This window comes from Sinorhizobium sp. (assembly GCF_059070375.1).
In genome coordinates, this window is sequence record NZ_JCACWC010000001.1 from 1 (window position 1) to 56,873 (window position 56,873).

General features: G+C 59.9%; 46 protein-coding genes and 12 pseudogenes (1 of these 58 running past the window's edge). 27 read left to right on the forward strand and 31 right to left on the reverse strand.

The features are described 5' to 3' along the window. From AC5J09_RS00005 to AC5J09_RS00020, 4 genes are all read left to right on the forward strand, one after another. Positions 1-318 (forward strand): hypothetical protein (locus AC5J09_RS00005; RefSeq protein WP_494296493.1); only part of this gene is annotated, 318 nt, incomplete at its 5' end. Positions 319-396: 78 nt separating this feature from the next. After that, positions 397-945: an RNA polymerase sigma factor gene (locus AC5J09_RS00010; RefSeq protein WP_494296495.1), complete on the forward strand. Its 549-nt coding sequence runs from the start codon at positions 397-399 to the stop codon at positions 943-945. Beyond that, the gene (locus tag AC5J09_RS00015; RefSeq protein WP_494296497.1) at positions 942-1,391 is read left to right on the forward strand and encodes a hypothetical protein; all 450 of its coding nucleotides are present in this window, start codon (positions 942-944) and stop codon (positions 1,389-1,391) included. The genes AC5J09_RS00010 and AC5J09_RS00015 overlap by 4 nt, the downstream gene beginning before the upstream one ends. Continuing rightward, the gene (locus tag AC5J09_RS00020) at positions 1,388-1,789 is read left to right on the forward strand and encodes a periplasmic heavy metal sensor (protein ID WP_494296498.1); all 402 of its coding nucleotides are present in this window, start codon (positions 1,388-1,390) and stop codon (positions 1,787-1,789) included. The genes AC5J09_RS00015 and AC5J09_RS00020 overlap by 4 nt, the downstream gene beginning before the upstream one ends. Positions 1,790-1,968: 179 nt before the next feature. Here the strand turns inward: AC5J09_RS00020 and AC5J09_RS00025 are convergent. Together AC5J09_RS00025 and AC5J09_RS00030 are read right to left on the reverse strand one after the other, a co-directional pair. Further along, positions 1,969-3,427 (reverse strand): annotated as a pseudogene (locus tag AC5J09_RS00025) (ISKra4 family transposase). A gap of 248 nt (positions 3,428-3,675) precedes the next feature. Continuing rightward, positions 3,676-4,164: a pyridoxamine 5'-phosphate oxidase family protein gene (locus AC5J09_RS00030; RefSeq protein WP_494296499.1), complete on the reverse strand. Its 489-nt coding sequence runs from the start codon at positions 4,162-4,164 to the stop codon at positions 3,676-3,678. Positions 4,165-4,722: 558 nt separating this feature from the next. On the opposite strand from AC5J09_RS00030, the gene AC5J09_RS00035 reads away from it, so the two are divergent. Then, positions 4,723-5,328, forward strand: coding sequence for a biliverdin-producing heme oxygenase (locus AC5J09_RS00035; protein WP_494296500.1), 606 nt, complete (start codon positions 4,723-4,725; stop codon positions 5,326-5,328). After that, positions 5,325-7,460, forward strand: coding sequence for a histidine kinase dimerization/phosphoacceptor domain -containing protein (locus AC5J09_RS00040; protein ID WP_494296501.1), 2,136 nt, complete (start codon positions 5,325-5,327; stop codon positions 7,458-7,460). Before AC5J09_RS00035 ends, AC5J09_RS00040 begins: the two co-directional genes overlap by 4 nt. A gap of 31 nt (positions 7,461-7,491) precedes the next feature. Here AC5J09_RS00040 and AC5J09_RS00045 read toward each other — a convergent pair whose 3' ends face one another. From AC5J09_RS00045 to AC5J09_RS00090, 10 genes and pseudogenes are all read right to left on the reverse strand, one after another. Continuing rightward, a complete protein-coding gene (locus AC5J09_RS00045) occupies positions 7,492-7,941 on the reverse strand; it encodes a DUF982 domain-containing protein (RefSeq protein WP_494296502.1) in 450 nt (149 codons plus the stop codon). A gap of 23 nt (positions 7,942-7,964) precedes the next feature. Then, a pseudogene (locus tag AC5J09_RS00050) lies at positions 7,965-8,647 on the reverse strand (transposase); the annotation flags it as partial. Between the two features lie 329 nt (positions 8,648-8,976). Further along, positions 8,977-9,273, reverse strand: a pseudogene (locus tag AC5J09_RS00055) (type II toxin-antitoxin system RelE/ParE family toxin); the annotation flags it as partial. A 31-nt stretch (positions 9,274-9,304) separates the two neighbouring features. Continuing rightward, complete coding sequence (locus AC5J09_RS00060) at positions 9,305-9,574, reverse strand: type II toxin-antitoxin system ParD family antitoxin (RefSeq protein WP_201271331.1); 270 nt, start codon at positions 9,572-9,574, stop codon at positions 9,305-9,307. A gap of 165 nt (positions 9,575-9,739) precedes the next feature. Continuing rightward, positions 9,740-9,946 (reverse strand): annotated as a pseudogene (locus tag AC5J09_RS00065) (hypothetical protein); the annotation flags it as partial. A gap of 171 nt (positions 9,947-10,117) precedes the next feature. Next, the gene (locus tag AC5J09_RS00070; RefSeq protein WP_494296503.1) at positions 10,118-11,521 is read right to left on the reverse strand and encodes a CehA/McbA family metallohydrolase; all 1,404 of its coding nucleotides are present in this window, start codon (positions 11,519-11,521) and stop codon (positions 10,118-10,120) included. Positions 11,522-11,528: 7 nt separating this feature from the next. Then, positions 11,529-12,632, reverse strand: a complete 1,104-nt coding sequence (locus AC5J09_RS00075) for an ABC transporter ATP-binding protein (RefSeq protein ID WP_494296504.1) — start codon at positions 12,630-12,632, stop codon at positions 11,529-11,531. Between the two features lie 13 nt (positions 12,633-12,645). Continuing rightward, the gene (locus AC5J09_RS00080; RefSeq protein ID WP_338280925.1) at positions 12,646-13,476 is read right to left on the reverse strand and encodes a carbohydrate ABC transporter permease; all 831 of its coding nucleotides are present in this window, start codon (positions 13,474-13,476) and stop codon (positions 12,646-12,648) included. Beyond that, a complete protein-coding gene (locus AC5J09_RS00085; protein ID WP_324764995.1) occupies positions 13,476-14,384 on the reverse strand; it encodes a carbohydrate ABC transporter permease in 909 nt (302 codons plus the stop codon). The genes AC5J09_RS00080 and AC5J09_RS00085 overlap by 1 nt, the downstream gene beginning before the upstream one ends. 116 nt (positions 14,385-14,500) lie before the next feature. Beyond that, positions 14,501-15,862, reverse strand: a complete 1,362-nt coding sequence (locus tag AC5J09_RS00090) for an extracellular solute-binding protein (protein WP_494296505.1) — start codon at positions 15,860-15,862, stop codon at positions 14,501-14,503. A gap of 232 nt (positions 15,863-16,094) precedes the next feature. Here AC5J09_RS00090 and AC5J09_RS00095 point away from each other — a divergent pair, with 232 nt between their 5' ends. Next, complete coding sequence (locus AC5J09_RS00095) at positions 16,095-17,135, forward strand: LacI family DNA-binding transcriptional regulator (RefSeq protein WP_494296506.1); 1,041 nt, start codon at positions 16,095-16,097, stop codon at positions 17,133-17,135. Positions 17,136-17,146: 11 nt separating this feature from the next. Further along, positions 17,147-19,081: a DUF5054 domain-containing protein gene (locus AC5J09_RS00100; protein WP_494296507.1), complete on the forward strand. Its 1,935-nt coding sequence runs from the start codon at positions 17,147-17,149 to the stop codon at positions 19,079-19,081. A gap of 45 nt (positions 19,082-19,126) precedes the next feature. Here AC5J09_RS00100 and AC5J09_RS00105 read toward each other — a convergent pair. Further along, positions 19,127-20,513, reverse strand: a pseudogene (locus tag AC5J09_RS00105) (ISL3 family transposase); the annotation flags it as partial. 58 nt (positions 20,514-20,571) lie between these two features. Here AC5J09_RS00105 and AC5J09_RS00110 point away from each other — a divergent pair. The 5 genes and pseudogenes from AC5J09_RS00110 to AC5J09_RS00130 all read left to right on the forward strand — a co-directional run. Further along, positions 20,572-20,867 (forward strand): annotated as a pseudogene (locus tag AC5J09_RS00110) (transposase); the annotation flags it as partial. Between the two features lie 301 nt (positions 20,868-21,168). Further along, positions 21,169-21,786, forward strand: coding sequence for a type IV toxin-antitoxin system AbiEi family antitoxin domain-containing protein (locus AC5J09_RS00115; RefSeq protein ID WP_494296508.1), 618 nt, complete (start codon positions 21,169-21,171; stop codon positions 21,784-21,786). Continuing rightward, positions 21,779-22,646: pseudogene (locus tag AC5J09_RS00120) on the forward strand (nucleotidyl transferase AbiEii/AbiGii toxin family protein). Before AC5J09_RS00115 ends, AC5J09_RS00120 begins: the two are co-directional and overlap by 8 nt. A 484-nt stretch (positions 22,647-23,130) precedes the next feature. Next, entirely contained in the window at positions 23,131-23,370 is a 240-nt protein-coding gene (locus AC5J09_RS00125; protein WP_324765001.1) for a type II toxin-antitoxin system ParD family antitoxin, read from the forward strand. Next, positions 23,367-23,680: pseudogene (locus AC5J09_RS00130) on the forward strand (type II toxin-antitoxin system RelE/ParE family toxin). Before AC5J09_RS00125 ends, AC5J09_RS00130 begins: the two are co-directional and overlap by 4 nt. Before the next feature lie 147 nt (positions 23,681-23,827). On the opposite strand, the gene AC5J09_RS00135 reads toward AC5J09_RS00130, so the two are convergent. The 4 genes from AC5J09_RS00135 to AC5J09_RS00150 are packed head-to-tail and all read right to left on the reverse strand — an operon-like array spanning position 23,828 to position 27,674. Next, positions 23,828-24,073: a MoaD/ThiS family protein gene (locus AC5J09_RS00135; protein ID WP_324765002.1), complete on the reverse strand. Its 246-nt coding sequence runs from the start codon at positions 24,071-24,073 to the stop codon at positions 23,828-23,830. 9 nt (positions 24,074-24,082) lie between these two features. Then, complete coding sequence (locus AC5J09_RS00140; protein WP_494296509.1) at positions 24,083-26,335, reverse strand: xanthine dehydrogenase family protein molybdopterin-binding subunit; 2,253 nt, start codon at positions 26,333-26,335, stop codon at positions 24,083-24,085. 2 nt (positions 26,336-26,337) lie between these two features. Then, a complete protein-coding gene (locus AC5J09_RS00145; RefSeq protein WP_338280336.1) occupies positions 26,338-26,814 on the reverse strand; it encodes a (2Fe-2S)-binding protein in 477 nt (158 codons plus the stop codon). Continuing rightward, on the reverse strand, positions 26,814-27,674 hold the full coding sequence (locus AC5J09_RS00150) for an FAD binding domain-containing protein (RefSeq protein WP_494296510.1): 861 nt from the start codon (positions 27,672-27,674) through the stop codon (positions 26,814-26,816). The genes AC5J09_RS00145 and AC5J09_RS00150 overlap by 1 nt, the downstream gene beginning before the upstream one ends. Positions 27,675-28,240: 566 nt before the next feature. Between AC5J09_RS00150 and AC5J09_RS00155 the strand changes: the two are divergent. Beyond that, a pseudogene (locus AC5J09_RS00155) lies at positions 28,241-28,620 on the forward strand (ISL3 family transposase); the annotation flags it as partial. 282 nt (positions 28,621-28,902) lie between these two features. Here AC5J09_RS00155 and AC5J09_RS00160 read toward each other — a convergent pair. The 3 genes from AC5J09_RS00160 to betI form a co-directional block, all read right to left on the reverse strand. Next, on the reverse strand, positions 28,903-29,499 hold the full coding sequence (locus tag AC5J09_RS00160; protein ID WP_324765006.1) for a mobile mystery protein B: 597 nt from the start codon (positions 29,497-29,499) through the stop codon (positions 28,903-28,905). Then, entirely contained in the window at positions 29,496-29,957 is a 462-nt protein-coding gene (locus AC5J09_RS00165) for a mobile mystery protein A (RefSeq protein ID WP_324765007.1), read from the reverse strand. The genes AC5J09_RS00160 and AC5J09_RS00165 overlap by 4 nt, the downstream gene beginning before the upstream one ends. Before the next feature lie 377 nt (positions 29,958-30,334). Further along, positions 30,335-30,943: a choline-binding transcriptional repressor BetI gene (betI, locus tag AC5J09_RS00170; RefSeq protein WP_324765447.1), complete on the reverse strand. Its 609-nt coding sequence runs from the start codon at positions 30,941-30,943 to the stop codon at positions 30,335-30,337. A 101-nt stretch (positions 30,944-31,044) separates the two neighbouring features. On the opposite strand from betI, the gene choX reads away from it, so the two are divergent. Together choX and AC5J09_RS00180 are read left to right on the forward strand one after the other, a co-directional pair. Then, positions 31,045-31,983 (forward strand): choline ABC transporter substrate-binding protein, encoded by a 939-nt coding sequence (choX, locus tag AC5J09_RS00175; RefSeq protein WP_494296511.1) that lies wholly within the window; start codon positions 31,045-31,047, stop codon positions 31,981-31,983. Further along, positions 31,983-32,801 carry an alpha/beta fold hydrolase gene (locus AC5J09_RS00180; protein ID WP_494296512.1) on the forward strand — a complete coding sequence of 273 codons (819 nt, stop codon included), beginning with the start codon at positions 31,983-31,985 and terminating at the stop codon, positions 32,799-32,801. Before choX ends, AC5J09_RS00180 begins: the two co-directional genes overlap by 1 nt. Positions 32,802-33,080: 279 nt before the next feature. On the opposite strand, the gene AC5J09_RS00185 is transcribed toward AC5J09_RS00180, so the two are convergent. Next, positions 33,081-33,662 (reverse strand): dienelactone hydrolase family protein, encoded by a 582-nt coding sequence (locus AC5J09_RS00185; protein ID WP_324765010.1) that lies wholly within the window; start codon positions 33,660-33,662, stop codon positions 33,081-33,083. 1,021 nt (positions 33,663-34,683) lie between these two features. Between AC5J09_RS00185 and AC5J09_RS00190 the strand changes: the two genes are divergently transcribed. Further along, complete coding sequence (locus tag AC5J09_RS00190; protein ID WP_248447829.1) at positions 34,684-34,875, forward strand: CsbD family protein; 192 nt, start codon at positions 34,684-34,686, stop codon at positions 34,873-34,875. Between the two features lie 540 nt (positions 34,876-35,415). On the opposite strand, the gene AC5J09_RS00195 is transcribed toward AC5J09_RS00190, so the two are convergent. Further along, positions 35,416-36,711 (reverse strand): cation:proton antiporter, encoded by a 1,296-nt coding sequence (locus tag AC5J09_RS00195; RefSeq protein WP_494296513.1) that lies wholly within the window; start codon positions 36,709-36,711, stop codon positions 35,416-35,418. Positions 36,712-38,065: 1,354 nt separating this feature from the next. Here AC5J09_RS00195 and AC5J09_RS00200 point away from each other — a divergent pair. Next, positions 38,066-38,497: an SAM-dependent methyltransferase gene (locus tag AC5J09_RS00200; RefSeq protein ID WP_494296514.1), complete on the forward strand. Its 432-nt coding sequence runs from the start codon at positions 38,066-38,068 to the stop codon at positions 38,495-38,497. A 567-nt stretch (positions 38,498-39,064) separates the two neighbouring features. Here the strand turns inward: AC5J09_RS00200 and AC5J09_RS00205 are convergent. From AC5J09_RS00205 to AC5J09_RS00215, 3 genes are all read right to left on the reverse strand, one after another. Further along, positions 39,065-39,310 (reverse strand): hypothetical protein, encoded by a 246-nt coding sequence (locus AC5J09_RS00205; protein WP_338280341.1) that lies wholly within the window; start codon positions 39,308-39,310, stop codon positions 39,065-39,067. Between the two features lie 1,088 nt (positions 39,311-40,398). Continuing rightward, a complete protein-coding gene (locus tag AC5J09_RS00210) occupies positions 40,399-40,644 on the reverse strand; it encodes a DUF5615 family PIN-like protein (RefSeq protein WP_494296515.1) in 246 nt (81 codons plus the stop codon). Beyond that, a complete protein-coding gene (locus AC5J09_RS00215) occupies positions 40,641-41,306 on the reverse strand; it encodes a DUF433 domain-containing protein (RefSeq protein ID WP_494296516.1) in 666 nt (221 codons plus the stop codon). Before AC5J09_RS00215 ends, AC5J09_RS00210 begins: the two co-directional genes overlap by 4 nt. A 526-nt stretch (positions 41,307-41,832) precedes the next feature. Here AC5J09_RS00215 and AC5J09_RS00220 point away from each other — a divergent pair. From AC5J09_RS00220 to AC5J09_RS00230, 3 genes are all read left to right on the forward strand, one after another. Further along, positions 41,833-42,951: a Fic family protein gene (locus AC5J09_RS00220; RefSeq protein WP_494297035.1), complete on the forward strand. Its 1,119-nt coding sequence runs from the start codon at positions 41,833-41,835 to the stop codon at positions 42,949-42,951. Positions 42,952-43,125: 174 nt separating this feature from the next. After that, complete coding sequence (locus tag AC5J09_RS00225; RefSeq protein WP_494296517.1) at positions 43,126-44,217, forward strand: branched-chain amino acid ABC transporter substrate-binding protein; 1,092 nt, start codon at positions 43,126-43,128, stop codon at positions 44,215-44,217. 190 nt (positions 44,218-44,407) lie between these two features. Then, positions 44,408-46,867, forward strand: a complete 2,460-nt coding sequence (locus tag AC5J09_RS00230; RefSeq protein ID WP_494296518.1) for a PAS-domain containing protein — start codon at positions 44,408-44,410, stop codon at positions 46,865-46,867. A 185-nt stretch (positions 46,868-47,052) separates the two neighbouring features. Here AC5J09_RS00230 and AC5J09_RS00235 read toward each other — a convergent pair whose 3' ends face one another. Both AC5J09_RS00235 and AC5J09_RS00240 read right to left on the reverse strand, forming a co-directional pair. Beyond that, positions 47,053-48,909 carry an adenylate/guanylate cyclase domain-containing protein gene (locus AC5J09_RS00235; protein WP_494296519.1) on the reverse strand — a complete coding sequence of 619 codons (1,857 nt, stop codon included), beginning with the start codon at positions 48,907-48,909 and terminating at the stop codon, positions 47,053-47,055. 342 nt (positions 48,910-49,251) lie between these two features. Continuing rightward, positions 49,252-49,521: pseudogene (locus AC5J09_RS00240) on the reverse strand (SRPBCC domain-containing protein); the annotation flags it as partial. 855 nt (positions 49,522-50,376) lie between these two features. Between AC5J09_RS00240 and AC5J09_RS00245 the strand changes: the two are divergent. Further along, positions 50,377-50,568 carry a CsbD family protein gene (locus AC5J09_RS00245; RefSeq protein WP_248447829.1) on the forward strand — a complete coding sequence of 64 codons (192 nt, stop codon included), beginning with the start codon at positions 50,377-50,379 and terminating at the stop codon, positions 50,566-50,568. Between the two features lie 299 nt (positions 50,569-50,867). Then, complete coding sequence (locus tag AC5J09_RS00250) at positions 50,868-51,077, forward strand: hypothetical protein (RefSeq protein WP_013851096.1); 210 nt, start codon at positions 50,868-50,870, stop codon at positions 51,075-51,077. A 312-nt stretch (positions 51,078-51,389) separates the two neighbouring features. Here the strand turns inward: AC5J09_RS00250 and AC5J09_RS00255 are convergent, their stop codons facing one another. The 3 genes and pseudogenes from AC5J09_RS00255 to AC5J09_RS00265 all read right to left on the reverse strand — a co-directional run. Then, positions 51,390-51,635 (reverse strand): hypothetical protein, encoded by a 246-nt coding sequence (locus tag AC5J09_RS00255; RefSeq protein ID WP_338280341.1) that lies wholly within the window; start codon positions 51,633-51,635, stop codon positions 51,390-51,392. Positions 51,636-52,414: 779 nt separating this feature from the next. Beyond that, positions 52,415-52,600: a Na+/H+ antiporter NhaA gene (locus tag AC5J09_RS00260; protein WP_494296520.1), complete on the reverse strand. Its 186-nt coding sequence runs from the start codon at positions 52,598-52,600 to the stop codon at positions 52,415-52,417. 90 nt (positions 52,601-52,690) lie between these two features. Continuing rightward, positions 52,691-52,927, reverse strand: a pseudogene (locus tag AC5J09_RS00265) (DUF1488 family protein); the annotation flags it as partial. 489 nt (positions 52,928-53,416) lie between these two features. Between AC5J09_RS00265 and AC5J09_RS00270 the strand changes: the two are divergent. Then, positions 53,417-53,797, forward strand: coding sequence for a hypothetical protein (locus tag AC5J09_RS00270; protein WP_494296521.1), 381 nt, complete (start codon positions 53,417-53,419; stop codon positions 53,795-53,797). A gap of 241 nt (positions 53,798-54,038) precedes the next feature. On the opposite strand, the gene AC5J09_RS00275 is transcribed toward AC5J09_RS00270, so the two are convergent. Continuing rightward, a complete protein-coding gene (locus tag AC5J09_RS00275; RefSeq protein WP_494296522.1) occupies positions 54,039-54,704 on the reverse strand; it encodes a DUF924 family protein in 666 nt (221 codons plus the stop codon). A gap of 102 nt (positions 54,705-54,806) precedes the next feature. Between AC5J09_RS00275 and AC5J09_RS00280 the strand changes: the two genes are divergently transcribed. The 3 genes and pseudogenes from AC5J09_RS00280 to AC5J09_RS00290 all read left to right on the forward strand — a co-directional run. Continuing rightward, on the forward strand, positions 54,807-55,730 hold the full coding sequence (locus tag AC5J09_RS00280) for a LysR family transcriptional regulator (RefSeq protein ID WP_494296523.1): 924 nt from the start codon (positions 54,807-54,809) through the stop codon (positions 55,728-55,730). Positions 55,731-55,977: 247 nt separating this feature from the next. Continuing rightward, positions 55,978-56,297 (forward strand): annotated as a pseudogene (locus tag AC5J09_RS00285) (DUF1810 family protein). A 99-nt stretch (positions 56,298-56,396) separates the two neighbouring features. Next, positions 56,397-56,873 carry the 5' portion of an HWE histidine kinase domain-containing protein gene (locus AC5J09_RS00290; RefSeq protein WP_494296524.1) on the forward strand. The gene runs 99 nt beyond the window's last position, so 477 of the gene's 576 nt are visible here — the first part of the coding sequence; it begins with the start codon at positions 56,397-56,399; its stop codon lies off the right edge, out of view.

Here is a 56,873-nt window from a genome sequence, read left to right on the forward strand (position 1 = left end):
CCGGCCATGTCGGCCGAGTGGACACGCGATACGCGGAACGGTGGGCAGATCACGCGCAGTGTAACAAGGGACGGCAACGTCTATTCAGGCCAGACGACGCGCGTCGGGCCGAATGGTGCAACCTACACGTCGAATTCGACCTGCCGTGACGGCCTTGCGAACCGGTGCCGGCGCAGCTATTCCGCAACTTGCCCGAACGGCCGAACCTACTCCGGCAATACCTTGACGGCGCGAGGCCCCCATGGTGTGCGGTCCATCGGCGTTCACACCGGGCCACGCGGAAATGTCGGCATCGGCTTTCGCCGCCACTCAAGGTAAGTCGGCGTGAGCCAAGCGCGTGCCCCGGAAATCGCAAACCTGCCGGAGCGCGTCGACGACGAGGCGCTGCTGGCCCGCGTGGCTGCGGGAGAGCAGCTTGCTCTCCGGCAGATGATAGACCGGCACGGACGCGGTCTACGTCTGTTCGTCGGGCGCTATCTTGGTGGTTCCGATGAAGCCGAGGATGTCGTGCAGGACGTCTTCATTTCGGTCTGGAAAAACGCGGAGCGTTTCGATCCGTCGAAAGGACGCGCGACCACTTGGATCTATCGGATAGCAGCAAATCGCTGCATCGACGTGCGGCGTTGGCGCAAGTTCCGCATATTCATCGGATTCGAGGAGGCTCATGAAGCATTTCCTTCAGACGACCCAGATGCGGATACATGGATGGGTGCGCGGCAGGAGTTAGCCATTGTTCGCGCCGGCGTTGAGAAATTGCCGGAACGGCAGCGCATGGCGCTGCTCCTCCGTGCAGTCGCCGATCTTGACGTTCCCGCGATTGCGGAAGTGATGGAGACGAGTGCCGGATCAGTAGAGCAACTGCTTGTCCGAGCGAGGAGAACGCTGCGCGCCCAGCTTTCGGGGGCTGGGGCGTCTGAAGAACAAAATGAAAGGACATCAAAATGAACAGGGGCGAATTCGAAGGCTTGAAACTCCGGTTTGGCATTGACGTCGAGTCTTGGCCGGCGCCTTTTCGGCGCGAGGCGTTGTCGTTCCTTGCGCTGGCTCGACATGATGCGTCCAGCGAGGACGAAAGGCTCGACCGTCTCATACTTAAGGCAACGGTCGAGCCGACCGACGAGCGTGCGCTCGCTCGCAATGTCATGGCCAAGATCGCGCAGCCGAAGCGCCGAACCTTTGGCATAGCGATTGATTTTGGATCGTGGTCGATGCCGGCGACAGCCGCGAGCATGGCCCTTGCTCTTACCGTGTCGGCGGTCGGCGGCTACGTCGCCGCAGGAGTCGAAACGGAAATTTCCGACAACGCTCTCTTGGCCTTTGCTGTGGGCGTACCGCCTTCCGAACTTGCAGAGTCGATTACCGTCACACGAAGCAACGGAGGCCGCCTGTGAAACGGTTTTCATGGCTGCGAGCGGTCCTGTTCGCCGTCTTCGCAGCTTCGCTAGTCGGGAACTTCTTTTCGCTCGGCTACATCCTGAAGAGCCAGCTTGACGCACCCGCAATGTCCATCCTCGCCGAAGGTGCGTTCTCTGCATATCCCGAAGAAGTTCGCGTCGAATTCCGTCGGTTGCTTCGTGAGAACAGGGCGCGGACCGTTGCAGCACTCGGGAAGCTGAGAGGCGCGCGTCGCCAATTGGCGTCGGTGGCGGGTACGTCGCCGCTCAACGAACCGGATGTCACGAAGGCGATGACCGACGTGCGCGAGGCGACCGAAGCACTCCAGCGGCTGATCCAGGACCTGCTCTTGCAGGCGCTTCGCTCGACGGAGCGTACAAAATTGCAATTCTGATTGGTCAAGATGTGAACGATCGTCCGGGGGCGATATCTTGGCGCGGAAGCAGCGCGCCGCCAATACCCCGCTGGTACGGATTGCGCCGTCGGCAAGCTTTTAAGCTCTCGGGAAGGATTAAGCTCACAAGGGATTGACGCAAAGCCCGTTACAGAAGGAGACCGGTAACTTGTCTGGGGCTAGGCGGCGCGCAGGAGCGGCGGTTTGGGATTGAACAGGGAAGGCACGTTCGGCCCTGGCTGTCGGAACGGCGCCCGCAATCGCTCGCGAAGCTCACCGTTGATCTCGGCCGTCCGAACCTGCAAGAGCATGTGAGCGCCATAGAGCGTCCAGCGCATTTGCTGCTTCTTAATCATCCGCTTGCCGATCAACGAGTTCACCGCTGACTCGGCGAGGGTGGTGGCGACGCGAAGCCCGGCTCGATAGCGCTGTCCATAGTTGACGATCGCACCACGGTTCGAACGAATATAGGTCAAGAGCTGCGAACCAAGGCTGTGAAGCCTTGCGAGCGAGAAAACACCTTCTTGCTGTGAGGACTTCAGCCGTGCCAAGAGTTCCCTCGAGATCAAGGATGGCGCGATCGACACGTCCGTGCCACAGGCGCCATTTCACGGCTGTGATCTCCCTGTCGATTGACGAAAGGGTCTCAGCGAGCTCTGGTTGGGATCGTACCATGAAGTCCGCGATCTGCTGCATGGGCTGGACCCGCATGGCAATGTGGAACCAATCGATAATATTGGTTGTCGGTTTCGGCATGGCGCGAGGCAGGCGCTTGAGGATTTCAGCGCCATCCGAGAGCACGGTAACGTCGCCAAAACCGCAATACCCCTCCCGTCGAAGCGCATGCCAAGTTCGATCCCGGATTGCCTTCTGCTCGGTGTTGGCAGTGACGAAATAGCGGCCGCCGGCATCGCCCCTACCGCCGCGACCGCATCGGGCCACAACGAGCTCGAAGCTTCGCGCTGAATTGGGTTCGGCGCTACGAATATGGGCCCTGTCGATGCTGATGACGAACTCTTTGCGTCGATCACCAGGAAGCGGCATTTCGAGTTGATGCCGCTCCTCCATCGTCCTTGTCGCGAGCCATTCTTCATTTGCAATCTGGTTGTCGATCCGCTCGCCGACCTTAATCGTACGCTTGCGCACGGTCGCATGCGTCTCGGTTGGCTCAACAGGATGAAACTTGGAGAGTACATTCGCTGCCTGCCTGTAGGACATAACGCTTCCCAGCTGTGCCGTCAGCTCCATCAGCTCAGACGTGGCCCGATCGGGGCAGATTTCCTTCAGTGGCGCGAACGCACCCACTATGCCTGGATAGCAATCGCTGCACATCATCCAGCGGGGATTGCGAACCCTCACTGTGCCAAAGACGGTTCTGATGCGGCGCGTGGTGTAATCTTTGACTGCCCGGAAAGTCTGGCAGTCCGGGCAGACCCGGCGATAAAGGGAATAGGTCTCGCTTTCGTGGTTCACGACGGCGTTCTGCAGCGCTTCCATAATCTTCTTGCCGTCCTCGATCGATAGGCCGAGATCACCATCAAACAATTGCTCCCAGCTCTTGTCGATGCGGACCTCCTTTCGGCAAGTATCACCGAACTCATTCCTGCCCTCGATCGTGATCGTCCATTCCACTGCCATCGGCACCTCCTTCATCGAGGCAACCAAGATGGCCCAACCGGCACTAACAGTTCGTGCGCACCCCAGAAAAGTTACCGGTCTCAAATCTCAAATTAACTGCCAAGTCTCAAATTAAGTGTCAGGCTATCTTATTGAAACTATTGTCGTCAGAGTCTTGCAGTTAAATGCAAACGACACCTCAAGAGTTTGTGAAAACGTTGGGAGTCAGTCTTATCGCTGCGTTCCGCTGCTCGTCCCGATTGCAAATACTAAGATAGGTCGACCTTCGCCATCTTGTCCTTGTAGTCGTCCTTGGGATCAAATCCGAGCAGCATTTTTACGCCCGCCACCATGCTAGACGCATCGGCCCAAACCTGGCCGCGATCGGGATCGAGCCGCAAAAGAGCTAGCTTGGGATCGTCCTTGCCGCCCTCGTACCAGGCGGCCACGAACCAATTCCACAGCCTGTCGACAACAGCCTTGTCGGTGTCGACGCGAAGGCTGCCATGTACGGCGGCGAAAATATCATGGTCCTTTGAGGCGAAGGTCGCGACCGCGCGGTCATCGCCGCGCAGTTGCTGCACCAGATCATTGTCCTTCGCGGTAAAGAACCAAATTGGACCGCCTTCGTCCCCTTCCAACTGCGCAGTCATCGGGCGGGTGTGGCCTTCGTCCAAGCCGACGATGCCGAGCATCATCGTCATATCAGATTTCAGTGCTTTCCAGAACTTGGTTTCCAACTCGGCCGGCTTGGTCATCTGTTTCTCCCGTGGCTTTGCGCAAGGGACCAAACGATACGACAATCTCAACGGTTCCAAATTCTGCTCCACGTAACCAAAGCCGATGGCGGCCTGCCATGTCAGTTCATCACGTCGATGGAGCTGTTGAGCAGAATGGCAAAAGCGCCCTCGCGACACAGGAAACGAACAGCCAAACGGCCAGCATGTCACGTCCCCATGCCGCCGCCAAAGGATCCCTCTGGCATACCTGCAAACTTCGGAACATTCTGCAAGTACGGCTGTTGGCAACGTTCATAAGTAACTCTGAACAGGAAGGAAACGTCATGCAATTCTATTAGCTGCAACATTTTCCGTTGACATGGCCATCGCTGGACCGGCTTATACCCAGACACAGTCGGATGCGGGCGCCCAACATCCATCAGTTTTATACTGACGAATCCATGGGCACGATGCGTTCCGAAGCAGAGATCAAGGCTACCTACGAAGCTTTGGCCGAGTCCGATTAGAGGGAGAAGCGGTCAAGTTGTCCCACTCCGCGCGATCTCTCCGCCTTCGCCTCGTTCCGTGAATATTGCAGTGTTCGCGGCGACAAAGGAAATCACATTGGGGCTAGAAAATCAAAAAAGTGCGGAATCGACGGCAATAAACCACCTTCGCCAGGTTACCGGCGAATTGCACCGTCGTCTTGAAAGCCGCTTCGACGCAGTTACGGAACTGGCAGATGCGGCACGCCGGCCGTTGATCATTCGACGTTACGCCGCGCTCCATAGTCCGGCCCATACAGCACTTGCTCCGAAACTCGACGGAGTGGACGGGCTTGACTTTGCCGCTCGCATTCGCGCGTGGCGCGCTGTTAGATGGCCTGCATCCGATGCCTGGGCGATGCCTCCTTTTCCCGAACCGGCGGACCGGTGGGAGGCCCTGGGATTCCTTTATGTCGTAGAAGGTTCAACTCTCGGCGGCCGGTTTATTCTGCGTGAACTCGAGGCGAAGGGGATAGCAGGCCCGGAACTCTACTTCCTTGATCCGTACGGCCGCGCAGGCGGGCGCATTTGGCGGTCGTTGCTCGGAGTCCTGGAACGGGAGGGTTCGCGTGGTCCAACCTACCTTGAGGGCATCTGCCGCGGTGCAATGCGCGGTTTTCTTCATGCCGAGAGAGTTCTGTGCGGAGATTCTGTGTGAACCAGCAGAGCATAGACACATGCAGTTGCGACCGGGAACCGATTCACATCCCGGGATCAATTCAGCCGCATGGCCTACTCCTCGTCGTCGACCGGGAATCCGGAAGGGTGACCCATGCTGCGGGAGATATTGAGAGCCGACTGGGAACGCGCGAATGGCAAGGCGCGGGGCTCGAGTATTTGCTCGGCGCGGACGCCGCGTCCGCGGTCATGACGCCGGAGGCGCAGCTGCCTCGGCAGATTACGCCGCCGCTTGCCCGCGAGGCGTTCGATCTAAGCGTCTTGCGAGGAGACCGCGAGCTTCTCGTTGAGCTGGAAGCAGCTGCGCCGACACATCTCATGGCCGCGCTGCTGCCGAAGCTGGAGGCCGCGGGCTATGCTTTCGAGAAGGCAGCAGACATGTCGACGCTCTTGGCCTCAGCTGCCCAGGCATTCCGCGGGCTCACCGGCTACGACCGTGTGATGGTCTATCGCTTCCTGGATGACGATGCCGGAAAGGTGGTCGCCGAGGATGCCTCGCCGGACCAGCACTCGTTCCTGAACCACCATTTTCCTGCCAGCGACATCCCCGCACAGGCGCGGGCGCTATACGTCCGCAATCTGGTTAGGGTCATTCCCGACGTCCACTACCGGCCTGCGCCTCTCCGGCCCGAACGTCCCGCAGATGATCCGCTCGACATGAGCGACTGCAGCCTCCGCAGCGTCTCGCCCATTCATGTCCAATATCTGAAGAACATGGGCGTGGCGGCATCGGCATCCTTTTCCATCGTCAAGGACGGCGCACTGTGGGGCCTCGTCGCCTGCCATAACGCCACGCCGCGCATGCTCCCGCTCGATATGCGCGGAGCATGCCGCGCGCTCGCCGCCGGGCTGGCGCGTCAGATCAAGTCGCGCGAGGACACAGACGCCTACAGGGAGCGGGTTCGTCTGCGGACGTTCGAGGATCGCATCGTCGAACTCCTTCTGCGCGAAGGCTCACTCGACAATGCACTTTCAAAGCATCTTCCAGAAATTCAGAAGATGCTCGGCGCGGACGGCGTCGCCGTGTTGCGCGGCAACGAGGCGGTAACAGCCGGCAAATGCCCCTCCGGAGCCGAGATCCAATCGCTTACGGGCTGGATTACCAAAAATGCGTCCCATCCGGTCTTTTCCACCAATGAGCTGGCAGCGAAAGCTGCGCTGCCCGAAGCGGCTGGACCGCTCGCGGCCGGCCTGCTCGCAATGACCCTGTCAGTAGCCGAGCCGTGGATGGTGCTCTGGTTCCGTGCCGAGGCTGTCGAGACTGTCAATTGGGCGGGCAATCCGCACAAGGCGGCAACGCCCGGTCCGAACGGTGTCCTGACACCCCGAGCAAGTTTCGAGGCCTGGAGCGAGACCGTGCGCGGCAAGGCACGACGCTGGAGCGTTCCGGAGGTGGAGGCCGCCGAGCGCCTGGCGGTCGCGATCCAGAACGTCTGGCAGACCCGGCGCATTCGCGACCTCAACAAGGAACTAATGCACCTGGTTGAACAGAAAGAGGGCTTGCTGAAGCAGAGGGAGTTCCTGCTCGGCGAGGTAAACCACCGTGTCCAGAACAGCCTCATGCTTGTCTCCAGCTTCCTGTCCCTTCAGGCGCGGGAATCCTCGGATCAGGCAACCCGCGACGCCATCGAGGAGGCCCGGCGGCGGATCTCGGCGGTTTCCCTGGTGCATCGGCGGCTATACGGGTCCGACCAAATCCGCACTGTCGACGGGGCTCGGTACGTTGAAGAGCTGCTAAATGATCTCCTCACATCCTTCGGCGAGGAATGGCGCGCGATGGTGACGCACGATCTGGAGCCCGTCCTTCTTCCGAACGATCGGGCGATCAGCATGGGTCTGGTCCTGACCGAACTCGTAATCAATGCGAACAAGTACGCCTATGGCGGCGCGCCAGGTCCGCTGCAGGTAGCCTTGACGGAGAACGGAAATGCCTTCCGGCTGACCGTCGCTGACAAAGGTGTGGGGCGCAGCGTGACGAAAACGGGATTTGGCTCGCGGATGCTCGACGCACTCGTGCATCAGCTGGGTGGAACACTCGAGTTCGGCGACAATCAGCCGGGGACACGCGCGGTCCTGGCCGCCCCGACTGGCGCTGCTCTACCGGAGGGCTGAAAGCGCATGATGCCTGGAGCAACCTGAATGATCACGGCCGCCGCGACTGGCGCGATGATCGCCCCGCCTTGCGACTTCTGCAATCCCTGAAACGCACTGGTTCGACGTACCACGAGGCGATCGGTCGAACTTGAGCTACCGCCTGCCCTCCACAATCCAGCCCAGCTTCGGAACCCAGTCCACGTCGCCAACCAGGAACCCGGCCTCGGCCGGCCGCCGCCCTGAACGCTTGCCGGGCATCGGCCACGTCGCAAACACCCTCAAGCACCAGTTGGTAGGCCTGTCGGGCCGCTTGCGCGGTGAGCCTGTTAAGCGCGTCGTCGGGCCATTCCTGAAGAAGCCATTCCGCCGCTTCTCTTGCGTGCCCACGTCGCGGACATCCCCAGTGCGGTGGCCATGCACACACACCGCGCGATCGAAAGGCTGCTCCTCGAGCATCGTCATACTCACATCCCGATCTACTGCTCTGCGGGGTTGTCACTTAGCAATTAAACGGGTTCATCCTCAAATTCTGTGATTCAGCGGCAGCATTCTCGCCCTCATCAGTTCTGGGCCGGCGCGACCGTACATTGCTCGTTTCAGCATCTTGAGGCAGTTGATCTGCCCTTCCGCTTGACCGTTGCTCCAGGGGAGTTCGATTGCATTTTTGACGGCATCGATATCCCGGCGCAAAACGCTGGCGAAGCGCAATGATCGACGTGAGTTCGGTATCATCGATCCATTCATCCAGTGCCTCCGAGCTCCTGCTGCGCAAGATGCCGTTGAGGCGCATGGCCCAGGTCACGCATTTTGGCGAAGACCGTCGAGCCCTGCTTTAAGGCATTGACCTTTCCGGCCTGACGATCTGTCAGCAGGCCGCGCGGTTTTATGCATAAAGCTGCGGCCACCACAGACGAGATCATATGGCCGGTGTCAGGATCGCGCGCGGGGTCTGAAACATCCATATCCGGAGGCGGCTCGTCGGATTGAAGGTTTGCGACTTCACTCCACACCTGCAACAGGCGCTCCAGATTGGAGCGGCTGCCCGTGTAACCGCAGTTCTTGATATCGTAAAACAAATGGCGCCCAACGCGGTTTCCATTTTTCCAGCATTCAGCCAGGAAAGCTTCAAAATACAGTGGCGATGTCGGATTCAATGCCGCCCGAATTCTGTCTCAAGGTGCATTGGAAGTAAGCCAATTCGCGATGACACCCTCACTCAACGTGATCACATTTTCGAAGAGCGAAAAAATTCAAGGGTGTTCACCCCAAAGAGCGAAACATACGAATATCGCTCCAGACCTAGTTTTTTGGCTGCGCTGTTTCCAGTTGCTTGGTCCGTGTATATGTTTGCCAACTCCCCATCTGCCTCGGATACATAACACTTCTGGCTCTTCGCGATGTAGAAAGCGCGAGATTTCGTCATTCACAAGCTTCACTGTCATCGCCACCAAGTTATTCACAGTTCAAAAACCGTTCTTCAATTTTGAATTACCAGATAACTCGTGGGGTCGCCTATTCTCTGCTAAGCGCCAGACTAGTGATTTTTATCTGTTCGACTCATGATGGCTTCGTAGTCGCGACCGCCATAGAAAATGTTCACGACCACCACAGTTTCTTCCTCAACCCGATAGAGAATGACGGCGGATTTCTCGAAAGGGACCATCCGTATGCCTAGCCCGAGGTCTTCCCGCGCCACACCGCCGCGCGGTGCATCGCCTATGCGTTCACAGCGCTCGAAGACCCGATCGGTGAATGCGGCTGCCACAGAGGCGTTGCGGCTTGCCTCCAGGATGTACAGAAACACGTTGTCAATGTCGGCGATCGCCTCAGGGCGGTAAACAACCTCGAAACGCTTCCAGCGCTTAGCTTTGGTGCTTGGCGTAGAGGCTGTTGAGGTGCTTCCGGACCTCTCGACCCGTCAGACTCGGACGGGGATCATCAAGGGACTGGCGCACGCGGGCCCTGATCGCGGCCAGGCGCTCCTCGTGCTCTTCCTCGTCCCGAAGAAGGGCGCGCACCGCCGCGCGCATGGCCTCGCTTGTGGAGCCGTAAAGACCCGCCTCCACGCGCGCCTTGATGGCGTCGGCCATTTCCGTGGGAAGGGTAATGCTCAGTTTTTCGGCCATGCTCATGCGTCCAGCTTTCCTTGCTCTTATGAGAGTAGGATAAAATCCTACCTGACGCCACCTGAAATTGGCGCCGTCGATCGCGGCGGGCCACGCCAAATCGCGGAGACCGGTAACTTCTCTGGGGTCGAATACGGGTTGTTAGGCCCGAGCAGTCCATCATCGTCGCTTTGTTCGGAGCGAAAGCGATGGCCGTGCAATGGACGATTCCAGCGCCAGAAAGGAGATCGCGCCAATGGCGGTCTGGGAAATGCGTTCGGAAGAGAAGCGCCGGGCGCTCTTGGCGGTGAAGCGCAGCGCATATTCTTCAAGCGTCTGGTTGGCGACCCAACGATTGTATCCCCCCCGGACGGGAATGATGCGCTGGCGTGCCGCCATGGGGTCCTAACGTGCTGTCGCGGGAGTCTCTGCCTTTTTTCTTAGAACGGAATTTTTCTGCTTAAAATTGGTGCAATCGTAAAATGTGCCGGTAAGGTGGAAAATATGAGCGTGCCGAAATCGGATGCCCCATACTTTGAGAATGAGATCAGTTGCGGAGTGCAGCGGCCGTTAGTTGGGCCGGCAATAGATCGGATTGCTGATGGCCCGGCGGATCGTCTGTTTCGAGAGATCGTGCTCCGAGAGCACCCAGGGCAAATTTTTGCCGTGCAGGGCCTCCCGGAATGTCTCAACGATCGCGCTCCGGTTGGCGGCCGCGGCGATTTCGGTCCGCAGGAACCGATCGGGCGAACCGGCAAAGTGGGCGGTCCAGTCGTCAGCTTCGATGGTCTCTTCACCGACGATGCCGGAGGCGTCGAGCCACAGCAGCCGGTCGCCCTTAGCGCCGCGAACCAACGCCTCGGCCACAACGTGGCCGCTGACGCTCGATCCCATCGGTTCGCCGTTGGCGGTGAGTTCCAGATGCGGTCCCGTTGGGCTTTCCGTCACATACCCGCGACCGGATTTCATGGCGTCGAGCACGGCTTCTTCGGAAAGCTCTTCCATGTAGAGCACGGTCGTTGGCCGCGCGAGCACCAGCGGTCCCTCGGGCATCAGCCGCGCCGGCTGGTGGAAATCGCTGCCGCCGATGGCGGAGATCTTCAGGCCTGAGGCGAGGCGCTGCTGGTAGCGCTCGAGCGACACCCAGTTCCAAGCGAGCCAATGGGATTGCCAGACCTCCATGCAGTCGATCTTAGGCAGTTCGTAGTCCCAGGGGATGGTCGGCTTGTCGTGGTTGACCGAGAGCAGGCCGCCGCGCTCATGCACCATGCTTGCGAGTGTGTGGGCATGTTCCGGCTTCGTCATGCGAAAATCGACCCAATCGTCGACGCCGAAGACATTGGCGTGGCCGACGGCGGTGGTGATTTCCATGGCGCGGATGAAGATGAGGTCGGCGGAGGAATGCGGATGGAAGTAGCGCCGCTGGGTGATGGTGTTGTGGTCGGCGACCGCAAGGAAATCGAGACCCGCCTGCTTGGCGGCGGCGTGCAGCAGTTCGGGCGAGCCAGCCGCATCCGAGTGGAAGGTGTGGCAGTGCAGATCGCCGCGATACCATCCGGACTGTTTGCGTACGGGGAACGTTCTTTCCGGCTGCGGCACGATGGGGCGCGGGATTCTGTCGAAATCGACCGTCACGCGAACCTCGGCGCCTTCTTCGGGGATCTTGTAGAGGCCGAGCATCACCTTCCACTGGCCGGGCGGCATCTCGCCGTGAATGTAGCCGGGCGTGGCGTCGTCGGTGGCGATGAAGAAACGGTCACGCGCGCCACCGCTCCAGCCGCGAAAACCTTGGCCGGTCGGATACTCGGTCGCCCGCGGATCAAGCGCGCCGAGATCGATGATGCATGCCTCTGACTTCGGATAGCTGAGCGTCGCGTCGATGCGCGTTACACCTTCGGGCACCTCGAAGGGCAGATAGAAATACGGATCGGCCGCCTGATGCTTACGGGTGATGCGCACGGCAAATTCCTGCATGGCGGCCTCAGCGTTCGTCTGCCGCGGGAATGCGGGCGCCGCTGTCGTCGAAGAGGGTGATGTGCCTGGCTTCGAAGACGAGATGGACCGAGGTTCCGACCTTGATCTCGTCGTCGGTGAAGATGCGCGCGGTGACGCGACCGTTGTCGCCGCGCTCCAACGTGACGAGGCTCTCCGGCCCCATGTTCTCGTTGGCGAAGAGTTCGCCGGAAACCACGTTCAGGTCGCCTGCGGCCGCGATACGCAAATGTTCGGGGCGGACACCGAGTGTCATCCTGCCTGAATTCGCCGCCTTGGCGATGGCGTCGGTGAGCGCGATCGGTGCGAGCTTCAGGCCATCGGCGCGCAGGTGCAGGGCGCCTTCGCCGATCGATGTCTCGACGGGAACGAGGTTCATCGGCGGGTTGCCGACGAAATTGGCGACGAAGGTCGTTGCCGGCCGGCGGTAGATTTCGATCGGCGGCGCGAACTGCACGATCCGGCCCTTGTCCATGACGGCGATGCGGGTTGCGAGCGCCATGGCTTCGGCCTGATCGTGCGTGACATAGACGGCGGTCATGCCCATGTCGCGCTGCAGATGATTGAGGAAGCCGCGCGCTTCGAGCCGCAGCTTGGCATCGAGGTTCGAAAGCGGCTCGTCGAAAAGATAGACCTCGCTCGGATAGACGAGCGCACGTGCCAGCGACGTGCGCTGCTGCTGGCCGCCGGAGATCTGGCTCGGCAGCCGCTTCATCAGGTCGCCGATCTTGAGGACGTCGGCCACTTCCTTGGCGCGGGCGTGGCGCTTGGTCTCCTGCTCGCCGCGCACCTTCAAGGGATAGGCGATGTTGTCGGCGATGTTCATGTGCGGGTAGAGCGCATAGTCCTGAAAGACCATGGAGATGCCGCGGTCCTTCGGATGCAGGTAGGTGACGTCGCGGCCGCCAATCATCACCCGGCCAGAGGTTGGCGTTTCGAGACCTGCGATCATGCGCAAGCTCGTCGTCTTGCCGCAGCCCGACGGGCCGAGCAGGCAGATGAACTCGCCGTCGGCGATCTGGAAGGTGATGTCGGGCACGGCGACGAAGGCGCCGAAGGTCTTGGAGATGTTCTGGAATTCGACAGAGGCCATGACGGGTTTCCGATTACGACTTTATGCCACCGAAGAACCGGAAACCGAATTTCCAATTCACGAAGAGGTAGAGGGCGATGACGGGGAGCGAATAGATCAGCGAATAGGCGGCCAGCAGCGTGACGATCGGCGTGCCGGCTTCCGAGTAGAAGGAGTAGATGGCGACGGATGCCGGCATCAGCTTGTCGCTGCGCAACAGGATGAAGGGGATGAGGAAGCTGCCCCAGATGTTGACGAAGGCCCAGACGACAACCACGACGATGCCCGGCCGGATGACCGGCAGCGCCACATCGAAGAACGCCTGGAGCGGCGAGGCGCCGGCGACCATCGCGCTCTCTTCATAGGAGCGCGGGATGGCGTCGATGAAATCGCGAAGAATGAACATCGCTGTCGGCAACAGCCCGCCGGCAAAGACGAGAATGACGGCAAGATGGGTGTCGATAAGGCCCGCTGCCGAGATGATCAGGAAAATCGGCACCATCGCCGCCGAGCCTGAAACGACCGACGAGAAGAGCAGCAGGATATAGGTGACTGCGCCCTTGCCCGGGATCGGCGAGCGCGAGAGGGCATAGGCCGCAAGCGTCGCCGCCGCGCCGACCAGCACCACGCCGCCCGCCGCCTGGATGAGGCTGTTCAGCAGCGCCTGCATCGCGAAGGTGTTCTGGAAGACGGTGGCAAAATTCGAAAGCGTGAAGGGTGAGGGGATGGCAAGGCCGAGTTCGGCACGGGCATTGAAGGGCGCAAAGATGAACCAGACGAGCGGCAGTGCGAAGATCGTACCGAGGAAGGTGGCGGCGGCGGCAAAGATCGCGCGCCGCACGAAGATGTTCTGAAACTTCTGCATCATTCCGCCTCCACCGGCTTCTTGTGGGCAAGGCGAAGGTAGACGAGCGCGAAGGCGAGATTGATCAGCATGATGACCACGCCGACGGCAGCGCCCTTGCCGAACTCGAAATCCTTGAACGCGATGCGGTAGGTGTAGATCGACAGGATCTCGGTGCGATAGGACGGCCCGCCATGGGTGAGCAGGAACGGCGTGAAGACGTTGAAGGTCCACATGGTGATGAGGATCAGGTCGGTGACGACATGACCGCGGATCAAAGGCAGCGAGATATCGCGCAGCTTCTGCCAAGACGTGGCGCCGGCGACGTCGGCGGCTTGAAAATAGCTCGGGGGGATCGACTGGAAGGCCGAGTTGAAGAGCATCATAGAGAAGGCGGCGCCCCGCCAGGTGTTGAAGAACACGATCACCCAGAACGGTTGCTGCAGCAGCCAGTCGCCCGGAGGCAGGCCGAGGCCGCGCAGGATCATGTTGAGGGTGCCGTTGTCATAGTCGAGGAAGGCGAACCAGGCAAAGCCGATCACCACCTCCGGCAGGATCCAGGCGGCGATCACCGCGGTCTGCAGGAAGGATTTGAGCGTCGGCGTGACCGTCTGGCTGAGCCAGGCGAGCAGCAGCCCGAGCAACGCCTGGCCGATCAGCGCCGAGAGCAGCACGAACTGGATCGTCAGGATCAGCGAAAACCCGAACTGGCCGCGGGTAAAGAAGGTCGCCGGATTGAAGAGCGCGAAATAGTTCTGCAGGCCGACGAAATCGGGGTCGACGGCCGTTCGGCCGAGCAGTGTGCGGTTGGTGAAGGAAACGAAAATCACCCAGAAGAAGGGAACGATGACGAAGACCCCGACGAGGGCCGTGGCCGGTGCCAGAAAAAGCGCCCCGGCGCGCGTCGAAAGCAGGGAGAATTTCTTCATGCGCGTTTCATGCCCATATCCTGGATCGGGAGCCCGGCCACGGATGGCAGCCGGGCGCTCTGTCGTTGGATCGAAGCGGGATGAGGGCACCGTTGCGGCCACATCCCGCATTGGCTTTAGAGCGTGCTGACGGTGTTTTCTTCACCGACGATGGCGATGACGGCCGACTTGTACTGGGCCATCGCGTCCTCAGGCGAGAGCTCGCCGGAAACGACGCTTTCGGTCATGCGCTGGATCTCTGTCGAGATCTTGTTGTAATTGGCGTCGTTCGGACGGGCCGTGGTGATTGGTAGCAGCGTCGTTGCCGTTTCCGTCAGGAACGGCGAGTTCGGGATCGCCACGTCGTCGCGGATGCGGATGGCGGGCTGGATTTCCTGGAACGCGTCGAGCTGCTCCTTGCTGTTCATGAACGAGAGCAGCGCCCAGGATTCGGCAGGCGCGTCCGTATGCGGATTGATGACGAAGCCGGTGCCGCCGGACATCGTGACGAAATCCTGGCCGCGTAAGCCCTTTCCGGGTGCTGCGGCGGGCATCTTCTTCCAGGTCATGGTGTTGTCGCGATCGGCGACGGCGAATTCGGCGCCGGGCGCTGTGACCGAGCGATAGAACCAGTCGCCCTCGACGAGCATCGCCGTCTTGCCATCGCGGAAATTGGCGAAGGTGCGGTTGCGGCCGTCGGCAAGCAGCTGCGCGCGCTGGTCGCCGAGCTTGTCGTCGACATAGATGGTCTTGTAGAGCTTCAGCGTGTCGAGGATGCCCTGGCTCGACACGATGTATTTGCCGCTGTCGTCGGTGACCTGTTCGCCGGTGCCGAGCAGCGCCATCCAGTAGCCCTGCATCGTGGTCGCCTCGCCCATGGAGACGCCGGCGTTGAGCTGCAACGGGAAGCTGTCGGGGGCGACCGCCTTGATCTTGCGGGCGGCGTCGAGCAACTCATCCCAGGACTTCGGCTGCCAGCTGTCGGCATCGAGCCCAGCCGATTTGAAGAGGTCCTTGCGCACGAAGATCATGCGGGCGTCGGTGCCGAGCGCGATGCCATAGGGCTTGCCCTGGTAGCTCATCAGCGCCTTGGTGCCGTCGGAGATATGCTGCCAGCCCTCCCACTTCGGAACGTCCGGGCCGGCCACTTCCTCGAGCGACTTCAGGAGATTGCCCTGGACGAAGCTCGGGATCAGGAAGCCGTCGAAGCCGGAGACGTCAGGGCCGGCGCCGGTGGAGAAATCGAGCGCGAGCTGCTGCGTCAGCTGCTCGTCCTCGCCGCCGAACTGGGTGAGCTTGACGGTGACGTCCTTGCCTTCGGCCTTCATCTTCTCGGTAAAGGCCGGAATGACCTTCTTTTCGATCCACTCGGCCATGCCGCTGTTTACGCCGCCAATGATGCAGCGGCAGGTGATGTTGAGTTCGGTGGCGCTCACTGGTGCTGCAAAGGCGATGGCCGCGGCTGCGCTGAGCAATAGGGAATGAAACCTGGTACGCATGCTTTCTCCTCCCGGTCGATCCACTCAAGGACCAATGTGTCTGGCTGCGACAGTCCGTCCCTCCTCCAGGTCCGGCGTCCCGACGACGGTCAAGAATGAACACGCTTTCATCTTTGTCAACATGGATCATGTGTTCCGTTGGTAAAAAACGGCGGAATACCTATTCCGCTTGACGAAATCGTCGCGTTGCTCTCTTTTGTGAATGAACACGTTTTCATTTTGTGACGGATAGATGAACGAGCGCGCCGACAAGAAAGCTGCCCGAGCCACCGCAGACCAGGTGGCGCGCGAGGCCAATGTTTCCCGTGTGGCGGTCTCGCGGGCCTTCAACCCGAATGCGTCGCTGAAGCCGGAAAAGCGCGACCGCATCCTGCAGGTGGCGCGGGAGCTGAACTACACGCCCGACATGGCGGCACGCTCGCTGGTGACCGGTCGCTCGCATCTCGTCGGAATGATCGTGCCCGACGTCTGCAGCCCCTGGGAGAGCCAGGAGATCGACGCGTTGACGACGGCGCTGCAGGCGGAGGGCTTCGCGACGCTGCTCTTCAAGGCCAAGGCTGATTTCAGCATGGATCCGCGCCTGCTCACCTATATGCGCGGCTTCAATCCGGATTCCGTGATCGCCTTTACCGAGAACATCCTGCCCGATGTGCTCTGCGGCTTTCTCGACCGCGCCGTGCCGATCTACGTGATCTACGACGACGTGAAGCAGTTTGCAGGCGCCGCATCCGGTACGCTCTATGACCGGCTGCTCGTCCGGCAGAAAAACGGTATCGAACAGGCGGTGGCCCTGCTTCAGGGCTATGGCGCGCGCCGCATCGCCTATCTCGGCGGCAAGGCGCAGTCGCTCGCCAATGCCGAGCGCGAGCGCACACTGAAGGAGACGCTCGCGGAGCGCGGCATGGATGCGCCGATCCTGCTTGCCGGCGATTACACCTACGACACCGCCTACCAGGCAACGCTCGATCTGTTCCGCATCGGCGAAGGTGCCGATGCGATCTTTGCGGCCAATGACGTCGGCGCCTTCGGCGCGATCGACGCGCTGCGCCACGAGCTCGGGCTTTCGGTGCCTGAGGACGTCAAGGTCGTCGGTTTCGACGACATCCCGCAGGCGCACTGGAAGAGCTACAACCTCACCACCGTGCGCATCGACCTCGAAGAGCGCGTGCGTGCGCTCGTCCGCCTCATCCTGATGCGGCTTCGTGCGCCCGATTCCGAGCCGTTTACCGAGACACTCAACACCCGCCTGATCGTGCGGGGCACCGTCGGCTGAAGGTAGCGAACATGACCGAAAAACGCATCCACGTCGTCTTTAAGACCCATCTCGACATCGGTTTTACCGATCACGCCGAGAAGATCCGAAAGCAGTATCACGAGCGCTTCATTCCGCAGGCAATCGAGACCGGCGCGCACTTCTACAATGAGAACCCGGACGAGCCGCTGTTCGTCTGGACGACGGGCGCCTGGCTGATCTGGGATCACCTGAATTCTCGCTCGAAGGAAGAGGTCGCCCGCCTGGAGCAGGCGATCGAGCGCGGCCTGATCCGCTGGCACGCGCTGCCCTTCACCACCCATACGGAGCTGATGTCGCCGGATCTTTTCAAGGCGGGGCTTTCCTATGCGCAGGAGCTGGACCATCGCTTCGGCCTGAAGACGATCGCCGCCAAGATGACCGATGTGCCCGGGCATACGCTCGGCATGGTGCCGCTGCTGGCCGAAGCCGGCGTGCGCTTCCTGCATATCGGCGTGAACTCCGCTTCGCCGCCGCCGGAAATCCCGGATATTTTTCGCTGGCGGGCGGCGGGCGGCGAGGAAATCGTCGTCATGTACCAGCGCTCCTATGGCGAGACCTATTTCCCCGAGGGTCTCTCCGACGGCTTGAGCTTCGCCCATACCAGCGACAACATCGGCCCGCAGAGCGTGTCGCAGACGGCCGAAGCCTATCGCGAGATCCTGAAACACGAGCCGGGTGCCGCCGTACGCGCGGCGACGCTGGAGGACTACGGCAGGCTTATTTGGGAGGCGCGCGAGCGTTTCCCGGTGGTGGAAAAGGAACTCGGCGACAGCTGGATCCACGGCAGCGGCACCGATCCGGAAAAGATCGCCCGCTATCTGACGCTGCAGCGCCTCTACGACCAATTTGCCGGCGAGCGGATGACCACAAGCCGCCAGGCCTTCGGCCGCAAGCTGGCGCTGATCGCCGAACACACCTGCGGCGTCGACATCAAATCCTTCCTGCGCGACGAGAAGGCCTGGGCACGCCCCGCCTTCGAGGCGGCGCGAAAGACTGATCCTCGCTTCCATTATACCGAAGCGTCCTGGGCGGAGCAGCGGGCCTATCTCGACCAGGCGGTTGCGGAGCTGGACGGCGACGATGCGGTCCGCGCCGAGGCGGCCCTTGCCGAGATTGCCGTTCCATCACGGCCCGAGGCGACCGAGGCTGCTACGCGGCTCGATGTCGGCGGCTGGATCATCGAGCTTGATCCGGTAACCGGCGACGTTTCCGCGCTGACTGCGCCCGACGGTCGGACGGTCCGTGGCGCCAACGGTTCGCTGATCGCCTATCGCTACGAAAGCTATGACGCCGGCGACGTTCGCCGCCACATGAATACGTACCTTACACATTGGATGGATTGGGCGGTGCTCGACCACGACAAGCCCGGGCTTGCGAAGGTTGGCGAAGCGCGCTCGCAGGCCTACGCGCCCAAGCTCTACGGCACGACCGCAGCATCCGTCCTTGCAGTCATGCCGGCAGAAGCGGTGGAGCAATTGGGCGCGCCTGCCGAAATCGCCATCGAATTTTCCGCCGGCAAGGACGGGCTCGATGTCCGGCTGTCCCTCTATGGCAAGAACGCCAACCGTATGCCGGAAGCGAGCTTTCTGTCGTTCACGCCCGAGGGACGTTCTGCCTGGGATGTGTGCAAGATGGGGCACTGGCACGCCACCGGCAATTTCGCCCGCGCGGGCGGTGCACAGCTGCAAGCGGTCGTGGCGGTGAGGGGGCGCTCGGAACCGGGCGTCGAGCTGATGGTAGAAAACCTCGACACGCCGCTGGTGGCGCCGCAGTCGTGGCCGTTCATGGCCTTCTGCAAGGACCTGCCTGACTATTCCGCCGGTGTCCGCTTCAACATCCACAACAACAAATGGGGCACCAACTTCCCCATGTGGTGGGGCGGTGATTTCACCACGCGCTTCAAGCTTAGCTTCAGCGGTCGGTGATCGTCAGCGACTGCGGTGTCGCTTGGCAGTTAAACGGGTTCATCCTCAAATTCTGTGATTCAGCGGCAGCATTCTCGCCCTCATCAGTTCTGGGCCGGCGCGACCGTACATTGCTCGTTTCAACATCTTGAGGCGGTTGATCTGCCCTTCCACTTGACCGTTGCTCCAGGGGAGTTCGATTGCATTTTTGACGGCATCGATATCCCGGCGCAAAACGCTGGCGAAGCGCATGATCGCCGTGAGTTCGGTATCAATGGCATCGTCGATCCATTCATCCAGTGCCTCCGAGCTCCTGCTGCGCAAGATGCCGTTGAAACGCATGGCCAGGCCACGCATTATGGCGAAGACCGTCGAGCCCTGCTTCAAGGCATTAACCTTTCCGACCTGACGATCGGTCAGCAGGCCGCGCGGTTTTATGCACAAAGCTGCGGCCACCACAGACGAGATCATATGGCCGGTGTCAGGATCGCGGACGGGTTCTGAAACATCCATATCCGGAGGCGGCTCGTCGGATTGAAGGTTTTCGACTTCACGCCACACCTTCAACAGGCGCTCCAGATTGGAACGGCTGCCCGTGTAACCGCGGTTCTTGATATCATAAAACAGATGGCGCCCAACCCGGTTTCCATTTTTCCAGCATTCAGCCAGGAAAGCTTCAAAATATAGCGGCGATGTCGGATTCAATGCCGCCCGATTTCTGTCTCGAGGTGCATTGGAAGTAAGCCAATTCGCGATGCTGCGGCGCTCGTATCCGGTCCGCCTTGCAATCTCGCTGTAGGTGAGGCCCTGCTGGCGCAAAGCTTGAAGCGTGTCGAATATCTCCTGACGGGATTGCCTGTGCGCCAAGCGGGCACGGCGCTGTTGTGACCTGGCGCTGGCGATCGCATCTTCGAGAATGGGTCTGACATGGGCGTGACCATAAACGCTCATCTGTTCCTTGATTGCCTCCCTGAGATTTTGAACCAGATGAAAACGGTCAGCTACCTGGCGGGCCTGCGGTGCGCCCTCCCGGGCTGCCTGGGCATATAGGCCACAGCGATCTCGGCTAACGACCTCGATAGTCGGACGTTCTCGCAGCCATGCTTTTGCGCTCTCGACGCTGCGGTCGTCCAGAACATCGACGACCCAATGGCGCTCGAGAATCGACCATGATCGTGCCGTACCGCGAGGAATGCCGCCAGCTCCAATCATCAATGCCCACGACCCGGATATTGTCTTTTTGTATGGACGCCGGATTATCGCGCTTCAATTGCCGCAAGATCGTGTCGTCGCTGACCGGCATGCCGAGCCGATGCATCAAGTATTCACCCGGGCGACCGCCCATCCTGTGGCCAATCAAGCCCACTATTTCAGCCATCCGTTCAGTTCGTCGCATGTAGGGCGAAGCAATCTCGGGCAACCTGTCGGTGAACGTCCGTCGTGAATTAGCCCCCGAAAGGCCCGGACATGCTCCACCACTTAGCTAAGTGGGTAGGAGTAATGTTGGTAATATGACTAGCAGCAATTTTAAGATGGAAGTCCTCGCCGGGCCGGAACGTCGGCGGCGCTGGAGCACGGCAGAGAAGCTGGCGATCATCCACGAGACCTATGAGGCGGACGCGACGGTGAGCATCGTCGCGCGTCGGCACGGCATCCAGCCGAACCAGTTGTTCGCCTGGCGCAAGCTAGCGTCCCAAGGGGCTCTGACGGCGACGGCCGCCGAAGAGGAGGTCGTTCCGGCTTCCGAATACCGGGCGCTTAGGCCCAGGTGAAAGAGTTGCAACGCTTGTTGGGCAAGAAGACGATTCTGACGTTCGGCGCATGCACAACTCGACGCCCTCCTTCTTGTGGCTCAATCTGACTGCTCTTGGCTGGGGGTAGATTTCTGTGTAATTGCCGATGAAGATGCCGGCTAATTCCTACGCTTCGTGCCGGACTTGATGTATTCGGGTTTGTCGCAGTCACTCGACCTGCCCAGTAGTCCTTCGTCGAGAAGTGCTAAATTTTTCTTCATGGTCACCGACCGCGCAAACTGAGGCTTTCTCAAGTCTGTGAAGGGTGATACAAATCCTCGGACAATAGGCTCTATTCTCCGAGTTTCCGTATCAATGTCTGGCTCCGTCACTCAACGTCAAATCGCCCGGACCGTGCTCATTGAGCGCGGAATAGCACGCCTAGCGGAGCTTCGGAACGCTGGTGTCACAGCGGCAACCATGAGCCGGATGGAACGGGATGGTGAGGTGCTGCGGCTTGCTCGGGGTCTCTATCAACTTCCCAATGCCGAGCTCGATGCCAACCATAGTCTGGCAGAGATAGCCAAGCGTGTTCCGAAAGCCGTTGTCTGCCTTGTTTCAGCTCTGGCATTCCACGGCCTGACCGATCAGCTGCCGAAACAGGTGTGGCTTGCCATAGGCCGCAAAGACTGGGCGCCGAAACCAGATGGCACACCAATTCGTATTGTGCGTTTCACGGGAAGCCTACTCAACGAAAGCGTCGAAACCCATGTCATTGAAGGCGTTACGGTGAAGATTTTTGGAGTTGCCAAAACAATTGCCGATTGCTTCCGCTATCGCGGCAAAATCGGCCTTTCTGTGGCGATCGAGGGACTTCAGGAAGCGCTGCGGCAGCGCAAGGCCACGCCCGGCGACATTATTAACCAAGCCGAACGCGGTGGTGTCGGCACCGTGATCAGCCCTTATCTCGAGGCACTGACCGCCAATGGCTAAGGAAATCAGAAATGTCGGCGCCTCGGTGCGCGCCCGCCTGCTGCAACTCGCCAAGGCAAGCGGGCAAAGCTTTGATCTGGTTCTGACGCGTTTTGCCCTCGAGCGGTTGCTGTTTCGGATCAGCCAATCGCCCCATGCTGGTCGTTTCGTGCTGAAGGGCCATGCTGATGATGAGCTGGTTCGACGATCCGCACCGCGGCACGCGCGACCTCGACCTTCTGGGATTTGGTGATCCCGAACCGGACCCGATGCTGGAGACATTTCGGGCATTCCTGGCGCACGAGGTTGATGACGGTGTCATATTCTATGCCGACACCCTGCGGGTGGATCGCATCCGCGAAGAGCTGGAGTATGGTGGGCTCCGGCTACGAGCGGTCGCTTCGATCAGCGGCGCCCGGATCAACCTGACCATCGACATTGGCTTTGGTGATGCGCTTGAGCCCGGGGCGGAGATGCTGGACTATCCTTCGATGCTGGATTTCACAGCGCCACGACTCCGGGCCTATGCGCGGGAGACGGTCATCGCCGAAAAGTTCCAGGCGATGGTCATGCTCGGGCGTGTGAACAGCCGGATGAAGGACTTTTACGACATCTGGCTTCTCAGCAGGTGCTTTGATTTCGATGGTGACAGGCTGGCGCGCGCAATCGCCGCCACCTTCGAGCGCCGCGAAACGCCGATCCCAGAAGGCCCACCAGATGCTTTGACGGATGCTTTTGCTAAGGACGTTCAAAAGCAAAGGCAATGGCGCGCGTTTGTCGAAGGCGTTGCGCACAATCCGGGAGATCTGACGCACGTCACAGTGAAGATTGCCGCATTCCTGATGCCGCACGCTATTGCCGCCGCGAAGCTGGGAAAATAATGAGCTTGGCTTCAGACCGTCGAACTGTTGGAGAAATGGCATGACCGGCTATTCGACGATTCCGTTACCTGCTAAATCCCCTCGGGGGAATCCGTACTACGCTGCCTCCCAGACCTGATTGAGAATCCGGGCCGCGAACGTCGCCTTATCCTGCGGCAGGAAACGACCATGGATGTAGTCGCAGATGGTAGGCATCGTAATCAGCGGAGCTTCGCTTGGAAACTGGCCAGCCACTCCTGCGCCATCGCTGAATAAGGTGCTCTTGGTGGAGGATCTAGTCCAAATGCAACAATGACGTGTGAAGGGTACGCCGCCGGATCGGAGACCGTCCACACCAACACTTGAAAATAGAATGTACCTTATGTGCCCCGTAGATCGCATGATGTATCGACGGGAACGTGCACCGGCTTCCCGTTTTCCGTGTGGTGGCAGTTAAGCGATCCAATCTTGCCAAATTTTTGCCATTGCCGTTATGGTCTCTCGTATGGGCACGATGAACATTTCTCTACCGGACCACTTGAAGAGCTTCGTCGATGAGCAGGTTGCGAGGCGGGGCTACGGGACGAGCAGCGAGTATATCCGCGAATTGATCCGTCGAGATCAGGACCGTCTTGTTCTGCGCCAGCTTTTGCTTGACGGAGGATCGTCCGCACGGTCCGAACCGGTCGATGGGCATTACTTCAGCAGCCTTCGCGATCGAGCACGTGGTCTGCACAGCAAGTGAATAAATCGATTGTTCCCCGAGAGATTGCTCGCAGTGATGTCGAGGCAGCCGTCGATTACTATCCTCGCGAAGCTGGGTCCGAGGTCGCTCTCGGCTTCATCGACGCACTTGAAGATGCTTATGATCTGATCGCAAGCCATCCGGAGGCCGGATCATTGCGGTATGCATACGAGTTGGGTTGCCTGATCTGCGGAGCGTTTCGCTGAAGCGATATCCCTATGTAATCCAGCCAGATCATGTCGACGTCTGGCGTGTGCTTCATGCCAAACGCGACATTCCGCAGGGGATGCAGGAGCTGGATAATCATTGAAGGCAACTTTTCCGCAGCCGCGGGGCCTTGATAGATTGTGGGGCTGCGGTTCGAATCCACTCAAGGCGAGCGATCGTAGGTTTTGAGGCGTAGTTGCCTCATCAGTGCCTTTACCGGGCCAGAAACCGTGCTCATCTTGAACCGTTGTCAACCCCCCGCCAACCTCGGCAGCAGATAGATTTCCGCTCCCGCAGGTAGTTGCTTCGACCAAGTGTCGCGATAGATGGTTCCATCTATTGCGACCGCAATGCCTCGATCCATGAGCGGCTCCAGCCCAGGGAACCGTTCGATCAATCTCTTGAACAGTTCCCTGATGTCTTTTGCCTCGATCTCGACCTTGCTGTTGCCCTCGGCCGCCGCGGCGAGCGCACCCCAGAGCGTCACCTCGACCATCGGACCGCCTCACGCTTCGAGTGCTTCCAGGATCCGCGGCGGCGACATCGGAATATGCTGCATCCGCACGCCGACTGCACTGGATACTGCATTGGCCACCGCCGCGAGCGGGGGAACGATGGATGTTTCCCCGACGCCGCGAACCCCATAGGGGTGGTTGGGATTGGGAATTTCCAGAATCTGCGTGTCTATCATGGGCAGGTCCGAACATACGGGAATGCGGTAGTCGAGAAAACCGGCATTCTGCAGCCGGCCGTCTTTGCCATAGATATACTCTTCGTTGAGCGCCCAGCCGATGCCTTGCGCGGCGCCGCCCTGGTACTGTCCTTCGACATAGGTCGGATGGACGGCTTTGCCGGCATCCTGCACCACGGTGTAACGCAGCACCTTTGTCGCGCCGGTTTCGGGATCGACCTCGATATCGCAGATATGAGTGGCGAAGGACACGCCCGCGCCATCGGCCACGATCTCGCTGTGACCCGCAATCGGGCCACCCGTGGTGCCCGATGCTGCCGCTATCTCCTTCAGGGAGAGTTTCGGAAGGTTTCCATGCGTCTCGCCTTTGGCGACGGCCTGGCCCTGTTCCCAGGTCACATCCTCGACCGGAATGTCCCACATCTGCGCCGCACGCCCGCGGAGGACTTTGATCGCGTTGCGGGCGGCAGAAATTGTGGCCATAGAGGATGAGAACGTTCCTCGGCTACCGTCGGTCATGTCGTTGTAGCCGAGACTTGACGTGTCGGCGATCACCGTTCTGACCTGCGAATAGTCGATACCGAGTTCCTCTGCGGCCACCAGCGAGAGCGATGCGCGCGAACCGCCGACATCCACCGTGCCGACCGCGAGCGAGACCGTGCCGTCCATTCCGATGTTCAAATCGGTACATGTCTGGCCCCCGAAGTTGAACCAGAAGCCACAGGCCATGCCGCGCCCCTGGTTCTTGCCAAGGGGTGCCTTCATGTGAGGATGGTTCTTCGCGGCCTCCAGCGTCGGGCCAATGCCGATCGGACCGTAGACCGGACCGTAAGAAGCCTTGGTCCCTTCCTGTGCCGCGTTCCGGATACGGAAGTCGACGGGATCCATGCCGACCTTCTTCGCAAGTTCATCGATGGCGCTTTCCACTGCAAACGCTGCCATCGGCGCGGAAGGCGCACGGTATGCTGCGGTCTTCGGCCGGTTTACCAGCACTTCGTAGCCGACGGTCCTGACATTCTCGAGCTTGTAGCAGGCGAACGCGGTCATGGCGCCGATCTCGGCCCATGATCCGGCATAGGGACCACCGGAATAGCGAAGTGTCGCTTCGGCAGCGATGATCGTTCCATCCTTCAATGCGCCAATCTTCACGTCGATCGACGTGGCGCTGGTCGGGCCGGAGGCGCGAAACACCTCGTCACGCGTCATCACCAGCTTGACCGGCCTGCCGGCCTTCCGCGACAGCGCGAGCGCGACAGGCTCGGCCCAGACATGGGTCTTGCCGCCGAAACCGCCGCCGATTTCGGACGACGTCACGCGCAGCTTGGAGACATCCAGGCCGAGCAGTTGTGCGCAATGCTGGCGATAGACAAAGTGGCCCTGCGTGCAGACCCACAGATCCGCCGTGCCGTCCGGACTGACATTGGCTACACAGGCGTGAGGTTCGATATAGCCCTGATGCGTCTGTTCGGTCTTGAATGTCCGCTCGACCACGAAATCGGCCTTTGCCATGCCGGCATCGACTTCGCCATGCCCGAACTCGCTCCGCATCGAGACATTCGAAGGGCGATCGGGCTTCGGATCAACGCCCGTAGTGAAGATCGTGTCGTTGACGAGCGGAGCATCCGGCGCAAACGCTTGGTCAACGTCGGTGACGTGCGGCAGCAGTTCATACTCGACCTCGATGAGCTTGAGTGCCTGCTTGGCGGTGCGTGCATCGATTGCCGCCACGGCGGCCACGGCGTGACCGTCGTAAAGCGCCTTCTTGCGCGCCATGCAGTTGTCGAGAATGTCATACATCGCCGCGTCGCCATGCGTGAGGTCGGGCAGATCCGCTGCCGTCAAAACCGCCTTGACGCCAGGAAGCTGCGCGGCCTTCGACGTGTCGATCTTGCGAATGATGGCATGGGCATGCGGACTGCGCAGGATCCGTCCGACTAGTTGGCCGGGCATATTGAAGTCCGCGCCGTAGCGCGCGCGGCCCGTCACCTTGTCGACTCCATCCGGCCGGATGGGTCGGGTGCCCACGGAGGAGAAGCTGCGCGTCGAGTGGCTGGGATCGAAATTCATGGTCATGCTCCTCTCATAACGCTTGCGGCGTCCTGAACGGCACGCACGATTTTGTCATAGCCGGTGCAGCGACAGAGATTTCCGGCAAGGCCGAACCGTATTTCTTCTTCGGTCGGATCCGGATTCTTGGCCAGCAGATCCTTGGCCGCAATGAGGAAGCCGGGTGTGCAGATGCCACATTGCAAGGCGGCATGTTCGAGGAACTTCTGTTGCAGCGGATGAAGCTTGTCACCCTGCGCCATGCCCTCGACCGTCTCGATGCGCCGGCCTTCCGCCTCGGCCCCAAGCACGAGGCAGGAGCAAACGAGGCGGTCGTCGAGAATGATGCTGCAAGCGCCGCAGTCGCCTGTGCCGCAACCTTCCTTCACCCCCATAAGCCCCAGGCGATCGCGCAACACATCAAGCAACGTCTCGTCTGCGTGACAGAGAAACTCGGCTTTATCGCCATTGATGATCGTCGAAACTGCTATGCCTGCCATCACTTCTGTCCTGCACGTTGATAGGCGGTCAGTGCGACCCGCTTGGCCAGCACTCCCGCGACTTTCCTTCGGAATTCCACGGTGCCCCGCTTGTCGTCTATGGGGCGACAGGCGCCGGAACATGCCTCGGCAAGGCGGTCCAATGTTCTATCGTCGACTCGGGAGCCAACCAGGATCTTGGCTGCTTCCTCGACGAGGAGCACCGTCGGCGCTGCGGCGCCAAGCGCGACACGCGCGGATTGGACGACACCCTGATCATCAAGGGTGAGATTCACTGCGGCACTGACGACGGCAATGTCCATTTCAGTGCGCGGCGTGAACCGCTGATAGGCGTCGCCCGAACGTAGCCGGCGCTTGGCGAGCAGGATCGCCTCGATGATCTCGCCGGGCGCAAGCGATGTCCTGCCGGGTCCCACCGGCACCGTTTCGACGGCAATCGTGCGCGAGCCGGCCGGTCCTCTGATCAGAACCTTGGCGCCTGCCGCCACCAATGCCGGCACGCCGTCAGCCGCAGGTGACGCATTGCAGAGGTTCCCGACGATGGTGCAACGCCCCTGTACTTGCTTGGAGCCAATGAGATTGGCTCCCTCTACCACTCCAGGCCATGCTCCTCGGAGCGCGGCATTTTCGCTGAGGACTGCGCATGGCACGGCGGCGCCGATGACGAAACCTTCGTCGCTTTCGGTTATGTGGCCCAGGGCGTCTATGGCTTTGATGTCGATGATGAGTTCAGGCTCGACAAAGCCGCCCTTCATTCTCACCAGCAGATCGCTCCCGCCGGCCAGCACCGCCGCCTTGCCTGAGGCCTCAGCCAACAGGCCAACTGCGTCCTCCAACGTACTCGGACGAATATAGCGCAATAGAATTCTCCTCGTGATGAACTCGAGTCAGAAGCGAACACTGCCGACCCATGGGATACTGCGGGTACGTCTTGTTGTGGAGCTAAGACCCGAAACTCTGCTATCAACGCTACGGGATGCATTGGCTGCTTGCAAGCCAGCGTCTCGTTCTCGGCCTTATCCATGGTCCTCCTTGCTCGGACCCCGATGGCCACCTTCTCCGAGACATGGCATTGATCTGCTTGAGGATGGCAGCGGCAAATGGCGCTACCGTAAGACAACAGCAACCACTCCGCAGTGAAGCCGAGCGGCAGGAAACGGTGGCTCGGTGCCGGGAACTACGGCTGCCGCCCAAAAGACGGATGTGAATGGCGGTCAGGGGCGATACCCTCTGTGCATTCTTGATAATGCTCAGTCGAGGAGACTTGGACAGGTGTTCGTGAAAAGCGAGCCAATCGCCGCCTTCGCGGCTGAAGACGATGGTTTCGCGCTCGCGGCCGCTGTGCCTCGCCATTCATGGAGATGTCTGTCTCCACGTTATGGGTGAAGACCGCGACCATCGCCCGCCATCGGATTGCTGACATAACCGGCGCCGCCAGGACTTGCCTGTTCAGGGTCGAGTTGTGAAACGCACTGAACCGGTGGCAGTGTAGAGACCGAAGATGCAGGCGATGGACCCTCACCGACAGGTTGCCCGAGATTGCTTCGCCCTACATGCGACGAATTGAACGGATGGCTGAGATTGTCGGGTTGATTGGCCACAGGATGGGTGGTCGCCGGGGTGAACTTGATGCATCGGCTTGGCATGCCGGTCAGCGACGACACGATCTTGCGGCAATTGAAGCGCGATAATCCGGCGTCCATACAGAAAGACAATATCCGGGTCGTGGGCATTGATGATTGGAGCTGGCGGCATTCCTTGCGGTACGGCACGATCATGGTCGATCTCGAGCGTCATTCGGCCGTCATGAATGCAGCTCGAATGGCCGGCATGGGCTCAATGCTGTCGTTTTCAGACCCAAACGTGGACGCGTCTTAAGGGCCGGACAGAATTGTTCTTCCACGAGCCCGGCAAGCCTTGTTGCTGTGATGTTCACTCTTAGGGCCACGAAGATCGCATAAAGTATCGACCGGAACTCCGGAACTGATGCTCATGCATGAGCATGGCTATACCGACCGGACCGACCGCGTCGTACAACCATGCCGGTTCAGTTCCGGTTCGAACGTACGTGACGCAGCGAAACAGCACTTAATTGCGCGCGAAATCCAGCAGCGGCCCGATATCATGATTGTCCGCTGCGCGTAGTGCTGCGACGTAACGTGCGCGCAGTTCACCGACGTCGGCCAGACTACCGCCGCCCCAACTGAAAGGCTCTCCTCCAAGGCGCTGAATCAGAAGATCAGCCGCCAGTCGCGCATGACGACCGTTTCCATTCGGAAATGGGTGAATAGCGACCAGCCGATGGTGGAACCGAATCGCGATCTCCTCCGGCGGAAGAGTTTCATGCTCGACCCAATAGCGGCTGTCGCCTAATAGACTCGCGAGCTCCATTCCGATGCGGTAGGCCTGAACTCCAATGTTGCGCTCCGTCGTTCGGAACGTACCGGCCCACCGCCAAACGTCGCCAAACATTCGCTTATGCAGTGTCCGCATGAAGTCTTCAGTGAGCATCTGCTGAAGGGGCAAACGCCGGCGGCCGCGCCCCCAGGCCGCACCTTCGACGATATTTTCCTGCTCGGCCTCGTTGAGGTCGCTGCGGTGGGTGATCCAGGTTTGTAGCAGGCCCTCTCGCTCGTGCGGCTCAAGCGGCGTTGCGTCATCAGGCTCTTGGAAGAGATCCGTCATGTTTCGTACCAGAGATCGCGTTCAGAGAGCTTGTCGCGAATGTAGGCTTGGACCCGCGCTTCAAAATCTGCATTCTCCGTCCCCTGAGCTTCCAACCGCATCGTGTGCGCAACGCGCTGCAGCTCGCGTATCGCGATCTTGCGTGCCCGAGCCTCGACGACAGCTTGAAGCGAGCTGTTTGGAACGAGGGCGTAGACAAGCGTGCAATCGAGAGCCTCGGCGGCCCGGCGCAATGTATTGAGCTGGATCGTCCCTGCTGCTTCTGACTTCTCAATCGATTCGATGGTTTGGGGCCGAACGCCGATGCGGGCGCCGAGCTGCGCACCCGTCATGCCGAGAGCGTCGCGCAGAGCGCGTACCCATCCCTTCGGGGGCGCCCTGAACCGATCAATGGGCTGTAGCGCCTGAAGCCTTTCGTCGAGGCGCAGCCGGGCTCTCTTGTGAGTATCGCTCTTCATGGTGCTCTCAGGCTAGAATTTGATTTTATGCGCCACAGTATCAGTCCATGGACTGAACTTCAATAACCGCTTTCAGTCTGTGACCTGATCATGCGGTCACGGTATCAGGCTGTAGCGTGATCAAAACGTTAAGTTCAGCTGAAAAATCGCGCCGGGTCCACGATTCGATTCCCTTCGAGGCGAGGGATAGGAGACATCCCGGACCTGGGGCGGTTTGGCAGCTTTCGATCGCCTCAGTCGCCTGGGGACCGGAAGTTCGAGGCAAGGGCATCGCGTGCCCGCTCTACGCCCATTTCGAACGCCGGCAGCACGGAGTGCTCGCTGCCTCGGGTGGGCGACGCTTCTGATCTGTGTCTCCGGCCATTTTGTGAAAGCTCTCAGAGACCGGCGACTGACGGTTGCGCGCCGGCGGGGGGCAGCCGATGAGAAAGATAGTCGCGCATCTGACAAAGCGCATCTTCACGCGTCAGGCCCTCCGACTGCAGCCCTAGCCGTAGCCACAGTCCGTCGATCAGGGCGGTAATTCCAAGAACGGCGGCATCGCATTCGTTCTCCGGCAGGAGGTGGACTAGCGCCGATCGGAGATTCGATCGCATCCGCGCATGAATTACCTTTTGGATGCGTGCTAGCTGCGGCTCCCGCGGCACCTCGGCGCAGAGTGACAACCAAGCATGGCAAATGGAAGGCTGGAAGAAGCGTTCCTCGAAATTGCCTTCGATGATTGCCTCAAGCCGTTCTATGGGGGTGGTGGCGCGGTTCAAGCGCGCTACCACCGCATCCTTCAATGCGGCGTTCGCCTCGCGCATCGCATGCTCGAACAGCTCCTGCTTGTTGGCGAAATAGTGCAGGACGATGCCCTTCGATGCGCCTGCTTGAGCGGCGACCTTCTCCAGCGTTGCCCCCGCCATGCCTTCACGCTGCAGGACCTCGAATGCCGCCCGTCTGAGTTCACGCTTTCGGATATCGCTGATCTTGGTCAGTCTCATTCGTACGTCCTCTTTTTCGTCCACATTGACAATCTTTCCGGAAAGATCAATAACTGACCCATGGGATAATAAAATGACCATCTGGTTAAAAGGGGAATAAGATGAAGCCATCACTGAAAACCGCGACTGCGGCGGTTGCCCTCGTCGCCACTTCCGCTCCTGGATTTGCGGGAGAGCCGGAAAGCTGCAGATCGGTACGAATGGCCGAGCCGGGCTGGAATGACCTTGCCTTTACAACGGGGGTCGGCATGACGTTGCTGAAGGCGCTGGGCTACGAGGCTAAAAGCCAGCTTCTTGGTATCGACGTCATCTACACGAGCCTGAAGAGCAAGGACCTCGACGTGTTTCTCGGCTATTGGGACCCTGCCATGGTCGCCTACTACAAGCCGTACAAAGAAGATGGCTCGGTCGAGACGGTTCGGACCAACCTCAAGGGTGCGAAATATACCTTCGCCGTTCCCGCTTACGTCTGGGAAGCTGGCATTAGGAATTTCTCCGACCTGCAGAAGTTTGCGGATAAATTCGAACGGAAGCTTTACGGCATTGAGCCGGGCTCGAATCAACTGATGCTTGATGCGATTAAGGATCCAGCTCTCGGCCTTGAGGGGTGGGACGTCGTGGAGTCGAGCGAGCATGGCATGCTTTCGGAAGTGGTCCGCCGGACGCGTGACAAGTCGTTCATTATCTTCCAGGGTTGGGCGCCACACCCGATGAACACCGTGTTCGACATGAAGTATCTGACCGGCGGCGACAAGTTCTATGGTCCGAACTTCGGTGCGGCTACGGTCTCCACCCAAGTGCGCAAGGGTTACCTGCAGGAGTGCCCGAACGTTGCGAAGCTTTTGAACAATCTCGTTTTCGATATCGAATACGAGAATCGCGGCATGGCCTACATCATGAACGATGGAATGGAGCCGGAAGAAGCCGCTATGAAATCGATAAAGGACGAGCCACAGCGGCTGGAGGCCTGGCTGGCAGGGGTATCAACTTTCGGCGGCCAGCCGGGGATTCCTGCGGTCAAGGACGCGCTCGACCTGTGATGTGCAGCGTCGAAGACGATTGGCATCGTCGCAAGCGGCGCGTCGAATTGCCAGGAAGAAGGCCGATAGCTTTCGTCGATAGCGGCGGAAGCGGGCCGCCGCTTCTGCTGCTGCATGGCTTTTCTGACACCGGTCGCAGCTTTGTCGCGCTTGCGCCCTTGCTTGCCGGTTACCGTCTGATCATTCCCGATCTCCCCGGACACGGCGCCTCCGCCATGGCCGACGGGATGCGCGTCAGCGATTTCGCCGCGAGCATTGACCGGTTTCTTGCCTTTATGGGAATTTCGCGGATTGCTGTCATTGGCCATTCCATGGGCGCGATGACAGCCATCGAGCTTGCCGCTCGTCGCCGTGATGACGTGAGCGCGCTCGTGCTTCTCTCTGCAAGCCTGAGCCCCGATTTTGGCAGCGACAGCCCGCTTTCGCGGGGCATCTGTGCGCTTCGCGACCCAATCGACCCCGCAGGGCAGTTTCTCCGTGACTGGTATTCCTGCAGCCGACCTGTCGAGCCCGATTTTTTGTCGAAGATGAGGATGGAAGCGGCAGCGATGCCAGCCGCCATCTGGAAAGGTATCTTGCAAGGTTTTGCTGAAACCGATTTACGACACAGCGCCGGCCAGGTCACCGCGCCTGTGCTCTGCATTGGTGGTTCGGCCGACCCGCTCTTTGGCGGCTCGCATCGGGAGGCGCTTGCCCAGGCATTTCCGTCAGTCCGATCAATTACACTCGAGGGGTATGGACATAATCCGCACTGGGAAGATCCCCAAAGAGTTTCAACGCTTATGCTGTCGTTTCTCGCGGAAGCAGGGATGGTCTAGACTGCCGCGGGTGAAATGCTCAGCGCCATCGTCGGGCGTCCGCAATGGGCTCAATCGAGCCGTTCACAGCGTCTGCTGCGGAAGACAGGAAGGGTCGAAGGGAGTCCGTACTTCACGAGCCCTGTTCACGGCTTGACGCGAGGATGTTCACGTTCTGGCTAAGAAGATCGCATAATGTATCACGCGGAACCGGCGCTCATCCCGAGCGGCTCTACAGTTCCGATCCCTTTCAGCCAAACTGTTTAGAACTACGCCTTCACGCCAGCATAGCCGCATAACTCAGACGCGGTCCAGGAATTCAAGCACTCGGTTGGTGAGTAGCGCGGTCGCATTCGCGTCGTATGACGGAAGTGAGCTGTCGGCGAAGTAGTGCTGATCGCCGGGATACAGGAACAGCTCTGCGTCCTCGACCTTCTCCACAATCTCGCGGGCGGCGTCGATGTCGCCCTCGCCGACGAAGATCGGATCGTTCTCCATACCATGGATCTGGACCGCGACGCCATCCGGCCAGGGTCCGCAGGCCCACTCGCCACTGATCGGCAGGCAAGAGTAGAAGAGCAGTGCTCCGTGGGCTCCGGCCCGCGTCTGTGCAAGCTTCTGCGCCGGCAACACTCCGAACGAGAACCCAGCGTAGACGAGCTCGGGAGGCAGTTCGTCGGCGACGCGGACGCCGCGCTCGCGCATTTCGTCGAACCCGATCTCACCGATGTAGGCAAGACCCTCGTCGATGCTCTGAAACGTGCGTCCGTCGAACAGGTCCGGCGTGTGCACGATGTGACCACCGGCCCGCAAGTCGTCGGCGAACGCGCGCACACCCGGGGTCAGCCCCTGTGCGTGATGGAACAGCAAGATTTCGGTCATATGGAACTCCGGGGGTGGGCTGCACGTTCATCACGCTACAGCGTCATTGCCTCGCCGGGAAGAATGGGCACACGCTTAGGAGTAACGCCTTTCGGCGACACATTCAGCGCCTCCTGAAACGGCTCCTCGACCGTAGAACGAAGGGGCATCCTAGCGTTCTCAGGATCCCAGAGGTCAAAGGTGTCGCTGCTCAGGAGATCTTAAATGGATATCACCACATTACTCATCATCGTTCTGATCGTATTGCTGCTCGGGGGTGGCTGGTACGGCCGAGGTCGCTGGTATTGATCACGAATAACACCAGCTCGCTGCAAACCATTGCTGGCGCCGATAACGATCACCGCGTTCGTGCTGCCGTTCATCAGCTCGTAGCTTTACCCTATGCCGGTTTCGCCAGACTTCGCGCCACGGAAGGCATGCAGCGTCGCAATTCCGAGCCGGAACGGTGAGGGCTGTCGACTTGCGCATCGGGCCCCGGATGGCGTTCGACAAGGAGCGTCCGACCGGGCGTGACGACATCATTGTTATCGCCTGGTCGCTGGCGCAGGGGAGGTGAGGCGGTCCCGCTCAGAAGAGCGCTTTGCTGAGAGAGGGCGGTCCAGGGTCCGCTTCTCTGCGGCGCGATGCTCTAGCTGACAGCCCAATCTGCGCGTCCGGCAGGGCTCTGCTGACGCCTGGAGTTTTCGACGGTGGACATTATCCACTCCAAGGCAGCGCCGGTAGGCGGTCACCAAGCCACGCTTACTGAGCAAGTCGCATCGGTAATACCAAGTCCCCATAATAGCCGCAGCACCCGCCAGCGCCCTTGGTCCTTTGGCCGCAACGCGGAACGACGTCCTGACCACTTCGGATTCAGGTGCAGGGCGAGGATGTCGGTGAAACCAAAGCTTACGGCTGGAGGACCGCAGCCTGGTGCTGATGTATGCCGCCTGATCCAGATCAAATGGGAACAAAGCGCCGAGCCGCTCGTTCGAGCGCCTGGGGGGGCGCAAGTCGCGTCCTCCAAATCGGGAGACCCCGCATGGGCAGTGCAAAGGACAAAGTGGCCGGCAAGGCCAATGAGCTCGCTGGTAAGGCCAAGCAGGCCGCAGGCGATGCAACCGACAACAACTCGCTCCGCGCCAAAGGCGCGGCGCAAAAGGCAAAGGGCGGTGCCCAGCAAGCCAAGGGAAAGCTAAAGGACGCAGTTAAGAACGCTGTCGACAAGACTTAAAGCATTGAAGCTTCGGTTGGTGCGAACCTGTTCTGCGCCCTGCCGGAACAGGTTTCTCCTTGTGAGCAAAGGAAAGCCGATACGGCCGCTCCCTCGAAGGCGATTAGACACGCTCGGCAGCGATTGAGGCCCCACTAAAGGCGGCAGTCTCATCGCTTATGAATTTACCTTCGGTCTGGATGGGCGATCGACCCTGTGGGAATTGCGCTATTGATGTTCAAGTCAGTGTCGATGATGTAGGAGCATTCATCGACGCCAGCAGAGCCGCCATGGCTGCAACCTCTTCGGGCTGCCCTAGCGGCCTGTTGGCAGTAAGCGCCTCCATTTGCGCCTCGCGGGTTCCTGCATTGGCTCCCACCGGCGTCAGGATAGCCGCGGGATGAACGAAGTAGCAACCCTACCAAGTCTCCGCTTGTGTCAGAAACCGAGCTTCTTCCGGAGGCGTTCTGAAGGGCTCGGCGAACCAGGGCTTCAACATGCGCTTTGGGAGGGGACCTGAACGGCCTTCGACGACTCAGCCACACGCTCGTAGGCCATCGGCTAAGGGAGATCTCGCTGATCTCCTTTGGGCCGAAGCTCCGGCTGATCGGCCTTACCGGAAGAAACCGTTTTCCGGCGACGGTCGAGCCAGCGCATCGTCGGCGTGACGGTCAGCCCATGGGTGACGATGGATATAAGGACGATCAGAGCAACAGCAGACCAGAGCCTGCCCACCTCTTCGAAATTGGCCATGCCCGTTGCGAACGCAAGATAATATATAGAGCCGAGCCCGCGGATACCGAAAATGGCAATCGCGGCTCTTTCTTCCTGCGGTAGGGCTGAGGGCATGCTAAGCCAACCGGCGGCCGGTCTGACAATCAATAAGATGAAAAGCGCGAATGAAACCAAGCGCCAGTCGAGTTCGTCGACAAGCTGGCCTACACTGACGGCCGCGCCGAAGCAGACGAGAAGCACCATCATCATCAGTCTTTCGACCTGCTCGGAGAAGTCATGAAGCTCTTTGTGAAATTCGTGGTGCCGTTCAACGGTACGGAAGGAAAGGGCCGCGACGAAGACGGCCACAAACCCGTAGCCGTGGACGAGTTCGGTAGAGCTATAAGCGAGGCAGGTGATCCCCAAGGCGACAAAGCCGTCGCCGGTGCGCACGAGCGCCGCCCCCTTTGGGAGATAGAACGTGGCAAAACCAAGCAATTTGCCGATTATCCATCCCATCAGGACGCCTGCGAATAGCCGCCATACGACGTCTAGAAGGAGCCAATGAGAAAACCAGTCAGGTTCCTCGTGGGCAAGTGCGATTGCGATCGCCAAATATACGAAAGGGAAACTGAGGCCATCGTTTAAGCCAGCTTCAGATGTGAGTGCGAACCGGACTTCGTCCTCTGTTCCAGTCTGCGGCGGCCCCACCTGGACGTCACTGGCGAGCACTGGATCGGTCGGCGCAAGACAGGCCGCCAGAAGGATCGCCGAAGCAGCTCCAAGCTCAAGTATCCAGGAGGCGCCAACGGCCATCGCGGCGATGCTCAATGGCATTGCGACACCGAGGAGTCGCCAGGTGAGCGCCCAGCTACGAAGACCGACCGGGCGATCAATCTTCAATCCCGCGCCCATAAGCGCGACGATGACGGTGAACTCCGTCATACGTTCAATGATATGCCGGCTGTCGAAAGAGCCTAATAGGCCGATCGGATTAAAGACGGTCTGTCCAACCAGTATGCCAATAGCGATGCAGAAGATGGGCAGCGAAAGCGGCAGTCGACGAAAGGCCATGGGGATCCAGGCCGTCAGCAGCACCACGATCCCGAATAGTCCAAGTGCTATTATATAGTCGCGCTCCATATTGGCCGTCTCATCGATTCCCGCAGGCTGAGCCGTGCGGTTTCAGTTTGCCGTGTCGTGAGAAGGAGTTGCGAGCCTGATGGTTCCAAAAGGTGAGCGCCGCCAGAGGCGCCGAAACGCGCCGGCCACGCGAATTAGGAAGCGATCGTCGGCTCGGTCCTTTGGGCGAGGGGGCGTAAATGCAGTACGGGCTACGTTGCACTTGGCCGGACCTCGGCGTTCCGGCCGTGAAGTCGCCAAGCTGCGGAGGTGGCGGGGTGAAAAACCTCAATCAGCTGTAGGTGACATCAGTTCTACGCACCGACGCATAATTCCGACATCGGCAGGATGTCGGCATCCGTTCCGGCGAGCCGGAGACGACGAAGGTAGCGCGGCCCAGGGGCGAATGAATACGCCGCCCTGAGGGAGGCAAATCCTAGTCGCGTGAGGGCAGTGGAATACCAAGGCACGAGGTGGCTCTCGGGCCGCTGGGACAAGTGCTTTAAGGAAGTCGCGCGGCCTTAGTAGGAGCGGTTGCACTCGCGTCGTATGCCCGGGGGACATACATCGAGACATCTCGTTTTCGTTTATCTATGAACGCGCCTCCGACGATCAGGTAAACGGCCATCGAACATCGAGATGAGCATTATGCCCACGGGCAGGCCGTTGGATGCTCTCTGTTCAGGTAGGCCGTGATCGTCTCTGTCGCGCATCAAGCAATTCCTCCCGGGTGTCCGTCGTAAGGCTCTGCGTCGGCGCGCTATGGCGGAAAAGCCTCAGGGCGGCCGAGAAGGGACGATATAGGCAGTTCTGAGGCCATCACTCACCGAACGGCTGACGAGGGTGCCGCTCGGGTGTGACAACTCCGACTATGCAACGAAGGTTTCGTTCGGCCACCCGCTTAAGACCTTTGCCGGCAGTGAGCCAAGACTAAGGTCCGATACGTCTTTTGCAGGGCTGGAGGCCCAGCGCTGAACGGCGGAAACGCAGCCGTTCTTTACTGCTTTGGCCTGCTCCTCGTCTTCACGGGCCCAGGTGCATGGAGCTTCGGGCCGAAGCTTATTGGGCGGTGACATCGCGAGCGAGCCCCGCAGGCCGGCCATGTCCCAGGCCGCGCTCTCCATTGCGTTGGTGATCTCAGCAAGCATCGGACGCAGTCGTAGGGATATCGATCTGGAGGCGATCCGACAAGGAACCGACTATCCCAATTGACTTCTTGTTCTTGCGGACGACCAAGGCTCAGCTTGCCGGCGTGCGGAGAAGGGCGGCGCCCTGCGGTAGATCGATGGATGCCACCGCTCTGGTCCTGCGTCGCCATCTGTGAGCCGCACGCGCGTGGATACAGTGCCTGGCGAGCCGGGCGAAGGAGAGTTGAGTGGCTAAAGACCTGTCGTCGCGACTTCTCGCCATCGTGGATGCGCTGCCGCTGCGGCGGGGCATGCGGGTGCTGGAGATCGGCTGCGGGCCCGGTGCAATGGCCCGCGAGATCGCGGGCCGGATTGGCGACGGGCACGTTCTCGCCATCGACCGATCCGCCAGGGCGATCGCGCAGGCACGAGCCGCATCCCAGTCGGAAATCGAGTCGGGAAGGCTGAGCTTGCGCCACGTTGCCGCCGAGGATTTCGAGCTGGAACCGGGTGAGATGCCGTACGATATCGTAGTCGCCGTGCGCGTCGGTGCATTGGATGGACGTCATCCCGAAGTGGGGCGACGGGCGAAACGTCGTATTGCGGCGGCGTTGACGCCGGAAGGACAATTGTTCATCGACGGAGGCGATCCCCTGCGCAAGCTCTCGGTAAACGATTGATCGTCACTGTCCCGCGACGTTCGGATTTCGTACGACGCCCAAATTCTGCGTCAGGTCAGGTACTAAGCCAACCCCTCTGCCCCGAGTGTCTTTTGTACGGCCGGCCGCGCCTCGACCCGCTCGGCATAGATGGTCAGCCTGGCCATGCTCGCGCTGCCATTTGTCGTAAAGCCTCGCCAGGCTCGGGTTACATTTTCTTGTGCCAAGATACCGGCGGAATCTCGTGGTCAGACACAGGGAGAAGATCCCTGGTGCGATACCAAGATATTCGGCCGCTTGCGACCAATGAGGCGAGGGCGCTAACTCCTCGCCGTCACGCCTGACCAAATGTAAAGCGAAAGGAGGCCGGACATCATACTGCTCTCATAAGCGTCTTGTCGTACACCCGTGGTCACCAGCGGTTAATGGCGTCATGCAGCGCGGAGCTGCATACGGAGGTCTTGTCGCGGCGCTCGAGCTCGAAGCCGGATTTCTGACCCGCGACAATCGAATTCATCCTTCGCATTCCACAGCAGAGATGTCGATGCCCCCAAACCGGCATTCCGGGAGCCGCTCGACGGCGTGGCATCACATGTCCCGCCGCGGCAGAGGGTACGCGTCGGCTTCGTAAAGCGTTCGCATCTGCTGGCTATTATAACGGGTCTCCTCGACCTCCAAAACGGTGCCGCGGAGCATGGATGCCGGCATGTCCTCGATCGCAAAGCGAAGGGCTTCAGCAACTGAATCAAAGCGCTTGTACCGAAGCTGGCTCGTTCTTCTTACCGTCTTGCAGGGATATAGTCCCGCGCCGGCACTGTAATCAAATGTCGCCATGGGTTCGCTCGTTGGTTACAAAGAGAGTGTCGCGGGAGAGCCTCATACGTCTGTCAAGGCGCTGCTGCTGCTCAATGGGCTTCAGCTCCCTTCTTGCCTGGCCTTTGGCCATCAGGTCCTCCTGCATTTTCAGTTGGTTGACTTTCAATGGTCGGCATCGCCAGCCCCCTGCGTCCAGTCAGCAAGGACGAAGCGTTCCAACTCGGAGGAAGGAGAGCCTCGCGCCCGGTGCTGCTGACTTGAACCGCTTGATGCGTGGTGCGGCTGCGGGCTCGCCTTCACGCATCTGCCGAAGCCGAGCGTTCGCGCCGTATCCAAACCCGCTGACGCTGACGAGATTACGAGCTGTACTGTTAAGGTGGAGGTCGGAAGACATGCTGTCCTCCTTTCGTTGGGGCCAGGACACCAAGGCCCCGAAGCAGCAGTGCCCTTGATCCGCCTGCTGAAGCTAGCAGCATGCATGCTTTAACGGACATGCGCAATGGCGACCGGGTCTTTGTTATCGATCAAAGCGTGAAAGGTTTCGCACGACGAGTCGACTCCGAGCGAAGCGGCCGACGATAACATCCCTTGCATCCGAGGATTCCGATCGAGCCTATCGGCGAAGCCCGCGCCACCGCCGTATTTAACGCGCGCTTCGAGCAGTTCAGAGTTTATTGCGCGCGTTGGGCATTTCAGAGCTTCTACTACGCGTGCTGGTCTTTTTCCGTGGGGGCGGTCGACGGCTCGAACCATTGAGCTACAGGCCCCACCAGAGAGTTTCTAGGGATAGCAAACCGATCGATCAAGCTCGGTCGCGATGATTGTTCCCTCTCAAGAGCGCCGACTTTGAGGCTCAGATGACAGTCCACGGGATCGCTGAAACGCCAAGTGGGTAAATAGTAGCTTTGGTGACCTAGCTTCCTCGGCCATGCTGCCCCGCGGGCCCCTTTGGCTATTCTTTCGGCAGACCGTAGCGAAGCACGCGCAGCTCTTCGTCTTCGAGAGAAATCTCCAACACCCGATTGATAAGGTCATCGTCATTGTCGAGCTCGATCAATGCCTGCTCGAACAGTCGAGGTCCATGCCGGGTGGGCCGTTAAGGCAGATCAGCCCGGCATGGATGGCGACGTCGGCATATTGTCCCTTGGTGCCCGGCTTGTCTTTTGGTCCCCGAAATCGACCGAGTTCTTCGTGACAAACGTCCAGTCGCCTTCGAGAATGATTGGTTTGAGCTCCCAGTCCTCCAAGCCGCCCTTTTTCATCCAGACGATGTGGCTTGTTTCGCCGTGGCCCTTTTCGATTGCCATTTTTGCCAGTTGCGGACTGAGGCACTCATCGATCAGAAACTTCATCCCGTCTTCCTACGACGGGGGACGCGACGATCTGTGATGATGACTGAGCCTTCGGGAATGTCGCCGGAGACGCGGGGCCGGCCGCGCAAGGGGTTCGCTTCCGCGTAGATAGACGCGAGCTTTATCTTCTCCGCGTCCAGGCTAGGCCAGGTTTCCAGGATGCGCTCAACCGCATGACCAGCCGCTACGGATGCGGCAACATCGTAGACCGGAACGCGGGTGCCGCGGATGACAGGCGTACCGCCAAGTACGTCGGGTGAGGCTGTCACGATCTCTCGCGCTGCGGCAAGGTCGTCCAGCCGTTCGCTCGCACCTCTCATAAAGGGCATAAGATCGATCGTCAGAAACTCGTGGTGAACGGTCCAGTCCTCGCGCAACAGGGCCGCCCAGGGGAGTGTGCGCGCTTTTGTCAGTCGGGCCTCTGCGGTGCGGATGGCAAACAGTCGCTCCTCCGACGTGAGGCGGCGCGCGCTCTCAAAATAGAAGGCGATGAGTGAACAGGCCCCCGCCAGGACGTGGCGGCCATTGTCGAGCGAAACGAAGGCGTCTGGCAGGATGTGCTCATCGATGACGCGATTGATGTCGCGTAGGCTCACGCGTGAGACAACGGCGGCCTCGCTCGCCTTCAGCATTTCCGCAACTGCGGGCATGTGAGCCTCCATATTAAATCTTCCGATGCGTCGGAATATATAACTCGCGAACGATGATATCAAGGCCTTGTCGAGGCGTTCCGAGCCTCCCTAAAGACGAGTGTCAGCCTAGAGCAGCTTATTCTGAAGCTACGTGACGGCGTTGATAGGCCGATCGCTATATAGCCGACGACCTGCGCGAAGTCTCGCGCCGGGTCGAGAACAGGCGTACAGGCGATACGCTTTGTCCTACGTGGAGCATTCGCTTGTGTAGCGTCATTCGTTCGAATGCGAGCAGCTCAGATTCGGTCATGGGTCGTCGACCGAGGGCGGACCAAAATCGAGGACGGGCGTTCTGCTCCTGTTTTGTGCGTCGAAAGTCGCATAATGTATCAACGGGAACGGCTAAATGGCGTTGGGCCCACCGGACGTGAGGACTGGTGTTCGTCCGATTTCCCTTGCGGTGAACATGGTCATTATTCTCCGCGAAAAATGCGGAGAATTCACTTGCAGGTGCAGAGATTAATAGCCATATTCACCGCAAAGGATGCGGAGAATGTTGAGCTATATTCACAACCTAGACGGCTGGCCGAGATTTGCCTGGAGTAACGATGCTCTGGCTGGGCCGTTAGCGGCAGTCCGACATCAGCAAGGGCGCCTGCTCGGGCGGATGGAAGCGCTGGGCTTTGATTTTCGTGCTGAAGCAGTTCTGTACACGTTAACTGAAGACGTTGTGAAGTCCAGTGAGATCGAGGGCGAGTTTCTCGACAAGGAAAAGGTCCGCTCCTCCATCGCCCGCCGGCTCGGCCTGGACATTGGTGCGCTCGCTCCTGCCGACCGCCACGTCGAGGGCGTCGTTGAGATGATGCTGGATGCCACCCAGAACTATGAGGCCCCACTGTCAGATGAGCGGCTGTTTGCTTGGCATGCCGCGCTATTTCCGACCGGCCGCAGCGGCATGACAAAAATCATTGTTGGTGCTTGGCGTTATGAAAATTCTGGCCCAATGCAGGTGGTCTCTGGGCCGATGGGACGTGAGAGGGTCCATTTCGAGGCGCCTGCAGCCGCACGACTTCCAGAAGAGATGGCTGCATTTCTTTCTTGGTTCAACGGGCAAGCGTCGCACGACCCGGTCCTGAAAGCAGCGATCGCGCATTTGTGGTTTGTTACCATACACCCTTTCGAGGACGGCAATGGCCGCATTGCGCGCGCTATCGCCGATATGGCGCTCGCCAGGTCAGAAGGCACCTCGCAGCGCTTCTACAGTATGTCCGCGCAGATTCGGCAAGAGAGGAAGGACTACTATGCCATCCTCGAGACGACACAGAAGGGCGATCTCGATATCACCGGCTGGCTTCTGTGGTTTCTCGGCTGCCTCAATCGTGCCTTTGACGGGGCCGAAAAAATTCTCGCCAATGTGCTCCGCAAGACGCGCTTCTGGGAAGCGCACGCCAGCCAGCGGCTTAGTGAGCGCCAGCGCAAGGTCGTCAATCGACTTCTCGAGGGCTTTGAGGGCAAATTAACGTCGTCCAAGTGGGCCAAGCTAACGCAGACCTCACCGGACACCGCCCTGCGCGACATCAACGACCTCGTGGCACGCGGGATTCTCATTCGGGAAGCAAGCGGAGGGCGGAGTACCAGCTACTCTCTGGCTGATGTCGAAGAGATTCCGAACTGACCTTCGGTGTCGATCAGGAGGTCCTTGGTTCTGATCCGTTCAAGACGAGGGATCAAAAAGTAGGTTTTGACCAAACGCCCTGTTGTGCGCCCCGGCTTGGATCGACCCTTTGTCATCAACCACAGTGGCGGTCCCCATCCGTAAAGAGTAAAATGCAAACGGGGAGGGGCCTCCATGCGCCATCTTTTCGCCGCTGCTGCACTTGCCTTCGCGCTTGCATCCCAGGCTGAGGCGGAAGTCCTGATCGGCGTCGCTGGCCCGATGAGCGGTAAGCTCGCCTGGACCGGCACGCAGCTTAGGCGCGGTGCGGAGATGGCCGTTGCCAACATCAATTCCGCAGGCGGCGTACTCGGCCAGCAGGTTCGGCTGATCGTGGCCGACGACTTCTGCGATCCTCGGCAGGCGCTTGCGGCCGCCGAGAAGCTAGTCGCCGACGGTGCAGTCTTCGTCATCGGACATTACTGCTCCGGAGCCTCCATTCCTGCATCGAAGATCTATGCGGCCGCTGGCGTTCTGCAGATTTCGCCGTCCTCGACCAATCCGACCTTGACTGAGCAAGGGCACGCTAATGTCTTCCGCGTCTGCAGTCGCGACGATGCCCAGGGCCTCAAGGCCGGCAACTATCTGGCGGACCACTGGGGCGACAGGAAGATTGCGATCCTTCACGACAATACGACTTATGGGAAGGGACTTGCCGACGAGACGAAGAAGCAACTCAACAAGCGCGGTGTAACCGAAGCGGTATATCAAAGCTACACGCCCGGAAAGGACGATTACTCGGTTGAGGTCGCCGCGTTGCAGGAGGCAGATATCGCGGTGCTCTATCTTGGAGGTTATCATACGGAAGCAGCCCTTATGGTCCGCGCCGCGCGCGACCGCGCCTACACGGTCCAGCTGATCTCGGGCGACGACACCGCGACCGAGGCATTTGGCCTTATTGCCGGCCCTGCCGCGGAGGGAACGATCTTCACCTTTGTCGCCGATCCGCGTCGGAACGCTGAGGCCGCGGAAGTCGTCGAGCGCTTCCGGGCCGAGAACTTCGAGCCGGATTCCTGGACGCTCCACAGCTACGGCGCTGCCGAGATCTGGGCGCAAGCGGTCACGAGGGCGAACTCGCTGGACCTTCAGGCAGTGATAGCGGCGCTGCGCGAAGACCAATTCGATACGGTGCTGGGCAGGATCGACTTCGACGAGAAGGGCGATCTCACAGTGCAAAGCTGGGTATGGTATGTTTGGAAGGGTGGCGAGTACGTGCCGCTTGAGTAATGACTGCACGTTTCCTTAAATCGCAATCGAATTAAGGATAAAACATGTAGCAGCTCAAGAAGCTACAGCGAGCCCGGTGCGTCCGAAGACGCGACGGCGCTGTGGCCGCTCAACCGCAGCGGCTCGCCTTTTGAGAAGAAATCCGTGCGGACCGTGTTGACCGCCTCAGCCGGAGCTAGGGGGTGCCGCGATGTTTGACCGTCTCGGCGTTCGTGGCAGACTGTTGTTCGCCTTCTTCGGCATCAGCGCCTTTGCGGTGCTTGCGACTGCAGGCGCCTTATACGCGTTCCTTGAGCTCAGTCAGGTCCTCGAACGAGTAACGGAGCGCCGAGCCCCGTCCGCGCTCGCGTCCCTGGAACTCTCCCGCCATGCCGAACGCATCGCCGCCACCGCGCCGGCCGTCCTTGCTTCGACCAGTAGGGTACGGCACAGCGAGGTCTCGGCCGCGATCGGCAGCGAGATGACGCGGCTCGAAGAGCTGCTGGCTGCGCTAAAGGGAGCGACGCTGACTTCGAGGGTGGTCGGCGAGATCGAAGACGCGGCGGTCGGGCTCAGGGGCAACTTGGACGCTCTCGACGACCTCGTAACCGCCCGCCTCGCTGCCGTTGCACGCAAGGAAGAACATCTGCGTCGACTGTCGGCGACGACGAATGCCAGCCAGCGGCTCGTCGCGCCCGGTATTCTCGTTATGAATTCCAAGGTGCCGCGATGGCGGGTAACCACGGCCGATGCCACGACGACGCCCGAGGCAGCGGCCGCGGCCACAAGAGACCTGGCGCGAGCGATCGCTGCCTACATTCCACAGCAGACGGCGCAGCGGGAGATCGCCGCCATCAATGACACGCTTCTGCAGGCCGCTGTCGCGCCGACGCCGGGCGACCTGTCGCTGATTTCATTTCCCTTGCGGCGTTCGGTTGAGACGCTCGAAGCGGTGACCCCCGAATTCGATGAGCAATTGCGCAAGCGTTTCCAGCAGCTCGTTGAGGAGTTCGAGGCGCTCATCGACGGTCCCACAAGTATCCCGACCGCGCGCAACGAAGAGCTCGCGGTTCTGGCAGAGGGCGAAAAGCTGGTGACGGAGAACGATCAGCTGTCGCGCAAGCTCACACTCGCCGTCGACCGCCTCGTCGCGGCGGCCAAAGGCGATATCGCCGTGGCAGGCGAGGAAGCCGCAAGGGTTCGGCGCTACGGTACCGGGGTCGTGCTTGGTTCCGCCCTTCTGAGCCTCTTGAGTTCGGTTCTGATCGTCTGGCTTTATGTCGACCGTAATCTTCTTGCACGGCTTGCGGGTCTAAGCCATAGCATGCTCGCCATCGCCGCCGGCGACCTTCGGGTTCCGCTACCGCAGACCCGTAGCGACGAGATCGGCCGTATGGCCAAGGCCCTTCGTGTATTCCGCGACACGGCAATTGAGGTCGAGGAGAAGAACCTGCGCGATGTGGCTGAAGCCCGCCAGCGTCTTATCGACGCGATCGAAAGCATATCGGAGGGCTTCGCCCTTTATGACAGCGAAGATCGGCTCCTTGTCTGCAACAGTCGGTATCGCGAGATCCTCTACCCGGGCATGAATGACGCCGTCGTTTCCGGAACCCATTTCGAGGCGATCATACGTGCGGCGGCGGAGCGTGGCCTGATAGAGGATGCGATCGGGCGGGAGGAAGAATGGATCGCCGAGCGGCTTGAGGCGCATCGCAATCCGGCCGGAACCATTCTTCAGCAGCGCGGACCGGATCGCTGGATCCAGATCAGCGAACGCCGAATTTCGGGCGGCGGCACTGTTGCGGTCTACTCGGATATCACGGAGCTCAAGCGCCGTGAGCAGGATCTCTCCGAAAAATCGACAGCCCTCGAGGCGCTCTCCGCCAAACTTGCCAAATACCTCGCGCCGCAGGTCTATAGCTCGATCTTCAGCGGCCAACAGGACGTTAGGATCGAAAGCCGGCGAAAGAAGCTGACGATCTGTTTCTCGGACATCGCGGCATTCACGGAAACGACTGACAAGATGGAATCCGAGGAACTGACACAGCTCCTCAACCAGTATCTGACGGAAATGTCTAAGATCGCCCTGTCCTTCGGCGCTACGATCGATAAGTACGTAGGCGACGCTATATTGATGTTCTTTGGCGATCCCGAAACACGCGGCATTAGGGAAGACGCGATAGCCTGTGTCTCGATGGCGCTCGCCATGCAGGAGCGGATGGGCGAACTCGGCGAAACCTGGCGCAGCGTCGGCATAGAGATGCCACTGCGCTGCCGGATAGGCATTCACACTGACTACTGCACGGTCGGCAACTTCGGCAGCGAGGACCGGATGGACTATACGATCATCGGCGGCGCCGTAAACCTGGCCGCCCGGCTTGAACAGGAAGCCGCCCCCGGCTCCGTGCTCATCTCCTACGAGACCTTCGCGCAGGTAAAGGACCTGATCCACTGCGAAGAGATGGGACGTGTTCAGATCAGGGGAATAGCCTATCCGGTCGCGGTTTATCGCGTCGTCGACTTCAACGCGAATCTGGCCAAGGGCTGCAATGCCATTCGAACCGAGCTGCCCCATTTGAGGATCGAGGCGGAGCCGGAACTCATGTCGACCGGCGAGCGCGAAGTGGCGGTGACCGCTCTTCGCGAAACACTCGACCGGCTCTGTCGTTAGACATAATTGCCCGCGCAGACGAACCACGGTTTTCGCTATTCGCGTGCCTGTTCGAAGGACGAAAGATACCTCCACCGGCGCTGGTGCGGAAGATTTAAGTGGCCCGCGATTCGAATCCGGTCAAGGCGAGGGCTAACAGACACTTGGCCGCGAATGCTGTTCGTTAGTATGCTGACGTCTCTTACCTATTGCGGCGGAAGGCCGGCGCGCGCAAGGTCGGCCGATGCCTGATCCAGAATAGAGTTGTCTCGGAAGTTCCAAGCCTGCCGCCAGGACTGGATCGTCGCAGTCGGAGCTGACTTCAGCATCTTCGCCACGGCAGCTTGGGCCTCTGCCTCGCGCCCAATACGCATATAGGCGATGGCTAATTGCAACGGAGCGTCGGCAAATTCCGTGGTCTTGAGCACCTCGACGGCCTCTTCGTTTTTGCCAAGGACGATGTAGATGAAGCCTCGCACGTAGTTAAAGAACCAAGACAGCCCCGGGTCCCGAGCAGCTGCCGTGTCTGTCAGCTCCAGCGCCTTTTCGGGCTGCCCGGCCTGTAGGAAGATACTTCCTGCATCGGTGAGGGTGAAGGCATTATAGGGTGCGGCCGCGATGGCCTTGTTCATTGCCGCAACAGCGCCATCATGGTCCCGCTTGAGCGTCAGGAGCCAAGCATTGAGCCAATTTGCCAGTCTCGTTACCTGCGGGCTTAAGTTCTTGTCGGCGAGGACCTGATTGACCAGCCGCTCCGCCTCCTGAAGATCTTTCTGCGGGTCAGAACTGTAGAGCAGCCCGACCTTTAGCCAATGAGACCACCCCAGCTCCACGGTCAGCAGGGGGGAGCCGGGAAACACCTTCAGACCCTGTCGTGAAATTTCGCCGGATCGCTCGAGACCTTCCTTTGTGTAGAGGTTCAATTGGCTTTCGGCGCGCAGGTAGTAGTCGTATTCGGCGAGATTGGTGCTGTCCTTACCCCAAGCCTGGCTGTAGTCAGCTTTGCGAATGGCTCCGAATTCCCCCGTCATCGCCCCCACGATCTTGCCGGTCAACTCATCCTGGAGCGCCCATGGATCGGTCCCCGCCTTGTCGAAGCGGTCTGCCCAGACATGGTCCCCCGTGTTGGCGTTGACCAACTGCGCAACAATGCGGACTCTGTCGCCTTCTTTGCGCACACTACCCTCGACGACATAGCCAACGCCCAGTTCCTTGCCGATCTGGCGGATATCGCCTTCCTTCCCCTGGTAAGCAAAGGACGAGGTTCGCGATACGACTGCAATGTCAGAAAAGCGCGATAGAATAGCGATGACATCGTTCGCCACTCCTTCTCCCAAATAACCTAGGGTCTTGTCGGCACTCAGATCCTTGAATGGAAGCACGGCGACAGACGGGATCGTACTGGACGCGCCAGGAGAAGACGTTGTCAGCGGGTCATAGAGCGCCACCCACGCAGCCCCCACAGCCAGCACGATGGCCGCCGGGGCGCCAAGTGCCCACCATAGTCGTCCACTCCCGCGCCTGCGCAAAAAGCGTCGACGTGGCTGCGCGTCGATGCGCACGTGGTAGACGTCAATAGGCTCTTCGATGTTCTTGACCTTCTGCCGCCCCGCGGAGTCGAAGCCAAACGCGAGCTTTTTCTCGACCTCCTTCGCCACCTTACCTGAAACACAAATTCCGCCTGGAAGGGCGAGTTGCTCCAGCCTGGCTGCGACGTTCACGCCGTCACCGTACCGGTCCTCGCCGTCAACGATTACTTCTCCGATATTGATGCCGATACGGACATCAAACCTTTCCTCCTCGGGGACGGCAGCATTTCGCTCGGCCATTCCGCGCTGGAGAGACACCGCACATTCGACAGCGTCGACAACGCTCCCAAACTCCGCCAGGAGGCCATCACCCATGAGCTTGAAGACACGCCCATGGTGCCTCGCAATCTCTGGTTCAAACAGCTCGGTGCGTCGCGATCGAAGGCGTTCAAACGTCGCTGCTTCGTCTCGCTCCATCAAAGCGGAGTAGCCGACCACATCGGCGGCCAGGATTGCAGATAACCGGCGCTCCATGTGTTCGTCCCCACCTGAATTCCCGCCGAGCATTGTACATGACTCGGCCGAATATTTCACGGGCAGCTAATGAATGGGTTTCGGCGCATCTTCGCAATCACTTGTCTCTCTGCACGGGACAGACCAGATGGACTCGCAAGGCGGTGCCCTGACCGTCTCCGGTCAGGGCTTTTGCATTAATTGAACGTTGGAAACATAGAGCAAGGACACGGCAATACGATCCGCCGCAAAGCCTACTACAAGCAATGGCTTTGCTAGAAGATGTGTCGTTGCATGCCAATGCTATACAAAGGCATTAGGATTTCCAGTAACAATTTGGGGGTTTTCTGTAATCCAATTTTACTGCCGCTCGCCGGGCAGGTTGGTATCCTCGAACTTGTCCGTGTAGCGCAAGCGTTCGCTAGCGACGAGCTCGACATATTCGCCGTCAAACGCGAAGTTCCGGAAGGACATTTTGAACGTGCCGCCCACTCTTGGCTCAAAATGATGCACAGTGCAGGCGAAGCCGTTGGGCGGAAGCCGTTTCGCGAGCGCGTCCGCTTCGAGGAACGCGCGATAGACTTTCTCTGGGCTAGTTGCCAGAACACGGTGCAGACGTACGGTGGCAGGCATATTCGCTTCTCCTTGTGAATTGACGGACAGCTCCCATGAAATGCCGACCTTGCACCGAGGACGAAAGAGGCTTCGCCAGTCCGACAGGGGATTTCAGATTTCTTGAAAGCGCGACTATGCTGCCGTTCAGATGTTAGGTCCCCGTAGGACGAGGCTGTCCGATGCCGCCTCATGACAGCATGTCTGCAAAGGCCCGGAAAACGGCCAGCGTGCTCATGAGCCGCCACGGTCGGCGCAGATGCAAGCCATTGTTTTTATTACCATGTCGCACTTGGAAATAGAATGTACCTTATGTGTCCCGTAGATCGCATAATGTATCGACGGGAACATGTCCTTGTGGGTAAGCGGTGTTTTGACCTCACCTTCCGGATCAGTGAGGGATTGACGATGTTGAACCCGAACGAGGGCTTGGACATATGTCGTTTTTCACAGCTTACGCTTACATCCAGAGATGAAGAGCCGGTGCGCCGGTTCGAGGTTTTCACGGGCGGTGTCGAGTGGAACGGCATCGTGAGCGGGTGGCTTGCGGCAGTACCAAGCCTCATAACAGCCCGGCAACAACCGGCGCCCTCGGTGCCAGCACGCGGAAAGAAGTCCTGATCCTCTTCAATTCGATAATAGGCTGGTTGGGTTTAAGATTCCCGAACCCGCAGGCGCAGGTTGATCGTGGAGCTGACCACTTCGGATTCAGGTGCAGGGCGAGGATATCGGTGAAGCCAAAGCTTACGGTTGGAGGGACGCAGCCTGGTGCTGATGCATGTCGCCTGACCAGATCAAATGGGAACAAAGCGCCGAGCCGCTCGTTCGAGCGCCTGTGGGGGCGCAAGTCGCGTCCTCCAAATCGGGAGACCCCGCATGGGCAGTGCAAAGGACAAAGTGGCCGGCAAGGCCAATGAGCTCGCTGGCAAAGCCAAGCAGGCCGCAGGCGATGCAACCGACAACAACTCGCTCCGCGCCAAGGGCGCGGCGCAAAAGGCAAAGGGCGGTGCCCAGCAAGCCAAGGGAAAGCTAAAGGACGCAGTTAAGAACGCTGTCGACAAGACTTAAAGCATTGAAGCTGCGGTTAGTGCGAACCTGTTCTGCGCCCTGCCGGAACAGGTTTCTCTTGTGAGAGGAATGCCCCTCCGAGCATTTGCCCGAGAATTTAAGCTACTGGTCGATAGTAGCTGCCCTGAAACATCGTCGTGGCCCTGCCTGCCAAAGTGATTCCAAAAAATCAGGGAGTTCGCAATGGCTTCACAGACCTTTGTACGCTATCGAAGGGCCCCTCAGGCGACCTTTATGACCAGTTCGGGGGAACCGAGCGGAGTCCCGTGCGTTCCCGACTATCGACTCGGAAAACTCCCATGCACAATCAAAGATATAGCGTGAAGCGTGAGCAAGATGGGACCTGGACGGTCTTCGACGTCTTCACGGGGGAGCCAGCCGTCATTGGCCCCGACAAGCTCTCCTCGCAGCTCAGCCCCGAGGAGGCCGACGAGGTCGTGGGTTTACTCAACCTGCTGGACGCCATTAGGCGGGACATCTTGGAGGAGCCCCCTCCGACGATCCATTAGGGGGGAGCTATAGCTCGGTGCCCAGAAGCCGGGCATTTTCTTGACCGAGATGATCTATCAATAAGGCGAGGGCGCTAACTCCTCGCCGTCACGCCTGACCAAATGTAAAGCGAAAAGAGGCCGGACATCATCCTGCTCTCATAAGCGTCTTGTCGTACACCCGTGGTCACCAGCGGTTAATGGCGCTGTCGCGGCGCTCGAGCTCGAAGCCGGATTTCTGACCCGCGACAATCGAATTCATCCTTCGCATTCCACAGCAGAGATGTCGATGCCCCCAAACCGGCATTCCGGGAGCCGCTCGACGGCGTGGCATCACATGTCCCGCCGCGGCAGAGGGTACGCGTCGGCTTCGTAAAGCGTTCGCATCTGCTGGCTATTATAACGGGTCTCCTCGACCTCCAAAACGGTGCCGCGGAGCATGGATGCCGGCATGTCCTCGATCGCAAAGCGAAGGGCTTCAGCAACTGAATCAAAGCGCTTGTACCGAAGCTGGCTCGTTCTTCTTACCGTCTTGCAGGGATATAGTCCCGCGCCGGCACTGTAATCAAATGTCGCCATGGGTTCGCTCGTTGGTTACAAAGAGAGTGTCGCGGGAGAGCCTCATACGTCTGTCAAGGCGCTGCTGCTGCTCAATGGGCTTCAGCTCCCTTCTTGCCTGGCCTTTGGCCATCAGGTCCTCCTGCATTTTCAGTTGGTTGACTTTCAATGGTCGGCATCGCCAGCCCCCTGCGTCCAGTCAGCAAGGACGAAGCGTTCCAACTCGGAGGAAGGAGAGCCTCGCGCCCGGTGCTGCTGACTTGAACCGCTTGATGCGTGGTGCGGCTGCGGGCTCGCCTTCACGCATCTGCCGAAGCCGAGCGTTCGCGCCGTATCCAAACCCGCTGACGCTGACGAGATTACGAGCTGTACTGTTAAGGTGGAGGTCGGAAGACATGCTGTCCTCCTTTCGTTGGGGCCAGGACACCAAGGCCCCGAAGCAGCAGTGCCCTTGATCCGCCTGCTGAAGCTAGCAGCATGCATGCTTTAACGGACATGCGCAATGGCGACCGGGTCTTTGTTATCGATCAAAGCGTGAAAGGTTTCGCACGACGAGTCGACTCCGAGCGAAGCGGCCGACGATAACATCCCTTGCATCCGAGGATTCCGATCGAGCCTATCGGCGAAGCCCGCGCCACCGCCGTATTTAACGCGCGCTTCGAGCAGTTCAGAGTTTATTGCGCGCGTTGGGCATTTCAGAGCTTTTACTACGCGTGCTGGTCTTTTTCCGTGGGGGCGGTCGCGGAACAGATAGTCGAGAGACCGCCTTCGCCATGAACCCTCCGTCACAGCGAACTGCATTAACGTCTGCCCGGAGAAACCTGCCAGGTTAACAGGAAACTAAGAGCTGCCGAGATGACGGAGGCACCGAGGATGCCGAGATTGACGGAGTTCGGAAGCTCCGGGTCGAAAGCAAGGTCGGCAATGGATAGAGAGATGGTGAAGCCGATACTGGTCAGCAGGCTTCCCGCCGTCAACAGGCTCAACGGGACTCGTCTAAACGAGTCCCGAAGCGGAGTTGCACAGCGAGGAAACTGAAGAGCAGATTGGCAACGCGCTTGCCGATCCGCTGGTATTTAATGCGTCTCGGGGCTGTGACGGATCAGCATGTGGTTGATCTTAGCGGACATCCGGGTGTAGGGATCGCGGCGGCCACTGCAGTAGGCCTTGCGTGCGACATCGTGGATGGACGCACGCGATGCGTCGAAAGCAGGTAGGAGCTTCGATTCCGGGATTTCCGATCTGCCCAATTCGGCATCGGCTGTGAGGAGCGCGTCGGCCTCGACGAAGAACCGCACTTCGAACATACCGTCAATAACAGCGTCACAATCAGCGTGCCTCTGTTTCGCCCGACGCCCAGACGCGCGGATCCAACGTCCCGCCGTTCTGTTTCGTTAGGGCTCCCAGCACGCGCCGGTTCTTGGCTAGCTTGGTGTCCTTGCCATTACGAACGAAGCGAGTTCCCGCGCCGGACCGGCGCGAGACGTTTGTATCGAAACTCGTGGTGAATAGCCGTCCTCTGAGGGCGGGAAGCCAGATCGAGTGCCTCAGCTAAATCAACAAGTTGTATCGGTGTCCCTCAAGTGGGCCTTAAACAAGGTCTTCGGTATCGTTAATTCGGATAACACAAGGTGAGTCCCACTGAACCGATCGGCCGGCTCGGTCCGCCGTTAGGACTGCGAGAAGGCTCCGTCGAACTGATCCACAGGCCGCCAAGATCAAGTGGGTGGTCGCGCGGAACTAGGAACATCCGGACGCAGGCAGCGTTTACATTCCAAGCCATCATGCACGGGGAGGTGACGATGAGAAAGCACTCCCGCAAAATTTCGCCTGAGGTGCGCTCGGCGCTCAGCGCGTTTCTCAGCGCGTGTCAGAAAGAAGCCCGGCCATTTGCGACTTCTGAAGCCCTCGGGGCGGTGCGGCGCGTCTTCCCTGATCTTGATATTTCAGATGCCGACCTTTTGGATGCAATCATCAGCGAAGCATCCGCGGCAGGTTTCGACGTGGATATCCCGGGTCCTGCTTCCGCGGCGCGTATGAGGAATTCGCTTGAGGAATGGGATAGGGAAGGCGGCGCAATTGACAGACCAGGCCGCGCCGGCACGAAGGGCAGGCACGACAACGATACGAGTGGCACGAGACGGCGGGCAAAGGCGACCAAGGACCGTAATGAGTTGCTCTAGCGGGCTGCGACTAAGCATCTGGTAGTTGGATCGGCCGCATCGTTCACATCGGTTGCAGTGGACCTCGCCGCCGGCTCAATGAATCCCTTTTGCGGAGCAGTTCTCCTTCGAACATCCCGATGCTTGAATCATTTGCAACAGAGCGACCAAAGCTCAGCTGCCGGCGCAAGGAAAAGAGCGGCGTTACTGGGAAAGCTCTTTTCCGTCTTCGGCGGGACTTCCCCCGCGTGCCTGTCAGGGCTCATCCCGCAAACCCGCCCTCGTCCAAAAACTGCTGCTCCTCCGCTGTCAACGTCCGCCCGAGTATCTCGTTTCGGTGCGGGAAGCGGCCGAAGCGGTGGATGATGTCCCGATGACGCTTGGCGTGGGAAAGGCTCGGCTCGCCCAGGCGCTGGGCAAGCTCGACCGATCGTTCCTGATCGGCGCGGCTTTCAGAATGGCCGAAGGGGAGATAGAAGAAGAGTTGCAGATCTGGCGGCCCCTCGAGATCGTAGCCGGCGTCGACGGCGGCCCGCGCAATGCCGAGCGCCAGGGAGTCCGTGTCGTACATGCGCGGTGTGCCGCGAAAGGCATTGCGCGGGAATTGATCGAGGAGAATGAGCAGCGCCAGCGTCTTTTCCGGCGACGCCGTCCACTTAAAAAGTTCCCCGCGCGCAGCCGCCTCGTGGGCAGCGAGGAAGCGTTCGCGAAACGCGCGATCGAATTCGCCGTTCTTGGCAAACCAGCGTGCCGGCCCGGCCTGGCGCCAGAACGCGATTACAGCAGCCGCTTCGTCCGGCGCCGCAAGCGCTTTGCGCAGCCGCATGTTGAAGGCTGGGTCTGCCGGGGTCGGGGCGGGGCTTTGCGCCTCGCTTGGCTGAAGACTGCGCAGCGTCAGGGATTCGATATACCAGCTGAAGTCGTTCATATCTTCCTCCGCTTGAGTTGCGGCGAGGCCACGTCGCCTAGCCCATTGCAGAGAGAAATACGCCGTTGCCGATACTGAATGAAGTGATATGATTGCAGGATTATGCTGAACCAGGTCGATCTTTCTGGCGCCGATCTCAACCTGCTGGTGCTGTTCGAAACGGTGCTCGAGGAAAGGAATGTCGGCCGCGCGGCCGCGCGACTGAACCTCTCCGCCTCCGCCGTCAGCCACGGTCTCGGCCGCCTGCGCCGGCTGCTCAATGATCCGCTCTTCCTCAAGACACCGAAGGGTGTGGTACCGAGTGAGCGCGCCAAGGAGCTGGCGGCGCCGATCGCCGACATTCTGGCGCGGGTGAGAAGCGTTGTCTCCAGCGCGGAACCGTTCGATCCGGAGCGCTCCCGCCGCCGGTTCACCATCGGCACTGCCGACGGTTTCTCGGTGTTCCTGCCACCGCTGCTTGACGAAATCGCCCGCACGGCGCCGGCTATCGACATCGTCGTACGGCACATGCAGATGGAGTCGGCGATTACCGACCTCGATGGGCGGCTGATCGATGTCGCGGTCGCGCCATTTTACGAGCTGCCGGCCCGTTTTGCCGCCCAAACGCTCTACGAGGAAGAATTCGTGGTCGCGGCGCGGATCGGCCACCCGTTCCTGCAAAACCCGACGCTCGAAAACTATTGCCGCATGCAGCACCTGCTTGTCGCGCCCCGGGGCGATCCCACCGGCCTCGTCGATCGACTGCTCGAAAGCCGTAACCTTTCCCGCCGGGTGGCGCTCGCCGTGCCAAATTTCATGTTGGCGCTCGATCTCGTCGTGAAAACCAAGCTGGTCTCCGTTTTGCCGAAGCGCTTCATTGAGATGCACGCGGGGCGGTTCGCCATTGCCACTGCAAAGTTGCCGCTGGACCTTCCCGTGGGGAGCGTCCAGGCAGTTGCGCCAAAGGCGGCGCTGATGGATGCCGGTCTCGTCTGGCTTCTAGAGGTGCTCGGGCGGGCCGGGCGGCAAAGCTGCTCCATTGCATGAAGGCGAGCGAAATCGCTAATAAGTTGGCAGGTAAGATTGGCCATCGCCTACCGGGTGTCGGACCGTTACTGTTGTTCTGGCAACTCGTTTGGCGGATCACGGGCGTTCTTCCGACGTCAGGAGCGGGCTCGAACACTTCGGTGTCGCCGGCTGTTGGCGGCTTCAGAACTCCGGCCTCCGCACGGGGAGCGACGCGGCAACTCTCATTCTGAGCGCCAGTATCGGTGTCCTTGGAGAAACCCATTGGATGTGGTTCATCTTCGCGCAACTGCGTGCGCTTGGACGGTCTCCCACCGCGAACTTCTACGGCATCGGCTCTATCGAGGAGGCTCGGGCTTATCTCCGACATCCCGTGCTTGCCGATAGATTGGCGCTGGCGGTCAATGCGGTCCTCGGGTATCTGACCGTTCCGCCCAAGAGATTTTCGGCTCGCCCGACGATCTGAAATTCCGCTCGTCGATGACGCTGTTCGGTGAAGCTGCCGCGGAGGAAGGGGAACGATTCCGGCTCGCTCTTAAGCGTTTCTCTAGTTCCGGTCTCATTGAGGATTTCGCCGATTCACGATGACGGCGTGGTAATCGGCGCTTCGAAGATCGCCCGCGACATCAGCGAGCGCAAAAGGGTGAGCAGCAAAAGGACCTGCTCATCCGAGAGATGGCGCACCGGATGGAGAACCTGTTTTCGGTCTCGAGCAGCGTCGTCGCGCTCAGCGCGAAGAATGTAGATAGCGCCGAAGAACTCGCTTCTGCGGTCACGGCGCGCCTGCGGGCGCTGGCGCGGGCGCATGCGCTTACCTTGCCCTCGCCGCACGGCAGCGGGGAAGACGAGGGTCTCGCCAGTTTTCAGGCGCCGCTCGCTGCGCTGCTGTCGCCGTATGAGGGGGACGCGGCGCAAGGGCGAGCGCGCGTGACGACGCGCGGGTTGGACCTGCCCATCTCTTCCAACGCAATGACCGGCGTTGCGCTCGTGGTACATGAGTTCGTGACAAACGCCGCGAAATACGGGGCGCTTTCGACGGATACCGGCTACGTGCATGTCGAATGCCGAGACTGCGGCGACATGTTGGAACTCGTTTGGGTGGAGCGGGGCGGTCCGGCGGTAGCGCCGGCCCGAAAAGAGGGGTTCGGCACTAGACTTGCAAGG

What these genes read in the sequence shown, in the direction of transcription:
- AC5J09_RS00015 (WP_494296497.1), top strand. Translation starts at nt 942, where the DNA reads ATGAACAGGGGCGAATTCGAAGGCTTGAAACTCCGGTTTGGCATTGAC.
- AC5J09_RS00030 (WP_494296499.1), bottom strand. Translation starts at nt 4,164, where the DNA reads ATGACCAAGCCGGCCGAGTTGGAAACCAAGTTCTGGAAAGCACTGAAA.
- AC5J09_RS00060 (WP_201271331.1), bottom strand. Translation starts at nt 9,574, where the DNA reads ATGAGCATGGCCGAAAAACTGAGCATTACCCTTCCCACGGAAATGGCC.
- AC5J09_RS00070 (WP_494296503.1), bottom strand. Translation starts at nt 11,521, where the DNA reads ATGCAGGAATTTGCCGTGCGCATCACCCGTAAGCATCAGGCGGCCGAT.
- AC5J09_RS00075 (WP_494296504.1), bottom strand. Translation starts at nt 12,632, where the DNA reads ATGGCCTCTGTCGAATTCCAGAACATCTCCAAGACCTTCGGCGCCTTC.
- AC5J09_RS00080 (WP_338280925.1), bottom strand. Translation starts at nt 13,476, where the DNA reads ATGCAGAAGTTTCAGAACATCTTCGTGCGGCGCGCGATCTTTGCCGCC.
- AC5J09_RS00085 (WP_324764995.1), bottom strand. Translation starts at nt 14,384, where the DNA reads ATGAAGAAATTCTCCCTGCTTTCGACGCGCGCCGGGGCGCTTTTTCTG.
- AC5J09_RS00090 (WP_494296505.1), bottom strand. Translation starts at nt 15,862, where the DNA reads ATGCGTACCAGGTTTCATTCCCTATTGCTCAGCGCAGCCGCGGCCATC.
- AC5J09_RS00095 (WP_494296506.1), top strand. Translation starts at nt 16,095, where the DNA reads ATGAACGAGCGCGCCGACAAGAAAGCTGCCCGAGCCACCGCAGACCAG.
- AC5J09_RS00100 (WP_494296507.1), top strand. Translation starts at nt 17,147, where the DNA reads ATGACCGAAAAACGCATCCACGTCGTCTTTAAGACCCATCTCGACATC.
- AC5J09_RS00115 (WP_494296508.1), top strand. Translation starts at nt 21,169, where the DNA reads ATGTCTGGCTCCGTCACTCAACGTCAAATCGCCCGGACCGTGCTCATT.
- AC5J09_RS00125 (WP_324765001.1), top strand. Translation starts at nt 23,131, where the DNA reads ATGGGCACGATGAACATTTCTCTACCGGACCACTTGAAGAGCTTCGTC.
- AC5J09_RS00135 (WP_324765002.1), bottom strand. Translation starts at nt 24,073, where the DNA reads ATGGTCGAGGTGACGCTCTGGGGTGCGCTCGCCGCGGCGGCCGAGGGC.
- AC5J09_RS00140 (WP_494296509.1), bottom strand. Translation starts at nt 26,335, where the DNA reads ATGAATTTCGATCCCAGCCACTCGACGCGCAGCTTCTCCTCCGTGGGC.
- AC5J09_RS00145 (WP_338280336.1), bottom strand. Translation starts at nt 26,814, where the DNA reads ATGGCAGGCATAGCAGTTTCGACGATCATCAATGGCGATAAAGCCGAG.
- AC5J09_RS00160 (WP_324765006.1), bottom strand. Translation starts at nt 29,499, where the DNA reads ATGACGGATCTCTTCCAAGAGCCTGATGACGCAACGCCGCTTGAGCCG.
- AC5J09_RS00165 (WP_324765007.1), bottom strand. Translation starts at nt 29,957, where the DNA reads ATGAAGAGCGATACTCACAAGAGAGCCCGGCTGCGCCTCGACGAAAGG.
- betI (WP_324765447.1), bottom strand. Translation starts at nt 30,943, where the DNA reads ATGAGACTGACCAAGATCAGCGATATCCGAAAGCGTGAACTCAGACGG.
- choX (WP_494296511.1), top strand. Translation starts at nt 31,045, where the DNA reads ATGAAGCCATCACTGAAAACCGCGACTGCGGCGGTTGCCCTCGTCGCC.
- AC5J09_RS00180 (WP_494296512.1), top strand. Translation starts at nt 31,983, where the DNA reads ATGTGCAGCGTCGAAGACGATTGGCATCGTCGCAAGCGGCGCGTCGAA.
- AC5J09_RS00185 (WP_324765010.1), bottom strand. Translation starts at nt 33,662, where the DNA reads ATGACCGAAATCTTGCTGTTCCATCACGCACAGGGGCTGACCCCGGGT.
- AC5J09_RS00190 (WP_248447829.1), top strand. Translation starts at nt 34,684, where the DNA reads ATGGGCAGTGCAAAGGACAAAGTGGCCGGCAAGGCCAATGAGCTCGCT.
- AC5J09_RS00195 (WP_494296513.1), bottom strand. Translation starts at nt 36,711, where the DNA reads ATGGAGCGCGACTATATAATAGCACTTGGACTATTCGGGATCGTGGTG.
- AC5J09_RS00205 (WP_338280341.1), bottom strand. Translation starts at nt 39,310, where the DNA reads ATGGCGACATTTGATTACAGTGCCGGCGCGGGACTATATCCCTGCAAG.
- AC5J09_RS00210 (WP_494296515.1), bottom strand. Translation starts at nt 40,644, where the DNA reads ATGAAGTTTCTGATCGATGAGTGCCTCAGTCCGCAACTGGCAAAAATG.
- AC5J09_RS00215 (WP_494296516.1), bottom strand. Translation starts at nt 41,306, where the DNA reads ATGGAGGCTCACATGCCCGCAGTTGCGGAAATGCTGAAGGCGAGCGAG.
- AC5J09_RS00225 (WP_494296517.1), top strand. Translation starts at nt 43,126, where the DNA reads ATGCGCCATCTTTTCGCCGCTGCTGCACTTGCCTTCGCGCTTGCATCC.
- AC5J09_RS00230 (WP_494296518.1), top strand. Translation starts at nt 44,408, where the DNA reads ATGTTTGACCGTCTCGGCGTTCGTGGCAGACTGTTGTTCGCCTTCTTC.
- AC5J09_RS00235 (WP_494296519.1), bottom strand. Translation starts at nt 48,909, where the DNA reads ATGGAGCGCCGGTTATCTGCAATCCTGGCCGCCGATGTGGTCGGCTAC.
- AC5J09_RS00245 (WP_248447829.1), top strand. Translation starts at nt 50,377, where the DNA reads ATGGGCAGTGCAAAGGACAAAGTGGCCGGCAAGGCCAATGAGCTCGCT.
- AC5J09_RS00250 (WP_013851096.1), top strand. Translation starts at nt 50,868, where the DNA reads ATGCACAATCAAAGATATAGCGTGAAGCGTGAGCAAGATGGGACCTGG.
- AC5J09_RS00255 (WP_338280341.1), bottom strand. Translation starts at nt 51,635, where the DNA reads ATGGCGACATTTGATTACAGTGCCGGCGCGGGACTATATCCCTGCAAG.
- AC5J09_RS00270 (WP_494296521.1), top strand. Translation starts at nt 53,417, where the DNA reads ATGAGAAAGCACTCCCGCAAAATTTCGCCTGAGGTGCGCTCGGCGCTC.
- AC5J09_RS00275 (WP_494296522.1), bottom strand. Translation starts at nt 54,704, where the DNA reads ATGAACGACTTCAGCTGGTATATCGAATCCCTGACGCTGCGCAGTCTT.
- AC5J09_RS00280 (WP_494296523.1), top strand. Translation starts at nt 54,807, where the DNA reads ATGCTGAACCAGGTCGATCTTTCTGGCGCCGATCTCAACCTGCTGGTG.